Below are 57,671 nucleotides of genomic sequence, written 5' to 3' on the forward strand. Positions count from 1 at the left end.
CCCTCCGCGTGAAGTCCATGCCGAGTATGAGAAGTTGCGAATCGCCGCGTAAAATTAACGGTCAGAAGCCTGTCCGGAAAACGCGAGGCCCCTCAGTCGAGGTCGAGCACGAGCGCGTGGACGCCGTGCGGTTCTGGACCCAGCACATGCAGTGCACCGTCCTGCCGGACAGCGAACAGACCGCTCCAAAGGTTCTGCGTCTACGCTGGTCGCCCGCCGGGAGATGACCGCCCGCTGATGCCCACGACTGCGGGCGGCGAGCAGGATGCATCACCTGCTGTCGCCCCGGCCGATGCGGATGTCGTCCAGGAGTTCCTTGGTGATGGCCTCCGTGCCGGTCTCGGGGGCGGTTTCGATGGCTTCCTGGGCGGCCTGGCAGATCAGGTCGCTTAGGGCGCTGATGTAGCCGTCGGTGCGTTTGTGCAGGTAGCGGGAGAGCTTCAGCAGGGCGCCGGGATTGTGGTCGTACAGGCACAGGTCCTCGTCGAAGCCCTGGACGACGCTGTGCCAGTCGTTGCCGTAAGGGATGTGCCCGGCCCACAGCACCGGCAGGTCACTGAAGGAGGCCTTGGTCTTGACCGCGTCGGGCAGGTTCTTGCGCCGCTTGTCGTAGCGGGCTTCGTGGACGATCTCGCGTGCGCCGGTGCCGCAAAAGATGAGCGTGACGTTGGTGCGGTCCTGCAGGGTCTCGAAGTAGCTGAACGCACTGGCGATCTCGTTGTCCTGGATGCGGTTGATGCCGTCGATGAGGACCAGGCGGGTCTTGGCCTGGCGCATCACGTGGGCGACGGGCTCGGTCATGTCGGCCGTACGCCGGTTACGGTCGTCCGGGTTGATGGTGTGGTTCAGGCCCAGGAACTCAGCGAGCGGCAGCGACCAGTCCAGATTGTTTTCCCGCTCCGGCGGGACGGTGATGTAGATGACGGGGATGCGGTTGGGGTCGGGGCCCAGGTCTGATTCGATCAGGCCCTGGAAGCCGCGACCGATCTGCACCAGCAGGGTGGATTTGCCGGTGCCCCGGTCCCCGTCGATGATCATGTCTGTGGCGCGGCCGACGCTGCGGAAGCGGTTCTTGCGTAGTTGGCGCCGCGCATCCAGCAGGCCCTTCCACAACGCCGGAGTGAGCACGGGGAGCATCTCGGCGTGGTACATCAGGCGGGGATCGCGGGGACCGACCTTGGTGCCCTTGGGGGCCCAGTCGGCGCGCTTGGGCGGGGCCAGACGGCGGGAGGCCGAAAGGTCCCAGCCCTCCCGGGTGGTCAGCAGCGGCGGGTCGATGGGCTGGGTGACGGTCTCGGCCACGCTGGTGCCGAAGGCGCGGATCAGTTTTTCGCGGCTCACGGTTTTCCTCCGTCGTCCTCTTGGTCACCGGGCTCGCCAGCGTCGGGGAAAGCAGCCGGTCGGGGGGTGGGGATCTGGGTTATACCGAACACCTCGGCAGCGCTGCCTCGCAGGCTGAGCATGCCTCTCTGGTGCGGGCGGGCGGGCGCCTGCGGATGGCCGTCGGTGTCCGCCAAGTGATCGTCGTCGGTCAGCGCGGGCTCCACCTCCGGTTTGGCTTCCGTGTCCGGCTGGCCGGGTAGTGGGGGAGGGGCGGGCCGGGCGGCGTGCAGGATGTGCTCGGCGGGCATGGTCAGCGCGGGTGCTCGCACCACGGTGGCGGGGTCGGGGTCGGGAATGCCCTCATAGGGGTCGGCCACTGGCACGTCCAGATCGAGGGCCGGGCCGGTGAACAGCTGCGGCACCCGCGGGGCGTCGGGGTCCGGGCCGCGCCGGGCCCGCTCGCGCAGTTTGGACACCTCCCGGGCGATGCGCCGCTGCTCCTCCGTGCGGCCGCCGTCCTCGAGCACGTTGAGGGTGGCCTGCTCCCAGGTCCACTCGGTCCAGTCGTCGCCGATGAGCCGCTGGTGGATGAACTCCGCCTCCACCCAGTCGTCCTTGTGGTGGTCCCACAGCCACACGAACCGCGGCGCGTAGGGGCTGTAGCGGATCTGCCAGCGCCTGCCTTGCCCGGGGATCCCAGTGTGCCGGTTCCTGTACTCCTGCAGGGCCTGGCTGTTGTAGGTGCGGTTGCCGATCCTGACCCCCTTGTCGGTCACCTTCAGGTAGGTGAACGGCAGCAGCTTGCGGTTCTCGTGCGGGGTGAGCGCCAGCGGCACATGGCCCTCGGCGGCCACCAGCGTGGCGTACATACGGTTCGGGCTGATCGTCAGGCCGGGCAGGAACGGGCTGCGCAGCCCGTCATGCGGTTTTTGCTGCCAGTCCAGGGCGATCCACTCATTGAGCAGGTCCTGCAGCTCGTTCAGGCTCCACAGCGGCCCGTCGGTGACGTGTTTGCCGCGCCGCTTCAAATCGGAGCCGGTGTAGCCGGCGACGTACTGCGAGAACCGGCGTTTGATCGCGTTGAAGGTGCTCTCGATGACGGCCTTGTCGGTGGCGGTGCGCTCCCGGGCCGGGCGGACCTTGATGTCCAGCATCCGGCACACGTCGTCGAAGTGCTCGCTGTTGAAGATCTTGCCGTGGTCGACGACGACCATCCGCGGGCGGATCACCGGCCGGGCGGCCGCACCGGCCATCCGCGGATCGCACGCCACCAGATCCGCGTACGGCATCTCGGACTGCTCCGCCAGCGCCCGCGGCGACCAGCCGGGCCGGGCCGGCATCGGTGCCAGGGCCTGGGCCAGCATGAGCACCGCGTCGAAGGAGCGGGTGGCGCGTCCGCCCAGCCGCCGCCCCCGCGGTCCGCGGCCCCGCACCTTCGGCACGATCATCGCGCCGATGATGGTTCTGGACACCACATCGATCGCCGCGGTCAGCTCCACCTGTACCGGCCGCCCGTCGTCGCCGATCGCGATGACGTCCAGGCCGGTGGAGTCGATCTGCACTTGTTCGCCCAGCCGCCGAGCCTGGGTCGGCGTGTAGGGAGGCACGGCGCCGTTGGCTTCGTCCAGGCGGCGGTCGGTGGGCCAGTGCAGGGAGGATACGTTGATGCCCAGCCGCCCCAGCAGCCGGTAGAAGGTGGCCCTGGAGATCATCAACTTGTCGTAGTCGTCCTCGTGTTCGCGCAGGACGGCGGCCTGGAGCCGTTCATACAGTCGGCTGGCGTCGCCGTCGGATTCCCCGAGCCCTGCCTTGAGCTCCGCCAGCAGCAGCTTGACCACCCGTTCGTCGGTGCGCCCCCAGGGCGAGCCCGGCACGATCTCGCGGATCAGCCCGAACGCACCGTGCGCCTGGTATGCGCGCCGTCGCCGCTCGATCGTGCCGGCCGAGGCATGCCTGAAGCCCAGCGCCTTCAGTTCCGCGGCCTTGGCGGCAATGCGCTGGCGCACGGTGAACCGGGCGGGGTCGTAGCCGGGGCGCGGCACGGCGCCCTCCCCGGCGTCGGGGGGAACGCCGTCGTCGATCTCGCGGAGATGGCGTTCCCAGTCCCGCACCAGCTTCAACTCGGCCTCCGGCAAGAGGGACAGGCCACTGGTGTCCGCCACCTGTTCCCGCTCGAGTTCCTGCAGGTCCTCATCCAGGAGAGCGAAGTCGTCGGCGCCGACCACGACGGAGAGCAGGGCACGGGCATCGGCTCCCTCCTCATCCAGGCAGCCCAGCTGCACTTCTGCGCCCTGCAGCACCAGTACCCGGTAGGTGCCGCCCTGCCAGCGCAGCCGGGCCCCCGGCCGCAGCCGTCCCTCTTCCGCCTTCTCTGCCTGCGCCACGGCCGTCGCCATCTCTTTACGCCTCCTCGGCAGCAGCCGCCTGGCTGGCCCACACCGGCGAGGTCGGCAGCAGCGGCTTGGTCCAGTCACACGTCAGTTCGCCCGTCCACACCAGATGCCAGGCATAGCCGGGCGCCCTCAGGCCCAGGCTTGAGGCGGCCGCACCCTCCTGCAGCGGGCGCGGCTGGGCGAACACCTCCAGCAGCACCTGGCGGACGTGATCATCGGGGGCGAACTCCGGGCCGCTGAAGTGCGCGGCGCTTGCCAACGAGGACCGCAGCACCCCTTGGGGTACCCGCAGCGGGCGTATCTCCCATCCGGCCCTGTCGGCCGCCTCTCGCAGAACCTGCTCCTCCAGACCGGCCTCGTCGCGGGGCGGGTGCGCAAAGACCAGCCTGCGCTCCTCGCGGGTGCGGGCGACGAATGCCGGCTCTACGGTGCCGCGCCGGCCATCCAGCTCCCAGTGCACCTGCACCACACGGGACTGGAAGCACACGATGTCCGGGTCGAAGTCGAGGAGCATGGCCGCATCCATCTGCACCGTGCTCGCGCACCACACCACCTGCCCGGTAGTGGCCGCGGTCCACTTGGTCAGGATGGAGGTGCGGCCCTTGTAGGCGCGCGGCTCGGACAACGGCCGCCGCTCCTCAAGGGCTACGCCCCGCACAGCGGCCGGTTCGTCGCGGCACGTGCGCCCTGCCGCGCTGCGGTACTGCACCTGTATGTCCATCTGGCCCAGGACAACCCTTCCGTGCCCGCCTCCCACAAGCCACGGCGGGAACGGCGCTGGATTGATGCTAGGCGACAAGCAGTACGTCCCGGCAGTTCGCCCGAGCAATTTCCGCCTGCCGGCCGCTCCTCAGCACAGGCGGCGCGGATCGGGGGATTCACGCCCAGGCAGCGGCTGCGGCAGCATCTCCCAATACGCCTCGACCGGGTCGTACAGGGGGCGCAGGTGCAGGATGTCTCTGCGTCTGTCCTTGCGCAGCACGCCCATCCCGCGGGTGTACCTGAAGGGCAGACACGACCGCATTCCCCACGCCGCCTGAGCGTGACCAACGGCTTTGGGCACGCTGACCGGAACGCACGCGGCCAGCGCCAGTGCCATCGCGTGCGGCGGATGCCACCGCGGCCCCCGGGTCTTCGCCACCGTGTGGCTGCGATGGCGGTGCAGCCACATCTCGACTGGCAGGCGCACCTCGTTGACCTCGAACGGGCTTCCCCAGGAGCGGAAAAGCCACAACATCTGCCGCTCCCACGTATCCGGATTCAGCTGGCCCCCCTGGTGTTGCCGCTCCCACAGCGCGAACATCTGCGCCAGCCGTACCACCTCCGGATAAATCACGGCCAGAGCAGGAAACGGCGCTGTAGTCGAGAGCGGGAAACGGCCGCTGACGCTCGATCCACACCGGCAGTGACAGGCGCGGGTTGTTCTACCAGTAGGCGCAGGTGCTCAGCGCGTCGGCGAACAGGATCCGGCCGGTCGAGCCCAGCCGCCGCTCGAAACGCAGCCGCTGCCGCTCCGCGCGCAGCACCAGCGGCATGCAGGCCTGCAGGGCCGCCCGGGCATCCTCCCGCTGCGGCATGGCATCCAGCCAGCACCCATGACGCCAGCAGATCTGCCACGGCAGCCCGGACCAGATGAATACCGGGTGCAACGCGCCCTTTGCGGCCGCGCACCGGTGGCAGCCCTGCAGCACACACGGCCCCTTCGGGTCAGGGCTCCGCCAACTCCAGGCGGCCCGTGATGCGGGCACCGCCAGCAGGAACTCCTCACGCACACAGCGCAGGGCCTGCCGCAGGCACCCGACGGGACACCCGGTCAGATGGGACAGCCGCTCCAGCGCAGCGGCACTGAGATACAGCTCTGCCTCATCGAGCCGCACGGGCTGCGCCGGGCCGGAGCCCAGGCGGTTCAGCAAGTCAGCGATCTGCAGGCCATTAGCCCAGGCCAGACGCTGCAGGTAGGAGCCATTGGTTTCCGCCCGCAGAAACCCGATCTTGACGGGAAGTGCACGCAGCGCACTCATGATGACCTCCGGCGGCCCAGTCGGTGCACATCCGTCCCACCCGGTGCGCGACCGGCGGGGACGAGACCGTAGCAGGTATGAGCGGCGGCGTTCCGTCAGCCGTAGGGCCGGGGGCTGCGGGCCAGGATTTCCCAGGAGAGACAGGTGAGTTTGTCCACGGGGGCCATCTCGGGCACGGCGGGCTGGTGGGGGAGGCGGGGCTGCCGGTAGTGCCGGGAGGGCGGGCGCGCTGCACGGGTGAGCGGCAGCGGAGGAAGCTGCAGCGGCTGATGCCGCTCGCTCCACGCGTCCAGGGCCAGGCCGAGCTGCCAGCCCAGATCGCTGCGGGCCTCCTCGCGCCAGCGGCGGTCGTCGTCGTGGATCAGCCGGCCATCCAGACGCAGCCGCTCGATCCTGGCCATGCGGTACGCGACGGCGACCGCACTGGGCAGCAGACGCAGCGGTACGGTCCGGCTGCTGCCCAGCCGAGGCAGACGCACAGCAGGGTGCGCCAGGACCGCGAAGGCGTCGGCGACCAGCAGCCGGCCCACCGGGCCCAGCCTCCTCACGAACCGGAGTCTGCGCAGCTCGGCCCGCAGGACGTGCGGCCCGGGGGACAGGTCGATGAAGGGCAGCCGGTCGCCGCGGGAGAAGTCATGGAAACGGGCGTGCCGGACGCAGATGTGCCACGGGTCCGGGCGGATGAGCCACACCGGATCCAGCACACCACGACGGGCCGCGCACAGCGAACACCCGCGCACCAGGAACCCGCTGTGCGGCCGCCACGGCCACTTGTACGCCGGAGCTCCCGACCCGTCGGGCAGTAGATGCTCATCCCGCAGGCTCGCCAGCGCCCTCGTCAGCTGCGCCAGCGGACGCCTGGCTAGAAGCGCCAGCCGCCGCCGCGCAGCGGCGTTGAGATACAGCTCGCTCTCCCCGGGATCGACGTCGGCGGCGGAGCGGCCCTCGCCCACCGTGGCCAGAAGGTGAGAGACGGACTGTCCGTGACGGGCGGCCAGCCGAGTCACGAAGGAACCGGTCGACTCGCCGTCCACCAGAGGCATCAAGTAAGGCAGCGGCCGTATGCGCTCCACCACTCACCTCCACCGCACATCGTGCCCGCGTGGGTGTCCCGCCCGCGGCGGGAGTGCGCTGTGATCTCGGTAACGACTTTCCGTATCAGCTTTGAACAGTTGGTACGGCTGACGCAAGGTCGACTCAGCGCCCGCCGCCCCCACCAGCCGGTACGCGGCCGGACAGCTGCTGAATTGCACCATCCCGCGAAGGGAGCCCCGGCTGTGGCGGACAGAGGCGTCAAACAACTGCGGGTCCACCAGCGTGAAGCCTACGACGCCGCGGTGCGGGCCCTGTCCCGTATGCCCCGGGCCACGATCATCTCTGCCACCGGCACCGGAAAGACGATCACGGCCATCCGCATCGCCGAGCACTTCGCCGGCCCGGGACACATCCTTGTCGTCGTCCCCTCCCTAAACCTGATCAGCCAGACCGCCTGGCACTGGCACGCCGACAGCCACATCACCCGCATGCTCGCCGTCTGCACGCTCAAGCCCACCACCGTGAGCTTGTCCGGCGACCGCCTCACCGCCACCACCGACCCGGCCCGCCTCGCCCGCACTTTGGCCGCCTTCCCCGGCCCGGGCGTCGTGTTTACCACCTACCAGTCCCTCAAGGTGATCGCCCGCGCCCACCGGCTCTACCAGCTCCCTCCCTGGGCCATCGTGATCATCGACGAGGCGCACCGCAGCAGCGGCAGCAGCAACAAGCAGTGGGCCACCATCCACCACGACCGCGTGATCCCCGCCGAACGCCGCCTCTACATGACGGCCACACCCCGCGTCTGGAAACCCGAGGACGCGGCCAAGAAACGGCGACGCCGCGGCAGGCCGAAGCCCGACGAGCCGCCCGAGCCGCTGGCCTCCATGGACGACGCCTCCATCTACGGACCCGTCGTCTACAACCTCGGCCTCGCCGACGCCATCGACCGCGGCATCCTCGCCGACTACCGCATCGTCGCGCCGGTGATCACCGACGACGACCTGCGTGACATCCTCACCACCGACGACATCTCCCGCCATTCCAACGGCCTGCGGTTGGCTGCCCTGCAGGTCTGCCTGCTGCACGCGATGAGAACCCATCGCATCCGTCGCGTCATCAGCTTCCACAGCCGCATCGCCTATGCCCGCCAGTTCAGCGAGACGCTGCCTCGCACGGTCGCGGCTGCCGCCTCCACCACCCAGGTGCGCCGTCTGTGGGCCCGCGCTCTGTACAGCAAGCAATCACCCCGCCTGCGCGCCGAGTTCCTGGCCGAGTTCGAAGGCATTCCTCTGCTGCGCCGCCGCTCCGGACCCGCTGACAGCGTCGATGGGGCCGTTCTGTCCAACGTCCGCATCCTGGGCGAGGGCGTCGACGTGCCCGACGCGGATGCCGTCCTGTTCGCCGATCCCAAGCGCAGTGCTTCCGAGATCATCCAAGCTCTCGGCCGGGCCCTGCGCCAGCCCCCCGGAGCGGGCAAAGTCGCCGTCCTGATCATTCCCGTCTACATCGGTCCCCGCCAAAGCACCGAACAGGCCATGCTCTCCTCGGAGTTCGACATCCTCTGGGAAGTCCTCAACGGGCTGCGCACCCACGACTCCCGCTACTGGCGGCGCCTGGACGGAGGCCACAGCTACTTCAAGCGCACCATCCCCCGCCCCCCGCCGCCCGAACGCGCCGGGGAGGTCGCTTCTGTCACCCAACTGCGTACCCACCTGGTCGACACCGGACTGTGGGAGATCGGCTGGGAGGCCGCCGTCCGCTTCTTCGAGCGCCGTGGCCATCTCGACGTGCCCAGTGAGTACATCGACCGGACCGGATATCCCCTGGGGCACTGGCTCGGCCAGCAGCGCTCGCTGTACGCCCACGGAAGTCTTGACGTCCAGCGCGCCCTTGCCCTGACCAGCCTCAACATCTCCTGGCCCCACCCCGAAGGCAGCTTCGAGGCCCACCTGGAAGAGGCCATCGCCTTCGCGGCCCGCCACGGCACCCTGGCCGTCACCCGCGCCCCCACCCCGCGCGAACGGCCGCTGCTGCGCTGGCTGGCCCGACAGCGCCGGCTGGTCGCCGACGAAAGCCTGCACAGCGACCGGATCGACGCACTCACCGCGGTCGACCCCTGGTGGAATCCGCCCTGGGGCGTGGCATGGCAGCACGATTACACCCACCTCACCCTCACCCCCCATATCGACCCCACCGCCCCCACGCCGGCCTCCGACCACGAGGCCGGCACCTGGCTGGAGCACCAGCTCACCCGACTGCCCGACCTGCACCCCCAGCAGATGCGGCTGCTGGCTCAACTCGCCGCTCAGCACCCGCACCTGCACCCCCACGCCATGCTGCTGCTACCCGACCCCGCACCGCGCGCCCGCGCCTTCAGCCGCGGCCTGACAGCCGCCCGTCAATACCAGCAGCGCGAAGGCCACCTCCACGTACCACTCGGCCACCGGGAAGACATCCATGGCGATGAGGTCCTTCTCGGCCAGTGGCTGCGCAAATGCCGCAGCGACACCGCACAGATGACCGCGCCGCAGATCACCGCGCTCACCGCGCTCGGCATCGACCTGGCCCCCGTCTTCCAGCCCGCCCCCATCGCCGTGGACCACACCGAGGACACCACGGACGACGACGCCTGGTGGTACGGACAGGATCTGTCGTGGACCCGACCGCCTCCTGTCGCCCTTCGATGAGTGCACCCGCACCTGCCCTGTTACCCTCCACCGGATTAAACGGACTCCTGTTGCCCGCCACCGCACATTCCCCGCCCCTGCGCCCCACACCAGAAGGAGGCACTGAAGGCGCTCACCGACACCTTCGCCACCGGGGGAAAACGGGGCGACGGTCCTCTCCGCCTGTGAAACCGGCAAGACCCACCAGACCCGCCGCCCGAAACCGGAGGAACTGCGAGCGGAGGGATCCCGGCTGATGAAGGCGGAGCGTGAGCTTCGCAGCGAGCACGCCGCCGAGATCCGGGAGCTGAAGGACACCCCGGCCACCTACGCCAACCAGATCCAAGCTAGGGGACTCAGCTCTGCGTACTGCCGTCGATGAGCTCGCGGATGACGTCCGCGTGGCCGTTGTGTTGGGCGTATTCCCTGATCAGGTGCATCATGATGCACCGCACGTCGAGATCCCCGAATCGGTGGTGCGTGCAAACATCGTCCAGTGAAACCCCGGCGAAGATCTCGCGGCTGCGCTCGCAGGCGGCCAGGTAGCGCGCGACGTCCTCGGGCAGTGTCGCGCCGTCATCCAACACGAAGTCACCATCCCTGCGCTTCGGCCAACCGAAGGGCGCGGGTTCCTCGCTCTGCCCGATGACGTCAACAAACCAGACGAACTCGACCTTGGTGAGATGCCGCACCAATCCGTGCAGGGTGGTGAGTGACGGAACGACACGCCGGGCAGCCTGTTCCTCGGTCAACCCATCGAGCTTCCTCAGCAGCTCGGCGCGATGGTAGTCGAGCCACCCTGCCAAGGCCTCACGTTCAGGCGCGATGGTGCGCAGGTCGACGGGCTTGAGCGGCGAAGCGAAGGGCTGAGGCTCAGAGGCGTCACTCATGGGTGCATTGTCGCAGGCGAGGTCAACGCCCGATCCTGATGGGGACATCCTGCTGTACAGCACGAGAGCCTCCTCGATGATCTATCGAGGAGGCTCTCGTCCTGCACCAGGATGGGCTTGCCGCCCAGCACGGGGTTCCCGCCGCAGTGGTCGAAGTGCAGATGGCAGTGGACGACCATGGAGATGTCGTCGAGGTCGACGCCGGACGTTGACAGGGCGTCCTGTAACGCGCGGCGCCGGGGTCGGTAGTGTGCTTCGGTTTCGGGATCCGCGTCGCCGATGCCGGTATCGAAGAGGATCAGCCCGTTGTCGTGTTGCACCGGGTAGGCAAGGACGGGTTCGACTGGTGGTTGTGGGCCGCCCGTCTCCGGTGCAGGCCGGACAAAGTACCCGAGATCGCGTCGCCGTACTGCCCTGTTCTTCCCCATGTGGCGATCGTGGCAGGCCGCCGTATGGCATCCAGTCGGTCGGCCTCTGCCGACAGCAGAACTGCTATGGGCGTCCTGCGGGTCGCGTGGCGAGTAGGAGGGCTTCGATCTTTCGGGCTGTGGCTTCGACGGTGGTGCTGAGCCATGTGCCGAGACCCGGCCCCACATGCCTACAGAAGAACGGGACTGCCTACACATCGCAGAGACAGGACACGAGCGCCCCCTCGCACCATCCACCCCAGCACCCCTCCATCGCCAGGAGACCAGTGACGGCCTCGCGGTGCACTCCCGTACGGTGCGGCGGGCTCCCGCTGTCGCCGAACAGTTGCGCACGGGCGACGATGCGCACCTCAACGACGTGTCCGCCAAGGACGCCGCGAAGCGCCCTTCGGCGGAACGGGGGCGTCGGGAAACGCCTCCCGCATGGGCTCCAGCGCCAACCGGGAGCAGTTCACCCAGTGGCGCTGGATGACTGTGACCGAGGGGGCCTGACGCTCACGCTGTCCTGCACGCAGCCCATTGCTCGATGAGTCGGATGGTGCGGCCGGGGTGCTCCTCGTGCAGATAGTGGCCGGTCGCGGCCCAGTGGTCGACACGGGATTCGGGCCCCCGCAGGGTACTTCGCTCCCAGTCGGCGGCCTCGGCGGAGGTCCACACGGTCAGGGCAGGGCAGATGCGGCGCCGAAGGTACGCCTCGCTGCTCGGGCGGATGCCCACCGCGCCGGGATCGGTGTACATGCCGGCATAGGCCTGGGCGATGACATGGCCCGGGGTGCCGAGCATGGTACGGATGTGTGCGGTGCGCAGACCGGGTGGGGCGGTGGGGGAGAAGGCGTCGGTCACCAGCGGAACCGCGGCGCGGGCGCCGTTCTCGCGGTAGGCGGTCAGGCGGCGCGGGATCTCGTCGAGTTCGGCGCCGTGGGCCCCGTGCGCGGGGTCGAGGGCGACGACGGAGCGTACGAGGTCCGGGCGGTGGACGGCGAGCAGGTTCACCACCTGGCCGCCCATGGAGTGGCCGACCGCGACGACGGGACCGGCCCCCAGGCGGGCGATCAGTGCCGTCAGGTCGTAGGCCATCGCCGCCGGGGTGTTGTCCTCGTCCGGGACGGGCGAGCGGCCGTGGCCGCGCAGATCGGGGACGATCACGCGGTGCCCGCCGGAGGCCAGGCTCTCGGCGTGCCGTGACCACTCGCGGCCGTCGCCGCCCCAACCATGCACCAACAGCAGGGTGTCGGGGCCGTGGGCGTCGGCGGTGTCCGGGCCGAGGACGGTGTGGAAGAGCTCGACCGCCGTGGTCATCCGGTCACCGTCTCGTACGTGGCGTAGCCGAAGTCGGCGTGCACGCCTGCTGTGTCGAGGTCCTGTACCCACAGGCCGAGCATCGCGCCGGTGAAGCCGAGAACCCGCAACTGGCCGTTGTGGAACTCATCGGCCGCCTCGTCCGAGAGCACCGTGGCGTCGAGTTCGAGCGGGAGGGCCTTGGTCCCGTCTCCGGAGTCGTATGAGAAGTGCAGTACGGGGCCGTCGAGTTCGGCCCGCAGTGCGACGGGCGCGCCGGGGGCCAGGGGTACGTGGACGGGGCGGGCGGTGAGGGCGCCCTGTTCGCAGCTGAGGACTTTCAGGACGGGGCTGCCGTCGTCGGCTGAAGTGACGTACAGATAGTGCCAGTTGCGGGTGTTGTAGTACGCGGTGATGCCCGCCAGGTGGTCCGGTGTGCGCGGGTCGAAGGACACCCGGGTCTCGAACGAGCAGCGGGCGGAGGTGACCCGGCGGGCGACCAGGCTGGGGGAGCGGCGGCCGGCCGGTGACTGGCCGCCCCGGATCCGCAGGAAGCCGGGGCGTTCGGTGAGGCTGAGCCAGTCCTCGCCGGCCGGGCGGCGCAGCGTGGACCAGTCAGGGCCAAGGACGGGCGCGTCGAATTGGTCGGTCGCGTCCGGCACCGGGAACGGTGCGGGCGGCAGGCCGGGCGCCGGGACGGTGACGGCGGGGATGGCGTCCGCGATGCGCGGCCAGCCGTCCTCGGTCCAGGTCACCGGCTGGAGCGCGGTCTCCCGGCCGAGTACGCAGCGGCCCCGCTCGGTGTAGGGGCGGGCGGTGATGTGGGCGGCATACCACTGCCCGGACGCGGTCTCGACGAGCGAGCAGTGACCGGCCTTCTGCAGTTCCAGCTTCGGGTTGTGCCGGGAGGTGAGCAACGGCCCGGCCGGGTCAGGCTCGTACGGCCCGAACAGGTCGCGGGAGCGGGCGACGGCCGCCCCGTGCTCGTAACCCGTGCCGCCCTCGGCGTGCACGAGGTAGTACCAGCCGTCCCGGCGGTACAGGTGCGGGCCCTCGGCGACCCCGGCGGCCGTGCCCACCGTGATCGTCCGGGGCCGTCCGAGGAGCTTGTGCGACGTGCGGTCGTACTCCTGCAGCTCGATCCCGGCGAACATGTCGTGCTCCGGGCGCCAGTCGAAGCGCATGTTCAGCAGCCAGCTGCGCCCGTCGTGGTCGTGGAAGAGCGAGACGTCGAAACCCCGGCCGTGCAGCGGCACCGGGTCGGACCACGGGCCCTCGACGGAGGGCGCCGTGGTGACATAGTTCGGCAGGTCCTTCCCTCCCTCGGCGTACGTGTCCACCACCGTGAAGACCAGGTGGAACAGTCCGTGCGCGTAGGACAGCCCCGGCGCCCAGATCCCGCCGGAGTCGGGGACCCCGGCCAGGTCGAGCAGCCGGCGGCTGTCCAGAACCCCACCCAGCGCACGCCAGCTGACCAGGTCCCGGGAGTGGTGCAGACGCACTCCCGGGTACCACTCGAAGGTCGAGGTGGCGATGTAGTGGTCCAGGCCGTCACCGGCCCGCACGATCACGGGGTCCGGCTCGAAGCCGCGCAGGACGGGGTTGTGGATCACGTGACGTCCGATCAGAGGGAGAACAGCAGGGTGCCGAAGCCAGGATGGTCGCACTGGAACGGCGCACCCTCCGGCCGCAGATTGCCCGCCACCTGGGCGGTGTACGGGGCCGACTTCCCGGCCCGTTTCACGTAGTGGTTGTAGGCCATCTCGTAGATGGGCCGGAACGTGCCGCGCCCGTCCGTGGAGATGCTCGACCAGTGCCAGTTGCACCGCCCGAACGTGGCGTCGTACGCGACGGTGTTGCCGAGGTTGTACTTCGCCGTGTACTCGAAGCCCGACAGCAGCAGCGAGCTGGACGCGCCGTACATGTCGAGGCCCTGGATCCAGCCGGTCTGGCAGATCTCCGCGAGCGAGCCCAGGATCAGCTGGGTGTGTGCCTGGTCGCGGCCGGACTCGCAAGCCTGTCCGGTGCCGGACTTGACCAGCTTGGTCAGGGAGCAGCAGCTGTTGGTGTAGAAGGCGTTGTACGCGTCGTTGAAGAGGGTGAGGTTGTTGCAGGCCACGGCGATCTGCATCATGCCCTTGAGGCCCATCAGGCCGTAACCGCCGTCGCCGTAGATGTTGATGAGCGGCACGAAGATGTTCTGGAACATGGCGACGGTGGCGTCGAGTTCGGACTGTGACCAGCTGCCCGCGGGGCCGGTGTAGTGCATGATCTCGACGGCGGCGGCCAGTTTGGCGCCGTAGATCCCGGCGGCGAGTTCGGCGTCGGCGCCGTTGATCGTCTGGAGCGTGCTGGTCCAGGACTTGATGATCTCCAGCGCCTTGGAGGCGTGTGCGGTGTCGCCGGTGATGTACCACATGACGGCGTTCTGGTAGGCGGCGTTGCAGTCGTACCACAGCTCCGCGTTGCCGCTCTCGGGGCTGGTGCCCCGGGTGACGGCGGCCCGGCCGCCCGCGACCACGTACGAGGCCGAGGAGAAGAAGTCGGCCGCGAAGACGTGGTAGCCGTCGATCCAGGGCGAGGCGCTTGCGGCGACTTTGGCGCGCATGCGGTTCAGGTCGGCGAGGCTGTGCAGGACGCCGGGATGGGTCAGTGAGGTCAGCCCCGAGGTGACGGCCTGTGCGCTGGTCGCGCCCGCCAGTGCGGCGGCGCCCGCTATGCCGGCCGCACCGGCGCCGACCGCGGTGAGCTTGAGGAAGCGGCGGCGGCTGGGGGCGGGGGAGGGGCCGTACGGGTCGGCGGGGGAGGGGAGTTCGGAGGTGAGCGGGGCAGGGGAGCGGTACGGATCGCGCATGGGCTTCCTTGTCGACTCGACGCTGAGTGCGGGGAAGGGAACGGGAGGGGAAGGGGTCAGATGCGGTGCAGGACGAGGGTGCTGCGCGGGCCGATCTTCGGCCGGACGCCGGCGCCGACGGTCTTGCCGGTGGCCAGGTCGCGGGCGGGGCCGAAGTCCTGGCGGGCGGGCAGGGTGAAGACCTTGTCGGTGCTGGTGTTCATGGCGATGAGGTAGTCGCCGAATTCGCAGTAGTAGAAGGGGGCCTTGCCGACGAGCATGGTCTCGACGCCGTCGAAGTGGACGCCGAGGGTGGGGTCGGGGACGTCGGCGGGGACGGGGGCGAGGTGGTAGACGTCGCCCTTCTGGGACTGGTGGAGGGTGTCGCCGGGCGGGGGGAATCCGCCGGGCGGGATGGCCGAGGCGCCCGGGTCGTTGATGGCGTAGTCCCACAGGATCCAGTCGCGGGCCGTGAAGGTGTCGTCGGTGGTGCCGACGGTGTGCTGGCGGATCGTCGCCGAGCGCTGGTCGACGGGGGTGACATGGTGGATGCGGGCGTAGTCGTTGACGCCCTGGCGGGCCCGCCAGTAGAGCGAGGCGAACAACAGCTCCTTGCCGTGCTTGACGGCGACCGCGCCGTTGTCCTCGTCGGTGAAGACGAAGTCGGGGCTGTTCCAGCCGGTGGGCAGCCGGCCCGGGCGGGCGGCGAGGGCCTGGTAGTCGTTCCAGTCGCGGGACACCAGGCGCAGTGCGTTGAGGCCGACGCGGGTCCAGTCGTAGGTCGCAATCAGCTGGAGCTGCGGCCAGAGCTGGCCGTCGTCCACCATTTCCTGGGTCCAGCCGACGAGGTCGGGATCCTTGAAGACGGCGGCCGACATCAGGGGGTTGGAGTCCCACGCGGTACGGGAGGCATACGCGATCGCACCGGGATAGACCTCGTTGCGCCAGCCGATGACCGTCTCGGTGCGGGAGACCCGCGCGTTGTCACCGTCCACGTCGACGACACGGAACCGGCCCCGCGCCTTGACCATCCTGATCATCTGCTCGCGCAGCTCCGGGGCCTCCTGGCCACCGTGGCCCCGGGTCACCGACTCGTACATCATGACCAGCCAGTCGGTGACCTCGCCGTAACTGCCGACGTAGCCCAGCTCCCGGGTCAGGCCTGCCCTGGTGACCTGGTAGTAGTCGGCGCCGAGCGGCTTGGCCGGGTTGCCGTCCGCGTCCTCGGGGCCGAGATAGGGCACCATGCCGATGGACTGGTACAGGTAGTCGCGGGCCTTGGCCTCCGACAGGGCGAGGTCCGGATCCAGCAGCATCAGGCCGCGGTTGGCCTGGTAGATGCCGATGGCGCAGATCTGGGTCTGGTTGGAGTAGTGCGGGAAGTGCCGGCGCCAGTAGTCGCGGCTGGCCTTGAGCATCTTCGTGTACGCCGCGCGGCGCACCGGCTGCTCGACGGCGGCGGTGCCGGCCGGCGCGACGACGTCGGCTCCGTCGAACCAGGCCGATCCGGGGCCGGTCAGTCGCAGGTGGAGCTCCACCTGGGTCGCGGTGTCGGGGGTCGCCAGGTCGAGGGAGACGTACTCCCAGTCGTGGGTGCCCGTGCTCGCGTACTTCTTGTGGTCGCTGCCGACCAGGTTGCCGCTCGTGTCGTAGAACAGCGGGTCGATGTGGGCGCCTTCACCGGTGACGCCGTCGGTCTTGATCCAGGCGCCGTAGGTGTACGTGCCCGGGCCGACCTGGACCGTGGGGGCGGCGTAGACGTAGCTGTAGTCGCTGTCGCCGGTCGCAGTGAGCTTGAGAGAAGCCGAGCCGGTGTACGAGACGGTCGTGTCGCGGGCCCACGTGCCGCCGGACGCCCAGCCGGGCCTGGCCCAGTGGTCGGGAGTGGCGCCGCCGGCCTCGAAGCCGGGATTGCGCAGCTCGGTCGGCTTGACCAGGTCGACGGAGTCGAACCAGGCTGAACCGGGGCCGGTCAGTCGCAGGTGGAGCTCCACCTGGGTGGCGCCGTCGGGGGTCGCCAGGTCGAGGGAGACGTACTCCCAGTCGTGGGTGCCCGTGCTCGCGTACTTCTTGTGGTCGCTGCCGACCAGGTTGCCGCTCGTGTCGTAGAACAGCGGGTCGATGTGGGCGCCCTCGCCGGTGACGCCGTCGGTCTTGATCCAGGCGCCGTAGGTGTACGTGCCCGGGCCGACCTTGGTCCTGGGCGCGGAGTTGACATAGCTGTAGCCGCCGCTGGTGGTGGCGGTGAGCTTCAGAGAGGCGGAACCGGAACGCGAGACGCTGGTGTCGCGGGCCCAGGTACCGCCGCCACCGGAGGCCCAGCCGGGCCGAACCCAGGAGGTGGGGGTGGCGCCGCCGTCCTCGAAGCCGGCGTTGGCTATCTCGTAGGGGGAGCCGGTCACCTTGGAGTCCAGCTTGTCGCCGAGACGGTCCCAGAGCAGCGCCAGACACAGGCCGACCCGGCCGAAGCCCTGCCACTGCTGGTCGGATCCGGTGAGCACGGTCGCGTCCGACTGCCAGGCCATATAGCGGCCGTCGATGGCCTGCAACACCCGCTCCACGGCGGCGTCCTGCTGGTAGGCAGGGCTGCCGGACCACAGGTAGCCCTCGGCCAGCGACTGCATCGCCCAGCCGTCCATGGTGGCGGGCGTGGCGGTGGTGAGGAGCGCGGTCTGTTCCTTCTGGACCCGCGCCTTGACGGCGTCCAGCACCTCCGCGCCCGTGGTGCGCGGCACGGGCACCGGGGCCGGGCCCTGGACCTCGCCCTTGGGCGGCACGAAGTAAGGCTCGGTGTGGGTGTAGAGGCGGTAGATGCCGCGCGAGGCCGTGGTCTGGTTGTAGTACAGCTGCGCCTGGTTCTGGCCGTAGGACCAGATGCGGCCCATCGAGCGGATCTCCAGGCTCACCTTCTGCTTGCCCTTGGTCAGCTTCTTCGGCAGCGGCAGGGTGTGGAAGAAGAACCGGCCCGGGCTGCGGGGCGCGGTGTCCAGGATGTCGAGGCTGTCGACCGCGCCCTCGTCCTGGTAGCCGACCTGCAGGCCCTCGCAGAACAGTTGCAGCCGCCAGTTGTGGGAGCCGAAGCCCGCCTCGGTGGCGGTCGGATCGTGCTCGTCGCCCCAGAGCCGGACCGTCACATACGTGGTGCCGACCGGACTGACCGCGACCTCGAAGGTGAGCGTGCCGCCCCAGTACGAGGCCGGGTCGGAGGGGTTGAGGACGCGGGCGCTCTGGCCGAGGCCGCCGGTGACGGTGTCGGAGTGCGTGGCGGTCAGGTGGTGGGCGGTCTCGGAGGGCGCGTTGCCGAAGACCACGATGTCCAGGGGTCTGGCGACGGACTGACCGAACGAGCCGGACGGTACGGGGGAGTCGGCCACAGCGGCGGGTGCGGCCACTGCCGGCTGGGAGGTCAGCCAGCCGAGGCCGGCCGTGGCGGCGCCGGTCGTTCCGGCGTACTTGAGCACTTCACGGCGTCGGGGAGTGTTGGGCACGGCTGATCCTTATTTGAGGCTGCCCATGAGGATTCCGCTGCGCCAGTACTTCTGGAGCGCGAACATGAAGATCGCCAGCGGAATGATCGACAGCAGGGAACCGGTCAGGACGAGCGTGTTCATGTCGCGAGCGGTCTGCGCCTGCTGGAGCCAGGAGAAGAGTCCCAGGGTCACGGGGAAGGTGCGCTCGCCGTTGAGCATGAACAGGGGGAGGAAGAAGTTGTTCCAGATGTTGACGAAGTCGAGCATGAAGATCGTGATGCCGCCGGTCTGCATCAGCCGCAGGGCGATGGAGGCGAAGATGCGCAGCTCACTGGCGCCGTCGATGCGGGCCGCCTCCATCAGCTCCGTCGGTACCGAACTGTCGGCGTAGACCTTGCCGAGGTAGACCCCGAACGGGTTGATGAAGTAGGGGATCAGCACCGACCAGATGGTGTTGGTGAGCCCCACCTTGGCGAACACCAGGTAGAGCGGGAAGGCCAGCAGGGTGCTGGGCAGCAGTGAGGCGCCGACGACGAGGGCGAACAGGGCGCCCCGGCCTCGGTACTCGAACTTGGACAGGCCGTAGCCGGCGGCGAGCGAGATGAGGGTGGCGCCTGCGGCTCCGAGGGTGGAGTAGAGGACGGAGTTCCCGATCCAGCGCAGGAAGACGCCGTCATGGTAGCTCGCGATGTCCTGGAGATTGTCCGCCAGGTGGTTGGAGGAGAACCACAGGCCGAACGTGGAGTACAGGTCGGTCTGGTTCTTGGTCGACGAGACCAGCAGGAACCAGGTGGGGGCCAGGGAGTAGAGCAGGAAGACGACCAGCAGGCCGGTGGTGAGGACCATCGCGCGCCCGGTGGGGCGCACGCCGCCCCCGGACGCGTGGACGGCACGCGGGGACTTGCGAGCGGCAGCGGCCTTCGCGGTACGGACGGCCTCGGGGGCGCGGTCGGCCTGGGTGGCGCTGCTCATGACATCTTCCTGTTCGTGACGTGGTAGAAGACGAAGGCGAGGATGCCGGTGGCCACGGCCAGGACCAGCGACTCGGCCGCCGCGTACTGGTAGTTGCCGGTCTTGAAGGCCTTGTCGTAGATCTCCATCATCGGAGTGAAGTCGGTGTTGATCGACTCCGGTGCGATCTGCCGCAGCAACAGCGGCTCCGTGAACAGCTGGAGCCGGCCGATGAGCGAGAACATGCCCGTCAGCACGAGGATCCCGGTGATGTTCGGGACCTTGATGGACCAGGCGATGCGCCACTCGCGGGCCCCGTCGAGCCGGGCCGCCTCGTACAGCTCCCGCGGCAGCGCCTGCAACGAGGCGGAGATCAGGATCATGTTGAAGCCGATGCCCTGCCAGGTGAGCAGATTGCCCAGCGAGAGATAGGTGTTGAGGCCGCCGAAGAAGTGGATGTCCATGCCGACGCGGTCCGCGAGGTCCAGGATCGGGCTGCCCGTGGGGCTGTAGAGAAACAGCCACATCAGGGAGGAGACCACCGTGGGGATGACGTAGGGGATGAGTAGTCCGGCCCGGAAGAAACGGACCGCCCGCGCGGCGACGCCGTCCAGCACCAGGGCCAGCAGCAGCGAGATCCCCAGCATCACCGTGATCTGCGCCGTCCCGAAGAGCAGCGTGCGCAGCATGCTGGCCCAGAAGGCGCCGTCGGTCAGGACCGACGTGAAGTTGGCGAAGCCGGTGAAGACCACCCGCGTCGGGCCGAAGCCCAGGCCGGTGCCCTTCTTCTCGTGCAGGCTCTCACTGAAGGCGTAGGCGATGGGCAGGACGTAGGTGACGAGGAAGCCGGCCAGGAAGGGCAGCGCGAACAGCAGGCCCTTGTAGGCTCCCCGCCTCCCGGTCCGGCGGGGGGAGGGCCGCCGGACCGGGGAGTCGGTCGCGACCGGCGGTCGCGTCAGGGTGGACACGGATGTCTCCAAGTGATGTGCGTCGGCTGTCTCCGAGCGAGGCGAACGGGCGTCGTCAACTGCCCGCGACGGCCTTGATGCCCTTGCCGTTCAGGTCGTCGATCGTCCACTTCTGCAGGCTGGTCAGCATCGCCTTGACCGTGAGCTGCTTGTTGATGACCTTGCCCCACTGCTTCTGCATCTCGGAGTACATGGCCGCGTAGTCGGGCCCGTACTGCCACTGGTTACCGACCCGGGAGGCGGCCGTGGTGATCACCTCGGCGCTGTTTGACTCCTTGTTGAACATCTCGGCCGGGATGATCTTGTCCACGTACGGCGACACGTCCTTCACCGCCGGGAACAGACCGGACTTGGAAGCCGGATCCGTCAGCGTGGTCAGCGACTCCTTGCTGCTGCTCAGCCAGGCGGCGAACTGGGCGGCGCGGTCGGGGTACTTGCAGCCCTTCAGGACAGCCGTGGTGTCGAAGTTGCTGGAGGTCCGCGGTGAGGCGGTGTCGAAGACGGGCGCGTCCGCGAGCTGCCACTTCCCCTTGGACTTGGGGAAGTTGGTGTCGTAGATCGGCAGCTGCCATGTCGACGTGGTCATCGCAACGGTCTTGCCGAGGTCCCAGGTCTTGAAGACGCCCGGGTCGGCATAGGAGGCGTTGGAGGCGAGGCCGTCGTCGACGAGCTGCTGGACGACGTCTCCCGCCTTCAGCGCCTCGGGCGAGGTGAAACTGATCGCCCAGTGGTCGCCGTCCGCCTTGTACCACTGGGCGCCTGCCTGCCAGGACAGGTCGACCAGGGTGCTCGGGTCCTCACCGGCCATGTTGTAGATCTTGACGTTCTTGTTCTGCTGCTGTGCCTTCTTGCCGGCCGCGATCAGGTCGTCCCAGGTCTTGGGCGCCTCGATGCCGTACTTCTTGAACAGGTCCGCGCGGTAGGCGGTGAACAGCGGCGAGGATCCCATCGGGATCCCGAAGGTGGTACCGCCCGGGCTGACCGCGTTCCAGGCCGGGGCCGTGTACTTGCCCTTGTACTGCGCGGCGGTCCTGGAGATGTCCGTGAGCAGACCGTCGGCGGCGAAACTCGCCAGGTTCATCGCGTCCATCTTCGACAGACACGGGGCGGTGCCCGCGTTCACCGCGGCGCGCAGCTTCTGGTATGCGGTCTCACCCGCCGCGTTGACGAACTTGACCTGGGTCTCGGGGTGCTCCTTGTTCCAGACCTTGGTCTGGGCCGCGATGCCGTCGGTCCAGCTCCAGAACTCCAGGGAGACCTTGCCTTCGGTGCTGGTCTGGGCGTCGGCGTTCGAGTCGTCGCCGCCCGAGCACGCGGCGAGGAGGAGACAGAGCGAGGCGGCCGCGGCCGCCGCGGTGAGGGTTCTGGCGCGGAACGTGGTCATCGGTCCTCCACAGGGGACAGGACGGCGCGTGCGGTGTGGGGGCCGGCGCGGTGGTCAGCGAGGCAGGGGCGGGAGGTCACACCCGAGAGGTAGGAAGTAACCGTTTGCTGCGTGGACCGTAAGGGGCATGTGGCTGGAACCACAAGAGGGAGGGGCTCAATTGTTTCGCCCAACTCTCCAACAAGTTACCGAGCATGGGCGCTGACCTGCAATCTCCCAGTCGCTGACAGTTTGGGACGGGCGGTCGTCACGCTGTCGCAACTCTGGCGAAGCCATTGACCTGCGGCCAGATTCGTCCCTAGCTTGGAATACGTTTACTGTCCCGGTCCACTCTCCGTGTCGAAGCAGGAGCCCCATGCCCAGCCCACGCCTGCCCTCAGCCGTGTTCGCGATGAACCCGGTGCACCTGCCCGAACTCCTTCCGCCACATTTGATGGCGCAGCTGGAGAAACTGGTACGGATCGACTCCACGCTCGTCGTCCAGGACTTCTCCGAGCCGGCCGCGCGGGCGGCGTTGGCCGAGGCCGAGGTACTGATCACCGGATGGGGCTGCCCGCACATCGGAGCCGAGGCACTGGCCGTCGCCCCCCGGCTGCACACCGTGCTGCACGCGGCCGGCAGCGTGCGCAGCCTCATCGGGGAGGAGGCATGGCAGCGCGGACTCACCGTCTCCAGCGCGGTGCAGGCCAACGCGCTGCCGGTGGCGGAGTACACCCTCGCCGTGATCCTGTTCGCCGGCAAGGACGCCTTCAGCCTGCGCGACCGCTTCCGGACCGAACACGTCTACCCGGCCCCCACCGACTTCGCAGACGTCGGGAACCTGGGCCGGCGCGTCGGAGTGATCGGCGCCTCGCGGGTCGGCCGCAGGGTGCTCGAACTCCTGCGCCCCTTCGACTTCTCGGTATCCCTGTACGACCCCTACGTGGACGAGACCGAGGCCGCCGCACTCGGAGCCGTACCGCTGTCCCTGGAAGACCTGCTGCGCACCAGCGACATCGTCAGCCTGCACGCCCCTGACATCCCGCAGACGTACCGGATGCTGGACCGCGACCGGCTCACGCTGATCAGGGACGGCGGTGTCCTGATCAACACCTCACGAGGCGCCCTCATCGACCCCGAGGCGCTCACCGACGAGCTGGTAAGCAGGCGGATCAGCGCCGTGCTCGACGTCACCGAACCAGAACCACTGCCGGCCGGATCCCCGCTCTACCAGTTGCCCAACGTCGTCCTCACCCCGCACATCGCCGGATCGCTTGGCAACGAACTCGAACGACTCGGCCGCACGGTGGTCGACGAACTGGCGCGGCTTGCCTCAGGACTTCAGCTCGCCCACGCGATCCGCCGGGCAGACCTCACGATCAGCGCCTGAGCCGCCCTGCCGGCCCCGGACTCCGTCCGGCGTACGCGTCCCCGTGTTCCCCCTTCTCTGCCGACGCACAGCGGCCCCTCGGCGATCCGCACGCACCGAGGGGCCGCAAACACGCTCGCAGGCAGCGGAACTCAGGCCCACACATCCGGGTCGGGTCCGAAGGACAGCAACACCGCCGACTGCTCGGCCGGAAGCGTCACCCGCAGGGTGCGCCCCCGGCCGTCCCAGCAGTACGCCGGCTGTGGGCCCGCTCCGAACACCACACGCGGCCGCTCGTCCTCGGCGATCCACGGGAGCGGCACGGTCACGGTCTCGGGCGCGCCTTCCCGGCGCCACAGGGCCAGCAGCGTCGTGTCGCCCTGATCGTCGGTGACTCCCGTGGTGTCGGTGACTCCGGCGGTCAGGGCGAGGGCGATCCAGCCGTCGCGCCAGCCGGGCAGGCCCAGCGGCCAGCGCGGCAGGGCGCCCGTGAGCAGGGGGCGATAGGTCCTGTACGTGTCCACGGCCTGCCGTATCAGAGCCAACTGCTCCGGTGACAGCAGGTCGGGACGGCCGCTGAGGTGGATACGGCCGAGCATCGCCGAGACCATCACCATGCCGAGTTCGGCTTCGCTGTGCTCCGGCAGCGGGTACGCCCAGATCGCGCCCTGCTCGGGGGTGACCGCGGTGGGCGCCGCGGCGGCGATGGCCGGCAGGAGCCGGAAGTCCTGCTGGTCGGTGACGGAGTGGATGGGCAGCCGGGACAGGAGGGCGTGGTCGGTGCGGCTGCCGCCGGCCGCGCAGCTCTCCAGGACCAGGGCGGGGTGCCGGTCCAGGACGCCGTCGAGCCAGTCGAGGTAGGCGCGGTTGTGGCCGAGCAGGCCCTCGCCGGGGCTGTCGGTGCCGTCCGGGCCGTCGGTGCCGGGGCCGATGTCGATGTTGTAGTCGAGCTTGAGGTAGCCGACGCCGTAGTCGCGCACCAGTCGGTCCACGACCGCGTCGAGGTGGGCACGCGCCGCCGGGTGGCTCAGGTCGAGCTGGTGGCGGCCCCACTCCACCAGGCGGATGCCGTCCCGACGGAAGAAGGCCTCGTCGGGCAGGGCGTCGGCGACCGGGCTGCGTACGCCCACGACCTCCGGTTCGAGCCACAGCCCGGGGACCATGCCCGCGTCGCGGATGCGGTCCAGTACCTCGTTCAGCCCGCCGGGGAAGCGCGGGGCCGACTCTTCCCACTCGCCGACCGCGTCCCACCAGCCGGGCACCCCGCCCGGGCCCACGGTTCCGGGCGGTTCGGCGTCGTACCAGCCGGCGTCGATGCAGAAGTACTCGGCGCCCGCTGCCGCGGCCGCGTCCACCAGGGGGAGAAGGGCTTTGGTGCTGGGCTCGCCCATGAGGCTGTTCATGAAATCGTTGAAGACCACGGGCAGGCCCTGGTGGTCGGGGTGCGGGCGCCGGGTGGCGCGGCGGTGCCGGGTCATGGCGGCGAGCGCGGCCTCGAAGCCCCCCGAGGGGACGAAGGCCACCGTGGCGGGCACGGTACGGAACGACTCGCCGGGGGCAAGCCGGCGGCGCCACTGGTGTTCGCGGTCCGCCGGTCCGGACAGGGCCAGGTACACGTCGCCGAAGCGGTCGGCGATCTCGGTGTGCCAGGAGCCGTTGTGCTCGATCTGCCACAGCAGGGCGCGGCCGGTGCGGGTCTCCTCCAGGCAGCCCACAGGCAGGTGTTCGGAGGAGGACCAGGAGCCGGTGCTGGTCACGGTGATCCGGTTCTTGGAGCCGGTCTGACCGAAGGGCACCATGCCCACGTCGTAGAGACCGCGCTCGCCCAGGGTGGCCTTGGACCAGCGGTACTCGCCGCTCCAGGGATTGGCCGCCAGCCACAGGGCCAGGCCGTCCTCCCAGCGTTCACCGTCGTCGAGGTGGCGGGCGAGGTTGGAGCACGCGAAGGAGGAGACGTACTCCAGGGTGACCGGACGGTCTCCGGCGTTGTCCACGTACACCTCCGTGCCGAGCACCGGTATGCCCTCGCGCACTGTGCAGACGGCGGTGACACGCAGGCCGGTGGTCTCGTCGGCCATCCGCACCCGCAGTGTCCGCAGCTCCCCGCCGCCGTGCCGCTCGTGATCCTCCTCGTGCCCGGTGTACCGCAGGGCACGCGATGCGGCACCGTCCACGTGGCGCTTGCCCGACGTGCCGAGCCGCCCGCTGCCCGCAGTCTCGATTTCGACCAGCGGCAGGGCCCGGCGCGTGAGCAGGGCACACAGCTCGGGATCGCCCGCCGGATCGGGAAGTGTGGCCGCCTCGCCCGCCGCCACCAGCCTCACCGGACCGGCGGCCGTGTCGAAGGCCAGGAGCAGGGACAGCTCGGCGGTTCCCCAGCGCAGGTGGGTGACGGACATGACGGGCGGCTCCGAAGAGGCTAGTAAACGATTACCGCTGAGAGACCGTAGTTCGCGCCCCAACAGTCCGCAAGAGGTGTCACATGCAGTAACGTCGAGCTGTGACGGACAACGGAAGCGTTGCGCGAACGAGCCCCGAACCCAAGCGGCCCGGCAGGCGACGGCGCGACAACGGCACGGGCGACAGGCCCAGCACGATCCGCGATGTCGCCGTGAAGGCCGGCGTATCGGTAGCAACCGTTTCCCGAACGCTTGCCGGAAACTATCCCGTCTCCGAGGCCACCCGCGCCCGGGTCATGGCGGCGGTCGAGTCCCTGCACTATGTGGTGAACGTCCACGCCAAAGCCCTCTCCGGCCGGGTCGCGGGCCCGATCGCGCTGGTCCTGCAGGACATCACCGGACCTTCGCTGGCCCACGTCGCGGCAGGGGCGGAGCAGGAGGCGGCAGCGCGCGGCAGGCTCAGTCTGGTCTGCGCCACCCACGGCGACCGGGACCGGGAGGACGACCTGGTGCAGCTCATGCGCGAGCAGCACGCGGCCGCGGTGGTCCTGGTCGGAGGAGCGGTGCTGGACGACGCGTACCACGCCCGGATGGCCGAGTACGCCAGGGCGCTGGACGCCGCCGGCTCCCGGCTGGTCCTGTGCGGCCGGCCGCCGCTGCCGTCCAGCCTCCCGGTGACGGTGGTGGACTACGACAACCGCGGCGGCGCCTTCCAGGCCGTCGACCACCTGCTCGGCGCGGGACACCGACGCATCCTGTTCCTGGGCGGCGATCCCCTGATGAGCAGCGCCGAGCAGCGTCAAAGCGGCCACCGCCAGGCCCTCCGGGCGCACGACGTGGCCTATGCCGAAGAGCTGGACGTACCCGGTTCGTACACCCGGGTCTCCGGCTATCAGCGGACCCGGGCCGCGCTGGCGGAGGGGCTGGACTTCACAGCGATCTTCGCCGGCACCGACATGGTGGCCACCGGAGCTCTGGCAGCACTGCGTGAGGCCGGCCTGGACGTGCCCGGCGACGTCTCCCTGGTCGGTTTCGACGACGTACCCTTCGCCGCCGACCTGACGCCGGCGCTCACCACGGTTCGCGTGCCCTACGAGGACCTCGGACGCACCGCAGTCCGCCTGGCCCTGGAACGGGAGAACCGCCTGGCCGACGACCATGTGGTGCTGAGTACGCAGCTGGTGATCCGGCAGTCGGTGCGGTCACCGAAGTGACAGCGGGGCCGGTACTTTTGCGTGTTTCGCGATCAAAGCCACCGGACCACCTTTCGCGGCGAGGGCTGCGGAACTCTCCCTCCGCGACGGGGACGACCCGCGTGGCCGCCGGGCCGGCCGGCCGCCATCTCCATGCTGTAGTTCGTTGAGGGACTGTCGGACCGCCAGGGCCCGGATCTACTGGAAGTCCCTGGTCGGGCTGGACCTGACGGATCCGGGGTTCGACCAGGCACTGCCATACGACCCGACCGTTGCCGGGCGGATCGAGGTCGACGACATCGGCACCGGAGTCGTCCGTCATGAGGGCGGACCCAGGTGACCAGCAGGCGTCCAGCAGACCGAGTTCGGCCTACTGCCTCAGGACACGCACGACGGACCGGTCCACCAACTCCACTGGGACGGCGCCCTCGCGGATCAGGTCGGCGAGCGCCTGCTGGTCGCCCTGCTTCGCCGTGTCCGCCCGCTGCGCACCGGGGCATGCCGTCATTGAGTCCCTACTGTCCGCGCGCATTGAATCGGGGGGATATGCAGGAGACCCCGAGCCGGGCGGGCACATATCACTGTCGCGGAAGGAAGGCTCGCATCCGCTGTCCCCTCGCCGCAGAGGTGGCCGCAGCGCGGGAGAGGGACATGTCCGAGCAGGGCCGGTCTGCAATCCCGCTTCGGCCGCGCCGAGGTGACGCCGTGATCTGATGGCCCAGCGCAAGGCTCTGGACACAGAAGTACAAGTGGCAGGCCTTCTACCTTCGGTGCCGATGCCTCGCCGGACGAGGAGGAGTGGCAGGGCCGCGATCTTCGAAGGGGAGGGTCTGTGCCTTCCTGGCGGCTGTGCGTCGCCTGCGCCTGGCGACCAGGACTCCGCCCGCAGCGAGCGCCGCGACTGCGGCTGCCCCGCCGAGCAGCGCCACCGGCGAACCGACGCCCGAGGACTGGCCGCCGTCGCCCGAAACGGAGGCTTCGTCACCGCTCGCACTGCCATTGCCGCTTGCGGCTGCGGAGCTCCCGGTGCCCGCTCTGAGGGTGACGTCGTGGGCCGCGTAGTCGATGGTGAACTGCTTGCCGTCCACGGTCAGGTGCGCGCCCTGCGGAAGCCCGGTGAACCTCCCGGAGATCGGCTGGGTGCCGGTGTCGTGGATGAGCACCACCTTGCCGTCTGCCGGGATCGCGGGCACCGATGCGAGGGTGAGTTTCCCTGCAAGCTGGACCGCGCCGCGCACCTGGATCGGAGCGCCCGTCGGCGAGGTGGCACCGGTCCCCGGCGTGAGCGAGAGAGTGCTGCCGGCCGACTGGATCAGCGAACCGAGGTCGAGCGTCCCGCTGGAACCGATCGCCAGCGTGCCCTGCCGCACGCGCCAGGTTCCGCTCGGCGTGCTTGCGTGGCCGGTCAACGTGAGCGTTCCGCTGCCGGATGTCGTCAGCCCGCCCGAGGTACCGGTGATCGAGCCCGCATAGGTCGTCGAGCCCGACGTGCGGATGGTCAGGGCAGTGCTGCCGAGTTCGATCGCGCTGCCCGCGACCCCGGACAGCTGCCGTACGCTCTGCGCCTGTCCAAAGCGCGCCGACGCGATGCTGAACCTCGCTCCGGGCGCCCTGAGACTCAGGCTGCTGCTCGATGCGATGCCCGAGCCGCCGGAGCCGACCGCGAGGGTTCCCGAGCCGATCGTCGTCGGCCCGGTGTAGCGCGTGCGGCCGGAAAGAGTCGTGGTGGCCGCACCCGACTGCGTCAGCCCGCCGGTGCCGCTGACGTTCGCCAGGGTGATCGCGGTGGCCGCGTTGCGGATCGTCAGGGTGCCGTCGTTCATCACCGCGTCGTTCGAGGCGCCGGTCAGCAGGCTGCTGTCCCCGCCAGGCTTGCCCGTCCCCAGCAGCAGGGTCGCGCCGTGGCCGATCGTCGTCGTGCCGTGGTAGTTCATCGGCGCGGCGAAGGTGACCGCGTTGCCCTTGGTCGCAGCGAGCGTGATCGAGGCGTTCCCCGGAGTGTTCGGCGAGTTGCCGAGGACGCCGCCGGAGATGGGTGTGCCGAGAGTGACCGGTCCGTTGTAGTCGAAGGTCAACGAGCCGTGCCGCATGTTGATGTAGGAGTTGGACGGTATGGCGGGCAGGAAGAACTTGTCGGTGGTTCCGTTGCCCCACTGCACGTGCGCGGCACCGATGTTGATGCCGCGGTAGTTGGAGCCGTGCGCCATTTTCGTGCGGTCGAGCGAAGGGTTGGTGTAGTGGTCCACGCCGGTCATGACGATCAGACCGGTCTGCCAGGTGTGGAAGTTGATGTCGCTGCCGTAGTGGTCCTCGTAGAAGTTCGTCGGCAGCACGAGTGTGTAGTTGCGGGCGGCGATGATGGCGGAGCCGTCGTTGCGCACGGTGGAGACGGAGGGCATCGAGAGGCGGTAGGTCACGTTGCCGAAGTTCATCCCGGTGCCGTTGGCGATGGTGCCGGTGAACGGGATCGTGCCCACGAGGTCGAGCTGGTTCCATGTGAACCTTGGCTGCGAGATCAGGCCGGAGCCGGTGATCGTGCCGAGGTTGTACCTGCGGTTCGTCAGGTCCAGGACGAGTGTTCCGTCGACCTTGATGTTGTCGTGGTTGAGCTTCACTCCGCCGATCGAGGCGTAGGGATAGTCGCCGATGACCCCGGTCGAGCCGCCGTTGCCGTACTGGAGCGTGGCGCCGCGGTCGATGATGACGGCGGGCTGGTCGGGGTGGCTGACGGCCGGGTACGACGCGGTCCCACTGCCCCGGGTCAGGCTCTGGTGCTGGTCGGAGCTCGGCAGCGTGAAGGCGCTGTCACGGGTGATCACCAGTGTCCCCGGCCCGGCGATCGTGAGGGTGCCCTGCCCGGAGAAGATGCCGTTGTACGTCGTGGTGCCGGACGGCAGCCTGATGATCGACGGGCCGGAGAGGGTCACGTCGGTGCCCGCGAGCACTGCGGCTGTGACGTCTCTCGCCCCGGCTGCTTCGGCAGGTCGCGCCGGAAGCAGTACGGTGCCGGACAGTGCGAGCAGGGCCGCGGCGGCCAGGCGCACCGGCTTGGCGGATCGCGGTGGCCGGGGGCGGGGAGTTATTTGATTCATGTCGGGGTGTCGCTCTCGTCGATGCGCTGGCATCAATGCACCTTGTCGGGTCTCAGGCAGCCGGACAGGGCGTTGTGGGCGGGTGGGCGGATCAGTTGCCGGCTGCCGGTTCAATGTGGGCGGCAGTGGAGGACAGGACCCGGTCATGGCCGGCGTCGCGCACGGGGCCGGTGAGCTGGCTTCCAGGAGCGCTTCCAGGAGTTCGCCCCGGCCACCGGGCAGACTCAGGTCTTCGGCGTCGCACCCTTCCCCGGGGGTACCGAGTCCGAACAGGGCTGCGCGGTCATGACCGCCGGCAGGGACGCGACAGGCTCGCCGACCGGCATCAGCGGGCCGGCCCACGGCCGCACCGGGGCTCCAGCCGAGGTGGGGGAGGTGAGTTCAGGCTCGGCATTGGCCCTGGATGAAGGCGTCGTCATGAGCTTTCGGTTCCTTGATGGTCTGCAGGTGGTATCCGGCCCGCGGGGAGGGGCGCGCGAGGCATGCCGCGTGATGTGCTCGGCCAGGCGGTAGTAAGCGGTTGCCGAATGCTACGCCCCTGGACGCCACCGGGGCTACCGGCTCCCGCGAAGCATGCCGCCCAGATGCGGGAGCCGACGTTGAAAGTGCAGGTAGAAAGGCAACTACCCTGGATATCAAGGGCGCTCCTTGAGCGGGTGGACCGCAGATGCGGTGATCGTCCGCGGGGCGGCCCGGAGTCTTCGGGCCGGTCCGTGATGGGATGCCGCGTCCAGGCGGAGCGGGCTCTCAAGGGAGACCGCTTACTGCAGGAGGGCGCTGAGGGCTGCGGACGGTCACGGCTGTGACGGCGTCCGCGCGGCGCGGATCGGCCTTCGCGGGACCACTGCGTCGGCTCACGACCAGGTCCGTTCGCGAGGACCTGCGGGGGATCAGGTCAGTTGCCGGACGGTGTCGCGCACCACCAACTGCGTGCTCAGGATGACGTGCTCGCTCGCGCGTGAGCGGCCCTCACGGTGCTCCAGAGCCAGTCGGACCCCGGTGCGCCCGAGTTCCTCGTACGGCACGCGGACGCTGGTGAGGGCGGGGGTGAGTTCGGCGGACATGGGGATGTCGTCGAAGCCGATGAGCGACACCTCGTCGGGGACCTTCACGCCCTCGTCCTGCAGGGCGGCGGCGGCCCCGACCGCGACCATGTCGGCACTGGCGAAGATCGCTGTGAAGTCCAGGCCGGAGCGGATCGCTTCCTGGGTCCGCAGATAGCCTCCGGGGCGGTTGAAATCGCCGGAGGTGTCCAGTTCCTCGGCGTAGGGGACACCGTGGGCGCGCAGCGCATCGAGGTATCCGGCGTGGCGCTCTTCGCTGGCGCTGAACCCGGGCACGCCGCCGAGGTACAGGATGCGCCGGTGTCCCGCGGTGAGCAGGTAGGAAGTGGCGTGGAAGGCGCCGCCGCGGTTGTCGTACTCCACGACGGTCGCGGGGGTGCCGGGCGGGGGTGTGGGGCGGCCGCACAGCACCAGACGGGAACCGACGGCGTCCAGCGCCCTGGCGTACTCCGTGATACGGGCGTGGTAGGCGTCGTCGGCGACAGCGCCGCCGACCAGGACGACGGCTGCGGCGTGCTGCTGGCGCATGAGCCGGACCAGCTCGTCCTCCCGGACACGGTCGCCGTGGGTGGCGCAGATCAGGCTGATCCTGCCGTGCTGGGCTGACTCCTGCTCGACTCCGGCGGCGATATGGGCCAGCGAAGCCCCGAGAACGTTGTCGATGACCAGGGCAACGGGGCCTATGGCATTCCCCGCCAGGGCCTGGGCGTGGACGTTCATCACGTAGTTCAGCGACTTGACGGCCGTCATGACGCGTTCTTTCGTCTCGGCCGAGACGGGATAGTTGCCGGCCAGTACACGGGAAACCGTTGCCGAGGAGACACCGGCCGCGGCGGCGACATCGCGGATGGTGCTCGGCCGCGACGCGCTCATGGGCTTCGGCTTCCTGGGAGAACGTCCACCGTTGGCGTTCTTGGCCGACGACGAGGCATTGTTCGTACCGAGGGTCACAGAACGACGTTACTGCATGGGCGGCTCATTGTTTCCCTTCATGGTTGCCGGACCAGCTTCGAAGAACCGCCGGCAGACCGAAATCGGAGCCCTGTTGCAAGTGACGGACGAAGTTCCGGCTAGTACGCGGTTGCCCTCGGTCGGGCGGTCTCCTGGTCCGCCTTCGACGCTCACCTTCCGGAGCAGCTGGACGGCCCGGAGCGAGGGAGCACTCGGAAGCACCCAAGCAGGCGGCCGCCGGACGTGGATCCCGCGCTTGCTCAGCCTCTTGCCGGGGCGCGTTCACCAGGGGGGCGCCGGCGCTGACCTGCGGAAGGGGCACGGATTCAGGCGATGCGGCCCAGGTCGGTCCGCAGAACCTGGTGGACCAGCGGGAGGCCGTCGACCACGCGCTCGGCCTCCTCGACCACGGCTCGGCCCAGGCGTTCGAGCTCGTTGCCCAGGGACCCGGCGATGTGGGGGGTGACGAAGACGTTGGGAAGGTCGTACAGGGGCGAGTCCTGGGGCAGAGGTTCGGGCTCGGTGACGTCCAGGACGGCGTTGAGCCGCCCTGAGGCCAGCTCGTCGGTCAGCGCCTCCGGGTCGATGAGGGCTCCCCGGGAGGTGTTGATCAGGGTGGCGCCGTCGGGGATGGCGGCCAGCCGCCGCCGGTCCAGCATCCGATAGGTCTGGGGGGTGTCCGGGGCGTGCAGGCTCACGATGTCGCTGCCGGCCAGCAGGTCGTCCAGGGAGACGAGTTCAACGCCGAGCCGCGCCGCTTCGGCGGCGTCGACGTAGGGGTCGCTGAGGCGGACCGCCAGGTTGAAGGGGCGCAGCAGTTCCAGGACGCGGCGCCCGACACGGGAGGCCCCGATGATGCCGATCCTGCGGCCGAAGTTGCCGACGGAGGCCAGGTCGGCGGGGGCTGGGGGGAGTCGGTGCCCGGTGCGCAAACTCTCCCGCAGGCCGAAGGCGTTCTTGCCGGCCAGAAGGATGGCGGCGAGGGTGAACTCGGCGACGGGCAGCGCGTTGGCGTGGGCGGCGGAGGAGATCAACAGCCCGCGTTCCCAGCACGATTCGCTGATCAGGCCGCGGACAGTGCCCGCGGAGTGCAGGACGGCCCGCAGTCGGGGCGCGGCTGCCAGCGCGGCGGGGTCCAGGGGCGGGGCGCCCCAGCCGGTGATCAGGATCTCGGTCCTGGCGAGAGCCGGGGCGAGTGACTCCTGGCCGAACCGCTGCGCGATCAGCGACTCGTCGATGTCGAGGAGACCCTTGAGCCGGTTCATCAGCCTCGGGGGGAACAGGGCGGACACATGCTCCGGCGACATGGCGAAAAGCGCTGCGGGACGCCCGCTGCGCGGTGCCGCGCCGTCCGTGAGGCGGCTGGGGACAGGGGGCGTCGAGGAGATGGTCATCGCAGTCCTGACCTAGAAGGAGACGGATGCCCGGGGCAGGCGGGCCGAGAAGCAGCTTAGTAAGCGGTTACGACCGTAACGGCGGTGTTGCGTTCGGTCAACATCGAGGAGGCGGGCTCGTATCCGACCTTCATGAAGCCATCCTGAGCAGCCAAAAGACGAAATCCGCAGACCTTTGAAGCGGCCTGCGGGGAAACGCTCGCGATAACAAAATGAAACAAGCTCCGGTCCGACCCTTGCCTTGTGGGTGTCTATGTCCCTACCTTGCCTGGCAAGCGGTTACCTTCACGAAACGCTTGAGGCTCGGCCGTCGCCGGGCGTGCTGTACCGCTTCACCGCTGGTCGCGGTCCACGCGCCAGGACCGGCATCTGCCCCGGAGCCCAAGGAAGTGTCTCCATGTACGACCCTTCGCCGAACCCCCGAGCATCAAGAGACAGCAGCCCGATGACCCGCCGCACCCTGCTGCGGGCAGGTGCACTCGCCGGTGCCGGTATCGTCGCCGCGCAGTGGTGGTCCCCCCAGCAGTCCGCTGCAGCCTCCGCCGCGGGAGCCGGCAGCCGCGCGGAAACCCTGGACATGGTCGTGTTCGGCGACGCCGCCTCCGAGACCACCCACGCGCTGACCGCCGAGCGATCGGACATCGTGACCGGTCAGCTCAGCCAGCCCGGACGCGTGCTGAACCCCAGGGATCCCGCCGAGTTCTGGGGCGGCACGATGGCCTTCACCCTGAAGGTCGACCCCAAGGCGGCCAACTACGTGTCGGTCAAGTTCTGGGGCGGGGACTGCGCCCCGGCACTCGAGCAGAACTGGCGGCTGCAGGTCTTCCTGGACGGCAAGGTTCTGGGCTGGCTCGACCAGGGCCCGGTGGACAACATCGACCTGATGGACGTGGCGCCCCGGCGCCCGGGCGGCTTCTACTGCCACACGCTGCCGCTGCCGCTCAGCGCGACGAAGGGCAGGACCGAGCTGCAGGTCGAGATCCGCGCGATGGGCCGGATCTGGGCCTACGGGCCCACAGCCGACAAGTTCTTCTACCCGATGACCACCCCCTCGCGGGGGATCTACCGGGCCTACACCCACACCGCCCCGTACTTCCAGCCGGGCGCGGACGACGACTTCGGCACCCCGGCCGCCCCCACCACCCGCCCGAACACCGACACCGAACAGCTCGCGCTGGTCACGGACCGGGTCCTGAAGGACCAGTCCCAAATCCTGTACAACCGCTGGGCGCCCACCCTGGACAGCTACGCCTTCACGACCCTGGCGCACGGCTACTCCTGGCCGAAGTCTCCCGCCTACCGCAACCCCGAGGCGCTGGAGAAACTCTGTCAGGCATTCGACGGCACCTATCTGGCGTGGCAGGACGACGCCACGGTGATGACCTCGGACCAGGGCTGGGAGGGCTTCGGGCGTATCGGCGCGGCGCTCTGCCTGACCTGGGACGACCTGCAGACCTGCCTGGACAGGACCGTCACCACCGCTCCGACCTCGCTGCTGAACCTCGGCTTCGAGACCGGCGACGGCAGCACCCTGTACGGCTGGGGGGCGATCAGCTGGGCGAACTTCGGCACCTTCGCCCGGGACACCACCGTGTTCCGCAGCGGAACGGCGTCGATGCGGGCGACCTCGTCCGGCAAGAACCTGCTCGTCGGTACGTTGTCGAAGGCGGTGACCGGCCAGGGCACCTTCACCTTCTCGGTCTGGGTGAAGACCGACGGGTCGAAGAACGCGGCCCGCGCCGGCGTTGCCTTCACGGACTCGAACGGGGCGGGCGTCACCTCCCCGGCCCTGATCCTCGCGAGCGCGGGAACGACGGACTGGCAGCAGCTGACCGCGACCTTCACCGTGCCTGCCGGGGCGACCCAGTACACCTTCCGGGTCGGCGTCCTGGGCGGCGCCACCGCCTACTTCGACGACGTGGAGATCACCGCCCCCGCCGCCTCGGGCACCACCGTCTCGCGCCGCAGCGCCTACCGGGACATGATGCTCGCCAGCCGCGAGTACTGGAGGCAGCACCAGCGCAGCTACACCAACCAGGCGATGTACTGCTCGATCGGCATCTACACCTGCAACCGCGCGCTCGCCCTGCTGTCACCGTCCGACGCCTGGAGCGAGAGCACGGCGAAGAGCTGGCTCTACCAGGCGGTCGGCCTGGAGCCCTGGGCCGGTTCGCAGGACAAGGCCGGCAACTGGACCTGGCCGCTCGGCCACGGCCACTACACCGTCACCCCCAAGGGCCTCAGCCGCGAGCTGGGCTATGTGGCCGATTACGGCGAGACCTCGGGCATCCTCGTCCGCATGTACGAGGCCGTCACCCAGGGGGCGGGCGGCGCACCGGATCCGAAGCTCAAGGCCCGCATGATCACGATGGCCAGGGCCCGCTCGTGGTTCCGCCACCCGGCGGTGGACGCCGACGGACACAGGACCGTCCGTATCGAGACGCAGATCGGCTGGCGCAACGAGCCGTACCCCGGCGCCATCGTCTACGCCCAGCTCCTCGACCACGACAGCAGCCCCGTGTCGGCGGCCGCCGTGTTCGCCGACCCCGACCTGGCCGGCTACACCCAGCAGATGATCGAGGACGGCCAGCTGGCCCCACAGCTCGACACCTACCTCAGTACCGGGCTGTACACGCGGACCGGTCTCAACGCGTTCTTGTTCATCGCCGAGCACCTGCCCGCCTTCCAGGCGCTTGCGGCGTCGGACAAGCGGCTGCCCGCGGGCTCGTGGGACACGCCCGACTTCGTTTTCACCGACGAGGTCAACGCCTGCATCGCCGTCAAGCGCGGCCAGGAGGTCCTCTACTCCTCGCTGTACTTCCGGGCCCGCCAGGCCGTCAACGACATGGCGCGCGTCCACCTCATCTCCCCGAATGCCGAGCACTCGGCCACCGTCCGTGTGACATCGGTGTTCGACAAGAAACCGGACAACGTCTTCACCGTCCAGGACTGGGTCACGCGCGACTGGGGCATCTCCGACCCCGACAGCAACGTCGACGTGCCCGGCGGCGGCCTCGCGCCCCCCGGACCGGCCCTGCACCAGGCGTTCGCGGGCGAGACGTTCTACCTCGCGCCGATCCCCGCGGACGTGCCTGACCCGGCCCAGGGCTCGACCGCACTGGGATCGGAGAAGGTGCTGGTCGGCAAGGCACCCTTCTACGTCCTGGAGTACGCCGGCTACATCGTCGCGATGAACACCAGCGACAAGCAGACCTTCACCTACCGCTCCACCAGCTCTCAGCGCGCCGTCGACCTCAAGACCGGCAGACAAACGAATCTGCGCCGCCCGGTTCGGGTGCCACCGCTGAGCACCCTCGTGCTGTACGACGCCGGCTGCCGGGAGTCCTGAACCACCCCGCCCACCAGCCTTCGAACCGCTCCGTCACCCCTCACGCGAAACCTGTTTCCCGCCCTGGGAAGCCCGCACAGAGAGCCCGATCACATGAACCCCACCCGTTCCCGCCGCATCCAAGCCGCAGCAGCAGCGGCCCTGGCGCTGGCCGCGCTGGCCACCGCCTGCGGCGGCGGCTCCGGTGACAAGCAGTCCTCCGGCCCGGTCACGCTGCCCTTCTGGGGCTGGGCCAACGGCCAGGAGGCCGTCGTGAAGGCGTTCAACGCCTCGCACAAGGACGTCAAGCTGAAGTACACCAAGGTCACCGATCAGCTGACGATGCAGAAGCAGCTGACCAACGCGGTCAAGGCCGGCAACGCGCCCTGCCTGGCGCAGAACACCGCCGAGTTCGTGACCACCTGGGTCTCGCAGGGTGCCCTCGCCGATATCACCCAGTACGTCGGGTCGAGCAAGGCCAAGTTCAACGCCGGTTCCTGGGCGAGCGCGCAGGTGCAGGGCAAGAGCTACGGCGTCCCGACCAGCTCGGCGCCGAACTTCACCGTCTACCGCACCGACATCTTCCAGAAGTACGGCCTCAAGGCCCCGGCGACCTGGGACGACTTCATTGCCGCGGGCAAGGTCCTGAAGAAGCACGGCATCAAGATCACAAACTACGCCGGTGAGGACCCGAGCACCCTGGAGGTCCTCTCCATGCAGGCCGGGGCGCACTGGTACGCGATCGACGGCAACTCCTGGAAGGTGGACTTCCAGGACGCGGGCAGCCTCAAGGCGGCGAAGGTGATCCAGGAGATCATCGACAACGACCTCAACTCCAAGCTGTCCTTCGCCGACTACGCGGCCGTGCAGCGCAACTACGACACCGGCGGCACCGCGACCCGGCAGATCTCCACCTGGCAGATGGCGGGCATGGTGCAGAACTTCACCAAGTCCTTCGGCAAGTGGGCGCTGTCGCCCTGGCCGACGTTCCCGGGCGAGGCCGCCAAGACGCCGGCCGGCACCAACCTGACCGGCAGCGTGACGCTGGTGACCAAGCAGTGCAAGAACGTGCAGCAGGCAGCCGAAGCGGCGCTGTGGATGTCCACCAACACCGGCGCGGTCAAGACGATGGCGAGCCCGACCACCGGCAACGGCGTGATGCCGGCCCTGGCCGACAGCCAGTCGTACGTCGGCGAGGCGATCTCCGAGAAGCTGCTCGGCACGAACTACGAGCCGGCGAAGAAGGTCGTCACGGACAGCCTGGGCACGGTCACCACCGACTGGGCCTTCGGCCCCGACTTCACCGCCATGGGCGCGGAGATGCAGGCGGGCTGGGCCAAGGTCGTCAGCAAGGAGGAGACGGTCACCGATCTGCTCGCGCACATGCAGGAGTGGACGGTGAAGGACCTCAAGTCCCGCGGCATCAGCGTCCAGGGCTAGCGGCCACAGGCAAGGACGACCACTGATGATTCGCTCCCTGCGCTGGAAGGGTGCCGCCTTCACGGTGCCCTTCCAGCTCGGCTTCGTCTTCCTCTTCCTCCTCCCGATCGGCTACGCCGTCTACCAGTCGCTGTACCGCGATCAGCAGTCCGGGCTGGGGCTCGGCGGCTCGACGCAGAAGTTCTCCGGGCTGGACAACTACCAACAGGGCCTGACCGACCCGGCGTTCATGGGCTCCGTGCTGCGGGTGGTGCTGTTCGCCTGCGTACAGATCCCGCTGATGCTGCTCATCAGCCTCGTTCTCGCGCTGTTCCTGGACGCGCTGACGTCAAAGGTCGCGGGCCGGTTCCGGATTCTGCTGCTGGTGCCGTACATGATCCCCGGAGTGGTCGCCGCGATCGTGTGGCTGAACCTCTACAGTCCGGACGTCGGCCCGCTCACCCCGCTGGGCAAGGTCTTCGGCCTCGACTGGAACTTCTTCGCGCCGTCGATGGTGTGGCCGTCCATCGGCAACCTGCTGACCTGGCACGGCATCGGCTACAACATGATCATCATCTACTCGGCGCTCCAGGGCGTCCCACGCGACCTGTTCGAGGCCGCACGCCTGGACGGCGCCTCCGAACTGCGGGTCGCGCTGAGCATCAAGATCCCGTACGTGCGGGGCGCGCTGGTGCTCACCGGCATGCTCTCGATCATCCAGATGCTGCAGATCTTCAACGAGCCCGCGCTGTTCAGGAATGTCACCCCGCAGACGGTCAGCGACAGCTTCACCCCGATCATGATCATCTACAACCAGGCGTTCAACGCCGGCAACTACCACTACGCCGCCGCGCTCTCCGTCCTCCTGGCTCTCATCCTCGGCGTCGCCTCCTTCCTCTTCTACCGGATCACCTCGAAGGAGGCCGACTGATGACGCTCACCCAAGAGCGTGCCGAGCCGCACACCGCCCGGCGCCTCACCCGCCCCGACCCCGCCTCAGGCACCCGCGGCGGCCAGCGATTCCTCCTGCTCGGCCTGATCATGGCCAGCCTGTACAGCCTGTTCCCGGTGTGGTGGCTGATCGTCGCCGCCACCAAGAACCGCACGGGGCTCTACCAGAGCAACGGGCTGTGGTTCTCCGGCTGGCACCTGTGGGACAACCTGCATCAGCTGTTCACGTACGAGGACGGCATCTTCCTGCGCTGGACCGCCAACTCGTTCCTCTACGCCGGCGTCGGCTCCCTGGGCGGCACGCTCATCGCGCTCGCCACGGGCTACGGCCTCGCCCGCTTCGAATTCCCGGGCCGCAACCTGGTGTTCGCGTGCGTGGTCGGCTCGTTCCTGATCCCGATCGCCCTGCTCACCCTGCCGCTGTACCTGCTGTTCTCCCAGATCGGCCTGGTCGACACGCCCTGGGCGATGCTGATCCCCTGCCTGATCAACCCGTTCAGCGTGTACCTCGCCAAGGTGTACACCGAGGCCACCATCCCCTACGAACTCCTCGAAGCCGCCCGCCTCGACGGCGCCGGTGAACTGCGCATCTTCTTCAGCATCGTGCTGCGCATGATGACGACCGGCGCCGCGACCGTGTTCCTGCTCGCCTTCGTCAACACCTGGAACGCCTTCTTCCTCCCCCTCACCCTGCTGCGCGGCGAGAAGAACTGGACCCTCAACCTGGGCCTGTACAACTGGTCCGGCAAACGCCTGGAATCCGGCGTCGACCTCACCAGCCTCGTCCTGACCGGGGCTCTGCTCTCCATCGTCCCGATGGCAATCATGATGGTCGCGATGCGGCGCTACTGGCGCAGTGGCGTCACCCTGGGAGCCTTGAAATGACCGTCCTGCGCAACCCGGTCATCCGCGGGTTCGCCCCCGACCCGTCCATGATCCGTGTCGACGACTGGTACTACGTGGCCACCAGCTCGTTCGAGTGGTTCCCCACCATCCCGATCCACCGCTCACGCGACCTGGCCCGCTGGGAGTACGCGGGCCACGTGCGCGGCGCGGTTCCCGGAGACTCGCTGGCCGGCGTGCCGGACTCGGGAGGCGTCTGGGCGCCGTCACTGAGCTGGGACGGCGAACGCTTCTGGATGGTGTACTCCATCGTCCGCTCGGTCGGCACCCGCTACTTCGACCTGGACGTGTGGATCACCACCGCCACCGACGTCGACGGCGTCTGGGCCGCCCCGCGGCGGGTCGCCAGTCACGGCTTCGATCCGGCGCTGTTCCACCACGAAGGGCGGCTGTGGCTGGTCAACATGCAGACCGACCACCGGCCGGGCGGACGGCGCTTCGACGGCATCGTCCTGACCGAACTCGACCGCGACACCCTGGCCCCGGCCGGCGACACCCACCTGCTGCTGCAGCACGACCAGCTGATCGAGGGCCCCAAGCTGCTGGAACGCGACGGCTGGTTCTACCTCCTGCTCGCCGAGGGCGGCACCGGCACCGCGCACGGCGTACGCGTCGCCCGCAGCCGTACCCTCACCGGCCCCTACGCACTCGACCACCTGCCACTGCTCACCTCCCGCGACGATCCCTCGCAGCCGCTGCAGAAAGCCGGACACGGAGAGCTGCTCACCACCCCGCGCGGAGACTGGCTCCTCAGCCACCTGGCCGCCCGGCCGGTCAAGACCGAGTACGGCCCGCACTGCACCCTGGGCCGGGAGACCGCGATCCAGCAGGTCGTCTGGGACGCCGACGGATGGCCCCGGCTCCGCCAGGGCGGCTGGCATCCCGCCGTCGACATCCACCTCGACGACACCGACGTCCCGAAACCCTCCCGCCCACAGGTCCCACCACCGGCCGCAGGCCCTCCGTCCGAGGCGCTGTCATGGCCGTGGTCCACACTGCGCGGCTACGCCGATCCCTCCTGGGCCGACACCACCAGCCGGCCCGGCTGGATCCGGCTGCGCGGCCGTCACGGCCCCGAATCGCTGTGGGAGCAGAGCCTGCTCGCCCAGCGCATCACCGAGCATCACACCGAGGTCGAAGTCACCCTCCAGGCACAGCCCCGCACCTTCACACAGGCCGCGGGCCTGATCCTCTGGTACGACACCGTCTCCTTCCTCACCCTCGACCTCACCTGGGCCGAACCCGACGGGGAACCCCAGCGCGGCCAGCAGTGGCAGGGCGGCGGCCGAACCGTACTGAGCCTGCTCGAACACGACGCCGACGGGCCACGCCAGGTGGAGATACGGGACGTCGAACCCGGAGCCACCCTCACCCTGGGCGCGACCATCGACGCGGCGACGGCCCGGTTCTGGATCCTGCAGGACGGCCGACGTCACCCCGTCGGCCCGGAACTCGACTTCAGTCATCTGTCCGACGACTACGGCTCCCGCCTGCGCTTCACGGGCGCCTTCGCCGGCATCCACGCCCGCGACCTGGTCGACAGGTCCTTCACCGCCGACTTCACCGGATGGCGCCTCACCTGCGAGGAATGACTCGCGGCACCGGAGCCCACCGCGTCCCGGCCCACGTGCGCCCAGGCCGTCAGCACCGACACGGCCTGATCTCCGGCACGCCGTAAATTCCCGGTCGCTGTCTGATCAGAGTCTCGGCCACCAACCGCACGGGCGCGTCGAACAAGACCCTCACCCTGACCGTGCACTGCCCCCGAGGAGCAGACGTTGTCCCACCACCCCGCCGCCCCCGCGCGGTTCACGCTCAATACGGCCTTCGGTATCGGCTCTGTCCATCCACGCCTGTACGGCTCGTTCATCGAGCACCTCGGCCGCTGTGTCTACGACGGCCTCTACGAACCCGGCCACCCCGACGCCGACCAAGCCGGGCTGCGACAGGACGTCTTGGCGCTGATCCGGGAACTGGGCGTCACCACCGTGCGCTACCCGGGCGGCAACTTCGTCTCCGGCTACCGCTGGGAGGACACCGTCGGCCCGCGCGAGGACCGGCCGGTTCGCCTGGACCTCGCGTGGCGGTCCACCGAGACGAACAGGTTCGGTCTCGGCGAGTTCATCGACTTCTGCCGCAAGACCGGCATCGAGCCGATGATGGCCGTCAACCTCGGCACCCGGGGCGTGGAAGACGCCGTCCGGCTGCTGGAGTACGCCAACCACCCCGGCGGCACCGAGCTCTCCGACCAGCGCATCAGCCACGGCGCCAAAGAGCCCTACGGCATCAAGATGTGGTGCCTGGGCAACGAGATGGACGGCCCCTGGCAGATCGGCCACAAGACCGCCGAGGAGTACGGCCGCCTCGCCGCCGAGACCGCCCGCGCCATGAGAATGGTCCAGCCCGATCTGGAGCTGGTGGCCTGCGGCAGCTCCGGCTCCGACATCGCGACCTTCGGCTCCTGGGAGGCCACCGTCCTCGAAGAGGCCTACGACCAGGTCGACTACGTATCGCTGCACACCTACTACGAGGAAGTCGACGGCGACCGGGACTCCTTCCTGGCCTCAGCCGTCGACATGGAGCACTTCATTGACTCTGTTGTCGCCACCTGCGACCACGTCCGCGCCCGGCTGAAGACCGACAAGCGGATCGACCTCTCGTTCGACGAATGGAACGTCTGGTACCAGAAGCGGCCCAACCCGCACCCGGTCGAGGACTGGCAGGAGGCGCCCCGACTGCTGGAGGACAACTACTCGGTGACCGACGCCGTCGTCTTCGGCTCACTGATCATCGCTCTCCTGCGGCACGCCGACCGGGTCACTTCCGCCTCCCTCGCCCAGCTGGTCAACGTGATCGCTCCCATCATGACCGAGCCGGGCGGTCCCGCCTGGCGGCAGACCACCTTCTTCCCCTTCGCCCAGGCGTCGAGCCACGGGCGCGGACGGGTACTGCGGGTCGAGGCCGACAGCCCCACGTACACCACCGCGAAGTACGGCGAGGTCCCCCAGCTCCACGCCACCGCCGTCTGCGACGACGACAGCGGTGCCGTCACCGTCTTCGCCGTCAACCGCAGCCAGAGCCGGACGCTGCCCCTGGAAATCGACCTGCACGGGGTCGACGCCCACAGCCTGACCGAGCACCTGGTCCTGGCCGACGCCGACCCCGACGCCCGCAACACCCTGGACCAGCCCGAGCGGGTCACCCCTCGCCCGGCGACCGGCACCACCGTGTCCGGCGGAGTGCTTCGAACCGAACTCCCGCCCCTGTCCTGGAACATGATCCGGCTGGCCCGCCGCCCGTAACCGGCAGCAGATCACAGAGCGCGGAACTCTCCTCAATGACGAGAAGAGCTGCGCGTCACCCGACTCCGGGTGCCGGGCAGCGTGGAAGGAAGTCGATGAAACACGCGGCACTGTCCCGCACCGTGACCGGTGGCCTGGCCGCCGCAGCTCTCGGTGCCGGACTCCTCGTCGGGCCGGCCCCGGCATCCGCCGATCCATATCAGGACGCTGAGGGAAACGGCCCGACCGCGACCATGGTGATCCACCCGGTGATCGACACCGATACCACCGGCACCTCCTCACAACAGCGCACATGGGCCTCCACGCTCGGCGTCCGAAACGCAGGCGGCCTTGATGCAGCCGACTCCCAGGCGTCGTACCTGCAGTTCAATGTCAGCCCCGCGATGGTGCCGGGAACGGTTGTTTCCGCGAGGGTCGTCCTGACCGCGACGCCGGATTCGACAGCGCCGGCCGGAACTCAGCTGAACTCGGCGTTCGTGTCCGACGACACGTGGAACGGCGAGCAGGTCACCCGTTACGACCCGATCTTCACCCTCACCGGAGCCACCAAGCCGACAGCCACCGACATCGCCGGGTCGACCGCCCCGCTGCGTGCCGACCGCGGTGCGGTGCGATACGAGGGCGATGTCACGTCTGTCGCCCAGACCGAGAACAACGGTGACGGCCGGCTGTCGCTCCGGGTCTGGACGGCTGATCAGAACGCGGCGGTGCAGTTCCACAGCGACGACCACTCGATCGGGGACAACCGTCCTGCCCTTCTGGTCACCTTCAGGCCGACCACCGGCCGGGACAAGAAGGACGCAACGGATGCCGCCAAGGACCTCGCCGATGCGCGCGAGTACCTCCGTCGCCTCGGGCCGGTCAGACATGACATCGCACTCCCGTCAACCGGCATACACGGGTCGAGGCTGACGTGGTCCTCTCTCGACGACCAGAACCTCGACGACCGGGGGAAGGTCACCCGGCCGACGGCTGATCTGCCGGACGCGGACGTCGCGCTCGACCTCAAGGTGAGTGACGGTTCCGTCACCCTGACGGACCGTCTGCAGGTTGTCGTGCCCAGGGACCCTGAGGCGAAGGCCGCGGCCCCGGTCGACGCCGCACTGCGGCCGGTCGCCGTGGAGCGGGAAGTCACTGACCTCATCTCCCAGAAATGGGGAACCGCCTTCACACCGGTCACCCCGCCCACACAGGTCCTCACGCGCGAGATCCCCGTCGCGCCGGGCCAGTCCATCCAGGCCGCGATCGACGGCGTCGCGGCGGCCGGCGGCGGAGTCGTCCGCCTCGGTGCCGGCGTGCACCCGCTCACCAGCCCCCTGAACATGCAGAGCACCGTCACACTCGTCGGCGCCGGACAGGATCGCACGGTGATCCAGTACACCGGCACGGGCAGCGCCATCACGACGACGCTCAAGCAGATCCAGGATGTCGTGATGAAGGGTTTCACCCTTGAAGGCGTCAAGGGTGACCTGGGCGGGGCCCTCGGGATCTACTTCGCCGGCGCGGACCCGGAGAGCGCACATCACCACCGCATCGCCCTTCAGGACGTCACAGTAAAGAACTTCCCCGGCCATGGCGTGCACATCAAGCGCACCACCGACCTCATCACCGACCACCTGACGTCGATGTACAACGGCGAGCGCGGCAGCCTCTTCCACAACAGCTACTGGCTGTTCGACAACCGAATCCTGCAATCCGACACGCAGCTCTCGAAACCAGTGCTCGGCAAGGGTGCGAAATACACCTCCACCTCGGACGTCATCACCCAGCGCATGCAGATTCACCACGCAGTCGGCAACGGTATTCAGGCGGACGGCAGCAACGACGTGCGGATCTTCTTCCAGAAACTGAATATCTCGGACGTGGGGAAGAGCGCCCTCTGGATGATCTGTGAGATCTTCAACAACCCCAACCAGTACACCGAGGATCCGGCCTACGCCCCCAACTATGTGATCATCAACGCGTCGTCGTTCGTCGACAACCTTCGAGGCGGCGTGTGGAAGATCGCACAGCACGTTCTTGTGCGCGACTCCGTCTTCGACAACATCCGGAATGACCTCATCCTGATGAAATCGAGTCCTGAGTTCGAGAACACCAAGTTCAAGCACGCGCCGGAGTACTTCACTGACAACAGTCAGGTTCCAGCGCTCTAGAATGCCGGGTCCGCGTGGTCTCGCGGCTGGGGCAGTCGCGCCCCGCGTCTTTCGCCAGTTCCACCCGGACCCGCCATCTGAATGTAATCGATGAACCACCAGAAAATCCGGAGGCCAACAATGGTGTTGGGTAGTCGGAATCGAATCCCATCGCGATCATCCGCCCGTGCGGGTGCGCCGACCTTCGTACTAAAACTGATCATTGCCGTGACGGTGATGGCGATTTCCCTGGTTGCCTCACCAGGGCAGGCACGCGCGGACGGGGCGTCGGCAACGTTGCCGGCCTTGCCGACTCAGACGACGTCGCCTGTGTTCAACGTGAGCCCTGGGGGTGATATCCAGGCAGCGGTGGACGCGGCGTCCACCGCGGGCGGGGGAACGGTGAACCTCGCGTCCGGCAGGTTCGACATCACCGCGCCCATCATCCCTCGCAGCAATGTGACCATCCAGGGCCAGGGCTCGACCGGATCGGGGCTGACGACCCTTTACAACGCCCTCGGGACGGACATGGTGATCATGGTGGACGGCCGGAGCGGCGGGCTGAACAACATCATTTTCCAGGACTTCAAGGTCGACTGCGGCTTGTCGCGCACCCAGCGCAGCTACGCCAGCGATCCGGGAAAGAACTACGGCATCTTCCTCACGGACACCAGCGCCTCGAATGATCTGGTGCTTCTCGACAACGTCCAGATCACCCAATGCCTCACGGGCCTCCACGCCAAGGGGACGAGCGACCTGACCATCCGGAGCAGCAACTTCCACGACAACGGCGGCGTGCTCTACTACAGCCACAACGCCTATCTGCGGCGGGTGTCAAAGGCCAACATACAGAACAGCACACTGTCTGACGGCTCCACTGCGAACGGGCTCAACATCTCCTACTCCGACAACATCACCGTGCAGGGATGCACTGTCAGCAACAACTACTTCCGGGGCGTCCGGGCGGCCAACTCAACCTACATCGATGTACTCAGCGATACGGTGAGCGGAAACGGTGACACCGGAATCATCATGAACTCTGAAACCGCCGGTGTAGACCAGTTCCGCATCATCGGTGACACGGTGACGTCCAATTCGGTGGGAATCTCCACGTCGTCGAACTCCAGCAACGGCAGCGTCTGGGACAACAGAGTGTCCGGAAACGAGACAAATCTCAGTATCAGTTCCTCTTCGACGTCCATCAGATGATCTCATGCCGGGCTGATCGGCGGGCAAGGCTATGACCGGGCAGGCGGGATGATGGAATCTCCTTGGCGGCGGCCGTGTGAAACTGCTGAGGGGCGGCCGATCGAGTCCCGATTGATGGCCACAAGAATTACTGGGTGCCAGCGGCGTGTTCCTGATCGCGCCTTTACGAGAGCGGCCTATCCGGTCCGGTCTGCTGGTTTTGGCAATGTATTGGCGAACTGGCCGGAGAAGCTCCTGACCAGGTCTGGCGAGAGATCAGTGGAAGTCCTTGCGGCGTACGGCCTCACCCCGGATGCGCTCCTCGGGGGAGGCCGTACCGGCAACCGCCGTACCCGTCCGCGTGCACGACTGTGTAGGAGCAGGAGACGCGTTCGCCGCCGAGTGCCTGGCTGAACTCCCTCGCAGGCGAGGCTCCGAAGCGGCGGCAGGAGGCGGCGGCCCTGCTCGGCACCCCCGGCCGGGCATAGGGGCCACCGCGCCCCCTATGCGCCGGCGCCTTCGCCGGACGGGGAGAGTGCCGGCAGTTCCCACTGGACCTCGTCGCTGTCGTGACGGTGGTGCCAGGCGGTCACGAGGCGGGCGCGGACCAGCTGGTCGAGGAGGTCCTCCAGTTGCTGGGGCGGCTGTCCGCACTGGCGGGTGAGGGCATCGAGCTCGCCCCCGCCCGCTCCGGCGGTGCTGTGGGCGGCGAGGACAAGTGCGGTCAGCCGCAGGGCGGAGGGGAGGGCGGCCGAGGCGGCCAGCGGGGTGGGGTGCAGGGCCCATTGGGCGGCGCGGATGCGTGCGGTGCGTCCGGGGGCCTGGAGGTCGGCGGCGTCGAGCAGCTGTGCCTGGACGGGGGAGTAACTGCGGCTGGGGCGGTGCAGCCAGCCGGCGTGTTCCAGTTCGAGCCACAGCTCCGCGCGGCGGTGGAGTCGCATGCCGCGCAGGAATCCGTGGGGCAGGCGGATCTGTCCTTGGTGGTCGGCTCGTAGCGCGCATTGCAGGGCGAGCAGCCGGGCGGCGGGGGAGGAGAAGCGGGGCAGTGCTGTGGCGAGGTAGGTGAGCATTTCGCGTACGCGCTGCTGTTCTGCCGGGCCGAACGCAGGCGTGGTGCGCGCAGAACGGGTCGTGTTGGTGGTCGGCCGGGCGTGGCCGGTGCCGAGCAGGGTGGGCGGTACGACGGCGGTGTGGCTCATCGCCGCCGCGCAGGCGGCGCAGGCATCGGCCAGCCGCCACGCGCGCCCGCTGCGGTCGCAGGTCAGGGCGAGCAGGACGGGCCCCGCGCAGCCGCGGTGGCGGGGGTGCCAGTGGCAGCCTCTCGTCCGGCACTGGCAGGTGCGCAGGTGCCCGGGCAGATCGTCGGCGCGGGCATGGCGGGCCAGATGGGTGAGAGCGGCCGAGCGGGCGGAGGCGGCCGGCAGGACGGGACCGGGTGTGCAGCGCGGACAGGCCAGAGCCGGTCCGCCCGTCTGCGGGCGCAGGTGCACTGTCCAGATGCGCTGCACCGTGGCGTGTGTGCTGGCAAGCCGCATCGGCTCGTTGTCCCCTTCCGGTTCGGTCGGCGCCGACCTTGTGCAGTGGTCTCCCGGTACGCACGCGGGAGCCGCCCGCACCGTAGTGCAGATCCCTGCACTTGCGCAGGGTGGCTGCCAGGCGCCCTCACCTGCACTGATAGTGCAGAAATCCGCACTGACAGGGCAGGTGTCTGCACCGTCGGATGGTGGGGTGACGATCTTGCCGCCCGACCCGGACCGCGACGCCCTGCGTGTGACGCTGGCGCGGTTGAGGGATGCGCGCGGGTGGACTTTCGACGAACTCGCCGGCCGCAGCGGCCTGGCCCGGCGCACGCTGATCGATCTCGAGCACGGCCGAGCCGCCGGAACCGTCACCACCTGGCACGCTCTCGCGCACGCCTTCGACGTCCCCATCGAGCAGCTGCTCGGCTCGCTCTGTGACGACCACACCCCGCCCGGACCCAAGGGCGCCTGACGCTGGCCGTGCCGGGCTCGGCGCGCGGCGTAAATCACCCGAACCGGCGAACGCGCATAGAATGCATGCGCGTCACACGGTGCTGATGTTCGATATCGCTGGGCCGCCCGGGGGACTGCCCTCCTGCTCGCCCCACCCTCGTGGAGTGTCGTCTGGCACGGTCCTCGCCATGCGCCCCAACTCCGCCCCCGCCGGCTGCCAATGGGACGGCAGTCCCCGCACCGCGCCGGTGCGCCGTCCGCTGCGGGTGGCCGCCACCAGCCCCAGCCGCCTGCTGCGCGCCGGTCAGAGCCGCCGCTGCCGCCACTGCGGCAACCGCATCGACCTCTACCCCCGCGCCGACGGGCGTCCCATCGCCCTGCATCCCGCCGAACTGGCCACCGCCCGCGTCCCCGCCTCCTGCCGCTGGCACCTGGGCTCCGGCATTGCCCACCCGCATGATGACGGCAGCGCCTGGTGCCGTATCCCGCACGCTGTGCTCTGCCCGCAGCGCACGCCCACCTGCCGGATCAGCCCGCCCCTCGCGTCGGTGCGCCGTCAACTCGCCGTACGAACCCGTCGCCTGATCGACACCGGTGTCTTCACCACTCCCACGGTTCCCCCCACCAGTGCAGCGCCTGACGGCCCCGGCCGCGCGGTCGTGCGGATGCTGCTGGGCCACTACCTCGCCGACGGCCCCGTGGAGGCCATCCGCTGCGTAGCTCAGACGAACCACCGCCACCGTTGCCCCCGCCCCGTTCTGGCCCCGGACGGCCCGGCCGGATCCTGGAGACTGCTGCCCATCGGCCCCCGGCGCGGCCAACTCGTCCTGCCCGAGCAGACGATGGCTGTCTACGACCTCAGCCGGCTGCCTCACGCCGAACAGCGCCGCTGGCGTATCCAGCGCTGCCCCGCGCACGCCATCGCTCACGGCGCCGCCGATCTGGCGCTGGCCGGGTGGCAGGTCTTTGATCCCCTCCTGCACGCGCAGCACCTGCGTACCGGTCTGCCGTATCCACCGGCACACGGCGGCGGAGAGAGGTGACGATGCCGCACCACGTCCTGGAAATCCTCCTGACCCGCCCCCTGGCCCCGGCCGAACTCCGTGACGCCGCCCGCGTGCTGCCGCTCGCAGCCAACCACGACACCACCCGCCTCATGACCCTCGTACGAGCCAAAAGCCCCGGCCGCGCCGCGCACCGGCTGCGCCAGCGCCTCGCCACTCGGCTGCCCGTGGACGTGATCACCACCCACTACCCGGACGTCGGCGGGCAGGTCCTGCTCAACCTCGCCTTCCCGCCCGCCGTCCATGCCACGATCCGCCAGGCCGCCCATGAAACGGGGCAGAGCCCGGAACTCTTCGTGAAGCTGGCCCTGCACCGCACGCTGGCCCAGCACGCCAGCGATGAGACCGACCGCCTCGACCGGGCCGTGCAGCAACTGCTCGCCCACACCACACCCGCATACCTCCTGGCAGCCGTCGGCCACGCCCTGACCCGCACCCCCGGAGCAGCCCCCGCATGAACCCGACCGACGAACAGACGGCCGCGGCCGACGCCTTCCACGCCGGCCAGCACCTGGCCCTTCAGGCCGGCGCGGGCACCGGCAAGACCACCACCCTGGCCCTGCTCGCCCACGCCACTCGGCGCCGCGGCCGCTACCTCGCCTACAACCGGGCCATCGCCCAGGACGCACGCACCCGCTTCCCCGACACCGTGCAGTGCAAGACCGCCCACTCCCTCGCCTACGGCGCCGTCGGCCACCGATACGCCCGCCGCCTGAATGCCCCGCGCCGCCCGGCCTGGCAGACCGGGCAGGCCCTCGGTATCACCAAGCCGATCCGTATCGGCGAACGCGACCTCTCACAAAAGACCCTCTCCAACGCCACGCTGCGCACCGTGGCCGGCTTCTGCCACGCCGCCGATGAGACGATCACCCGCCATCACGTCCCGCGCCTGCGCGGTCTGGAAGACCAGGGCCTGCACGCCCAACTCGCCGCCCACATCGTGCCGTTCGCCGAGAAGGCCTGGGCCGACCTGCGGCACCCCGACGACGGGGCCGTGCGCTTCGACCACGACCACTACCTGAAGATCTGGGCCCTCAGCCAGCCGAAGATCGACGCCGACTTCCTGCTGCTGGACGAGGCCCAGGACACCAACCCCGTCGTCGAACAGATCTTCCTTCACCAGCGCGGCCACGCCCAGCTGGTGATGGTCGGCGACTCCGCCCAGGCCATCTACCAATGGCGCGGCGCCAAAGACGTCATGACCGGCTTCGACGGCACCCAGCTCGCCTTGTCGCAGTCCTTCCGCTTCGGCCCCCACCTGGCTCAGGAGGCCAACCGCTGGCTGGCCATCGCGCAGGCACCGATCCGCCTGACCGGCACCCCCGCCGTGCCCACCGAACTCGGGCACCTCGCCCGGCCCGACGCCGTACTGTGCCGCACCAACGTCGGCGCCATGGTCCACGTCATGGACCTGCTGGCCGCCGGACACCGGGTGGGACTGGCCGGGGGAGGGGACAGCCTGCGCGCTCTGGCCCTGGCCGCCCGCGACCTCAAGGAAGGCCGCCGCACCTCCCACCCCGAACTGGTGCTGTTCCCCTCCTGGGGCGAACTGCAGGACTACGCCGCCCACGACCCGGCCGGACGTGACCTGCAGCCGCTGGTCGACCTCGTCGACACCCACGGCACCGATGCCATCCTGGCCGCCCTCGCTCACCTCACGCCGGAGCAACAGGCCGAGGTGACCGTGTCAACGGCCCACAAGGCCAAAGGCCGTGAATGGCCCTGCGTGAAGATCGCCGACGACTTCACCCCTCCGAAGGACACCGACAAGCACGACGACACCGGCCGCCCTGTACCCGGCCCGATCAGCGACAGCGAAGCACGTCTCGCCTATGTCGCCGTCACCCGCACCCGCCAGCGCCTCGACCTCGGCGGCCTCTCCTGGATCCACGAGCACCCCGACGGAAACCCGCCGTGCTGACCGTCCTGCGGCAGAGCGGGAGTTGTCGGAGCGAGCAAACCGGTAGCACAGGCGCGGCAGGACCTCCCGCGGGACACCGGAACCGTTGTCCATCACCGGGAGCGGGAGTGTCTGACTCCACGTGAGTGAGTTGACGATCGAGCAAGAGCCCGTGGTCGAGTCGGCCGGTGCGGCCACGTCGGACGAGCAGTTGATCGCGATGCTGGTTGAGCGGGCCCGCGGTGAGGGCCTGCAACTGACCAGTGGGTGCTGGAGTCCGCCCTGGAGGGCGGGATCACCGATCACGTCGGTTATGAGAAGCACGATCCGGCGGGAAGAACAAGGCACCCGCGCCAAGACAGTGCTGACCGATGTCGGCCCGGGGCGAGGTGTCCAGGCAGACCATCTCCACGATCACCGACAAGGCGATGGAGGGCATGGCCGAGTGACAGAACCGGCCGCGAGGGCCCGCTCAGGTCTGGTGCGTGCTGGGCCGGCCGCTGGTGAGTTCGGTGTTCGGCTGCTCGCTGTGATCGAGGGTGGCGGCCCAGCTGGCCAGAAGCCGGAGTCCATCGTGTGATGCGGTGCCGGGCTCGGCACTCATCGCGGTGAGGGTGAGGCCCGGGTCGTTCGGGAGGGGCAGGCCCTCGAAGGCGAGGGTGAGGTCGCCGACAGCGGGGTGGTGGAAGCGTTTGAGGCCGGTGCGGTGCAGGCGCACGTCGTGTGCGGCCCATAGCGTGCGGAAGTCTTCGCTGCGGGTGGAGAGTTCACCGATCAGGTCGCTGAGTTCGCGGTTGTAGGGGTCCTGTCCGGCCTCGGTGCGCAGCAGGGCTGCCGACGCGGCCCTTTGGTAGTCCAGTTCGGTCATGTACTGGGCCGCGCCGGGGTTGAGGAACTGGAACCGGGCGAGATTGACCGGCCGGGCCGGATCTTGGAATACGGGCCAATACAGGGCTTTGCCGAGTCGGTTGGTGGCCAGGATGTCGAGGCGGCCGTTGCGGATGAAGGCAGGCACCTCGGTCATCGCGTCCAACAGCTGTTGCAGCGCGGGCCGGATCGGCTGTGCGGTGCGGCGGCGTGCGGGCCGGCGGGTCGTACTGGCGGTTCGGGCCAGGTCCAGGAGGTGGGCGCGCTCGGATTCGTCGAGCTGCAGCGCGCGGGCCAGGGAGTCCAGGACAGCTTCGGAGACGCCGGAGAGGTTGCCGCGCTCCAGGCGGGCGTAGTACTCGGCGCTGACGCCGGCGAGCGTCGCAACCTCCTCGCGGCGCAGCCCTTTCACCCGGCGGGTGCCTGCAGTGGGGAGCCCTGCCTGCTGGGGTGTGATTTTGCTGCGGCGGCTGGTGAGGAACTCGCGTACCTCGCTTCGGTTGTCCATGTCTTCGAGGCTACGACGGCTTGTCCGGCCGTGGGGTGTACTGCCAGTACACGTATCACCAGGTCCTTCCGCGCGCTCGTGACCCTGCCGTTTCATCGGTAGCAGGCCAGCAAAGGCCCGCCCGTCCGCCCGGTGGCGCACGCCCCGGCTGAGGGAGGCAATGGAGAGCGGTGCCCGTTCCCCGCCCCTGTGGGTACACGCGCGGGCATCCACACGGTAAGGAGCCGATCATGGCGGAGGACCAGAAGCCTGGGGGACCGCGTCAGCAGTTCGGGGACATCGCTCCGGCACTGGCCGGTTACAGCGAGGACGTGCTGTTCGGGCAGGTGTGGGAGGACCCGGACCTGCCCGCGCGGGAACGCAGCCTGGTCACGGTGGCCAGCCTGATCACCAGCGGCAGCAGCGAGCAGCTGGCCTTCCACCTGGGCAAGGCCCGGGAGAACGGGGTCAGTGACAAGGAACTGATCGCGACGATCACGCACCTGGCGTTCTACGCCGGATGGCCCAAGGCCATGTCCGCGCTCACCGTCGCCCGTGACGTGCTCACGTCCTAGGGACCGATGGCGGGCGGCGAGAGCCCCCAAGGCCCTGAACCAGCCGCCGGGCATAGCGGCATCACCGGTAGCGGTGCACACCACTCCTGCCTGAGCCCCCCGTACCCGTCACCTGTGCGTGGCCGTGCCGCGCCCGTATGCAGTCAAGGAGAACGATCATGGAGATCATCCAGCCGCCGGCGACGGCGAAGCTGCCTGCCGAGATGTTCGCCGGGGATGCCTGGGCGGACGTCATCTACCGGGGCGAGGACCCCTCCCGTGCACGGGCCAACATGGTGCGCTTCGCACCCGGTGCGCGCACGGCCTGGCACTCCCACGGCCTGGGGCAGACGCTCTACATCGTGGAGGGCATCGCCCTGATCCAGTCCCGCGGCGGCGAGATCGTCGAGGCCCGCCCCGGGGATGTGGTCTTCACCCCGGCCGGTGAGGAGCACTGGCACGGTGCTGCCCCCGACCGGTTCATGAGCCACATCGCGCTGTGGGAGGGCGACAAGGTCGACTGGCTCGAACACGTCACGGACGCGGAGTACACCGGTCCCCGCCGCCTCGCCCGCACCTCCTGAACCATTCGCACTGCCTCACAGCCCACCCGCCCGTCTCGCGAGATACGGAGACAATCATGCGCGCAACCGTCCTCTACGCCCCCCGCGACGTCCGCGTCGAAGACCGCCCCCAGGCCGCCGTCCAGCAGCCCACCGACGCGGTGATCCGCACCGTCGCCACCTGTGTGTGCGGCTCGGACCTGTGGGACTACCGCGGCATCAACGAAGTCGCCGAGCCCACGCCCGGCGGCCACGAATACGTCGGCATCGTGGAAGAAGTCGGCAGCGACGTGAGTGGCATCAAGCCCGGCCAGCTGGTCGTCGGCTCGTTCTTCGCCTCCGACAACACCTGCCCCAACTGCGAAAACGGCTACCAGACCAACTGTCTGCACCGCGAGTTCGTCGGCGGTGCCCAGGCCGAGTACGTTCGCGTCCCGCTCGCCGACGGCACCCTCGTCCACGTCCCCGGGGACGTTGCGGACGAGCGCATCGCCAGCCTGCTGGCCTGCTCTGACGTCATGGGCACCGGCTGGTACGCGGCTGTGGCCGCGGAGGTGAAGCACGGCGACACCGTCGCCGTGGTCGGGGACGGCGCGGTCGGACTCTGCGCGGTCATCGCCGCCAAGGAACTCGGCGCGACGCGGATCATCGCCATGTCCCGCCACGAGTCGCGCCAGAAACTGGCCCGCGAGTTCGGCGCCACCGACATCATCGCCGAACGCGGCGAAGAGGGCGTGGCCCGCGTCAAGGAACTGACCGGCGGCATCGGCGCCGACGCCGTGCTGGAGTGCGTGGGCACCCCCGACTCCATGCAGCAGGCTCTTCACTCCACCCGCCCCGGCGGCAACGTCGGCTTCGTCGGCGTCCCCCACGGCGTGCAGATCGACGGGGAAGAGCTGTTTTTCTCCCACGTCGCCCTGCGCGGCGGCCCCGCCCCCGTCCGGGAGTTCCTGCCCGACCTCATCCAGCGCGTCCTGGACGGCCGGATCAACCCCGGCAAGGTCTTCGACCTCGAACTTCCCCTGGAGAAGGCCGCCGAAGGCTACAAGGCCATGGACGAGCGCCGCGCCATCAAGGCACTCCTGCGCCCCTGACACGACGCCCAGGCACCCCGCATCTCCCAGCACCCGGGCGGCACCCCTGCCGTCCCGGAGAACGGAACCCTCCCATGAACCCGCAGTATGACTTCGAAGGCCAGGTCGCCCTGGTCACCGGTGCCGCCTCCGGCATGGGCCTGGCCACCGCCCGCGCCTTCGCCCAGGCCGGTGCCGCCGTCGTCCTGGCCGACCTCAACAAGGACGCCGTCCAGAACGCGGCCAAGGAACTCACCGACGCCGGCCACCAGGCCATCGGCGTTGCCTGCGACGTCACCGACGAGGCCCAGGCCGCCGCCGCGGTGGCCCGCGCGGTGGACGCCTTCGGCCGCCTGGACATGGCGTTCAACAACGCCGGCATCCAGGCCCCGCCGTCGGACGCCGCCGATGAGAGCGCCGAGGAGTTCGACCGCGTCAACGCCGTCAACCTGCGCGGCGTGTGGGCCGCCCAGAAACACGAGCTGCGCCAGATGCGGACCCAGGGTTCGGGCGCGATCGTCAACTGCTCCTCCCTGGGCGGGCTGGTCGGCCTGCCCGAACGGGCCGCCTACCACGCCTCCAAGCACGGCGTGATCGGTCTGACCAAGAGCGCCGCGGTCGAATACGCCCCCAAGGGCATCCGGATCAACGCGATCTGCCCCGGCGTGATCGACACCCCGATGGTCGCGGACATGCTCGAAGGCCAGGCCGAGGCCATGGCCGAGATCATGAAGCAGCAGCCCATCGGCCGCCTCGGCACGGCCGAAGAAGTCGCCGCCGCCGCCGTATGGCTGTGCAGCGACGCCGCCAGCTTCGTCATCGGCGTCGCCCTGCCCGTCGACGGCGGATACACCACCCACTGACACCACCACCCGCAAATGTCCCCGGGGCGGCCGCCCCGGCAGCGTCACGCAAGGAGCCAGCGTCATGGAGTACCGCCGTCTCGGCACCAGCGGAACCCTGGTGTCCAACCTGTCCCTGGGCACGATGAACTTCGGGACCCCGGAGACACCCGAGGAGGAGGCGTTCGCGCAGATGGACGCCTTCCTCGACGCCGGCGGCAATCTGCTCGACACCGCCGACGTCTACAACGGCGGAGTGGCCGAGGAGACCGTCGGCAGGTGGCTCGCCGCCCGCCCGCGCGAAGTCACCGACCGCGTCGTCGTCGCCACCAAGGGCCGGACCCGCACCGGCACCGACCCCAACGAAGCCGGAACCTCCCGCCGCCACCTGGACCGGGCGCTGACAACCTCCCTGCGCAGGCTGGGAGTCGACACCGTCGACCTCTACCAGCTCCACGCGTGGGACCCCCTGACACCGATCGAGGAGACGCTGTCCTTCCTCGACTCGGCCGTCCGCGCGGGAAAGATCCGCTACGTCGGCCTGTCCAACTTCACCGGCTGGCAGCTTCAGCTCGCCGTCTCGACCGCGCAGGCGCACGGCTACCCGGTGCCGGTGACGCTCCAGGCCCAGTACAACCTGGCCACCCGCCAGACGGAATGGGAGATGGCAGCCGCCGCCCTCCACAACGGACTCGGCATCCTGGCCTGGTCCCCGCTCGCGAGCGGATTCCTCACCGGAAAGTACCAGCGCGGCGCGCAGCGGCCCGCCGACACCAGGGCCGGCCAGGACCACGCCCTCTACCAGTACACCTCCTCCAACTACGAGCACTCCGACCTCACCTGGGACTCCGTGGACGCTCTGCGCAAGGTCGCCGAGGACCACGGCGTCACCCCCGCCCAGGCCGCCCTCAGCTGGGTCATCAACCGCCCCGGCGTCACCTCCGCCATCGTCGGCGCCCGCACCCTGGAACAACTCGCCGGCAACCTCACCGCCGCCGACCTGCGCCTGGACCCGGACTCCGTCGAGGCGCTCGACACCGCCAGCGACCCGAACCCGGCGCCCTACCCCTACGGCGCCTTCGGCTCCGCCCAGCGCGACCGCACCCCCAACGACCCCGAGGCCCTCGGCGCCCTCATCCAGGAGCACGCCGACTCCGGCGGCCCCCGACAGCACTGAGCCGTGCACGGACGGAAGCATGCGAAAGGGAGATCCACCATGAAGTACGTCCGCCTCGGCGCCACCGGACTGAAGGTCAGCCGGCTCGCCCTGGGCTGCATGAGCTACGGCGACCCGACCGTGGCCGGTGCCCATCCGTGGGCGCTGACCGAGGACAAAGCCGCCCCGTTCTTCCAGCAGGCCATCGAGCTGGGCATCACCTTCTGGGACACCGCCAACGTCTACCAGGCCGGCACCTCGGAGGAAATCGTCGGCCGCGCCATCCGCGAATACTCCCGGCGCGAGGACATCGTGCTCGCCACCAAGGTCCGCGGGAAGATGCACGACGGCCCCGGCGGCGAGGGCCTGTCCCGCAAGGCAATCCTCGAACAGGTCGATGCCTCACTGTCCCGGCTGGGCACGGACTACATCGACCTCTACCAGATCCACCGCTTCGACGACGGGACACCCGTCGAGGAGACGATGGAGGCACTGCACGACGTCGTCAAGGCCGGCAAGGTCCGCTACATCGGCGCCTCGTCGATGTACGCCTGGCAGTTCGCCAAGCTCCAGCATGCCGCCGACCTGGGCGGATGGACCCGCTTCGTCTCCATGCAGAACCAGTACAACCTCCTGCGCCGCCAGGACGAGCCGGAACTGATGGCCATGTGCGCCGACATGGGCGTGGGACTGGTGCCCTACTCGCCGAACGGGAAGGGCCGCCTCGCCCGCCCCGCCGGCGAGCAGAGCACCCGCTCCCGCACCGACCACGTCGTGCAGTCCTTCGACAGCCCGCACGACGAGCCGGTCATCAACGCCGTCCAGCAGCTCGCCGAGGCCCGCGGCGTCAGCATGGCCCACGTCGCACTGGCCTGGGTACTGCGCAAT

At 69.2% G+C, this 57,671-nt stretch carries 43 protein-coding genes and 2 pseudogenes (1 of these 45 running past the window's edge); 23 read left to right on the top strand and 22 right to left on the bottom strand.

The window, feature by feature from the left end:
* Positions 1-270: 270 nt before the first annotated feature.
* The 6 genes from ACIRP7_RS40125 to ACIRP7_RS40150 form a co-directional block, all read right to left on the bottom strand.
* Positions 271-1,341 (bottom strand): AAA family ATPase, encoded by a 1,071-nt coding sequence (locus ACIRP7_RS40125; protein ID WP_403670262.1) that lies wholly within the window; start codon positions 1,339-1,341, stop codon positions 271-273.
* Positions 1,338-3,719 carry a transposase gene (locus ACIRP7_RS40130; protein ID WP_403670265.1) on the bottom strand — a complete coding sequence of 794 codons (2,382 nt, stop codon included), beginning with the start codon at positions 3,717-3,719 and terminating at the stop codon, positions 1,338-1,340. Before ACIRP7_RS40130 ends, ACIRP7_RS40125 begins: the two co-directional genes overlap by 4 nt.
* Positions 3,720-3,723: 4 nt before the next feature.
* Complete coding sequence (locus ACIRP7_RS40135) at positions 3,724-4,437, bottom strand: hypothetical protein (protein WP_403670268.1); 714 nt, start codon at positions 4,435-4,437, stop codon at positions 3,724-3,726.
* A 129-nt stretch (positions 4,438-4,566) separates the two neighbouring features.
* On the bottom strand, positions 4,567-5,052 hold the full coding sequence (locus ACIRP7_RS40140) for a hypothetical protein (protein ID WP_403670271.1): 486 nt from the start codon (positions 5,050-5,052) through the stop codon (positions 4,567-4,569).
* A gap of 88 nt (positions 5,053-5,140) precedes the next feature.
* Complete coding sequence (locus tag ACIRP7_RS40145; protein ID WP_403670274.1) at positions 5,141-5,737, bottom strand: TniQ family protein; 597 nt, start codon at positions 5,735-5,737, stop codon at positions 5,141-5,143.
* A gap of 95 nt (positions 5,738-5,832) precedes the next feature.
* Complete coding sequence (locus ACIRP7_RS40150) at positions 5,833-6,780, bottom strand: TniQ family protein (RefSeq protein WP_403670277.1); 948 nt, start codon at positions 6,778-6,780, stop codon at positions 5,833-5,835.
* A 234-nt stretch (positions 6,781-7,014) separates the two neighbouring features.
* Between ACIRP7_RS40150 and ACIRP7_RS40155 the strand changes: the two genes are divergently transcribed.
* On the top strand, positions 7,015-9,459 hold the full coding sequence (locus ACIRP7_RS40155; protein ID WP_403670279.1) for a Helicase associated domain protein: 2,445 nt from the start codon (positions 7,015-7,017) through the stop codon (positions 9,457-9,459).
* A 335-nt stretch (positions 9,460-9,794) separates the two neighbouring features.
* Here the strand turns inward: ACIRP7_RS40155 and ACIRP7_RS40160 are convergent, their stop codons facing one another.
* From ACIRP7_RS40160 to ACIRP7_RS40200, 9 genes and pseudogenes are all read right to left on the bottom strand, one after another.
* The gene (locus tag ACIRP7_RS40160) at positions 9,795-10,328 is read right to left on the bottom strand and encodes a DinB family protein (RefSeq protein ID WP_403670282.1); all 534 of its coding nucleotides are present in this window, start codon (positions 10,326-10,328) and stop codon (positions 9,795-9,797) included.
* Positions 10,329-10,417: 89 nt separating this feature from the next.
* Positions 10,418-10,756 (bottom strand): annotated as a pseudogene (locus tag ACIRP7_RS40165) (MBL fold metallo-hydrolase); the annotation flags it as partial.
* A 495-nt stretch (positions 10,757-11,251) separates the two neighbouring features.
* Positions 11,252-12,055: an alpha/beta fold hydrolase gene (locus ACIRP7_RS40170; RefSeq protein WP_403670285.1), complete on the bottom strand. Its 804-nt coding sequence runs from the start codon at positions 12,053-12,055 to the stop codon at positions 11,252-11,254.
* Positions 12,052-13,647: a glycoside hydrolase family 43 protein gene (locus ACIRP7_RS40175; protein ID WP_403670288.1), complete on the bottom strand. Its 1,596-nt coding sequence runs from the start codon at positions 13,645-13,647 to the stop codon at positions 12,052-12,054. Before ACIRP7_RS40175 ends, ACIRP7_RS40170 begins: the two co-directional genes overlap by 4 nt.
* Before the next feature lie 11 nt (positions 13,648-13,658).
* Entirely contained in the window at positions 13,659-14,888 is a 1,230-nt protein-coding gene (locus ACIRP7_RS40180; RefSeq protein WP_403670290.1) for an alginate lyase family protein, read from the bottom strand.
* Positions 14,889-14,944: 56 nt separating this feature from the next.
* Positions 14,945-18,355: a Tat pathway signal sequence domain protein gene (locus tag ACIRP7_RS40185; protein ID WP_403670292.1), complete on the bottom strand. Its 3,411-nt coding sequence runs from the start codon at positions 18,353-18,355 to the stop codon at positions 14,945-14,947.
* Between the two features lie 9 nt (positions 18,356-18,364).
* A complete protein-coding gene (locus ACIRP7_RS40190; protein WP_403670425.1) occupies positions 18,365-19,183 on the bottom strand; it encodes a carbohydrate ABC transporter permease in 819 nt (272 codons plus the stop codon).
* Between the two features lie 122 nt (positions 19,184-19,305).
* A complete protein-coding gene (locus ACIRP7_RS40195) occupies positions 19,306-20,256 on the bottom strand; it encodes a carbohydrate ABC transporter permease (RefSeq protein ID WP_403670294.1) in 951 nt (316 codons plus the stop codon).
* A 55-nt stretch (positions 20,257-20,311) separates the two neighbouring features.
* Positions 20,312-21,640 (bottom strand): ABC transporter substrate-binding protein, encoded by a 1,329-nt coding sequence (locus ACIRP7_RS40200; protein ID WP_403670297.1) that lies wholly within the window; start codon positions 21,638-21,640, stop codon positions 20,312-20,314.
* A gap of 355 nt (positions 21,641-21,995) precedes the next feature.
* Here ACIRP7_RS40200 and ACIRP7_RS40205 point away from each other — a divergent pair, with 355 nt between their 5' ends.
* The gene (locus ACIRP7_RS40205; protein ID WP_403670300.1) at positions 21,996-23,009 is read left to right on the top strand and encodes a hydroxyacid dehydrogenase; all 1,014 of its coding nucleotides are present in this window, start codon (positions 21,996-21,998) and stop codon (positions 23,007-23,009) included.
* Positions 23,010-23,140: 131 nt separating this feature from the next.
* Here ACIRP7_RS40205 and ACIRP7_RS40210 read toward each other — a convergent pair whose 3' ends face one another.
* Positions 23,141-25,387 carry an alpha-galactosidase gene (locus ACIRP7_RS40210; protein WP_403670303.1) on the bottom strand — a complete coding sequence of 749 codons (2,247 nt, stop codon included), beginning with the start codon at positions 25,385-25,387 and terminating at the stop codon, positions 23,141-23,143.
* A gap of 101 nt (positions 25,388-25,488) precedes the next feature.
* On the opposite strand from ACIRP7_RS40210, the gene ACIRP7_RS40215 reads away from it, so the two are divergent.
* Together ACIRP7_RS40215 and ACIRP7_RS40220 are read left to right on the top strand one after the other, a co-directional pair.
* Positions 25,489-26,601 carry a LacI family DNA-binding transcriptional regulator gene (locus tag ACIRP7_RS40215; protein ID WP_403670306.1) on the top strand — a complete coding sequence of 371 codons (1,113 nt, stop codon included), beginning with the start codon at positions 25,489-25,491 and terminating at the stop codon, positions 26,599-26,601.
* Between the two features lie 145 nt (positions 26,602-26,746).
* Entirely contained in the window at positions 26,747-26,920 is a 174-nt protein-coding gene (locus tag ACIRP7_RS40220; RefSeq protein ID WP_403670309.1) for a hypothetical protein, read from the top strand.
* A gap of 30 nt (positions 26,921-26,950) precedes the next feature.
* On the opposite strand, the gene ACIRP7_RS40225 is transcribed toward ACIRP7_RS40220, so the two are convergent.
* The 4 genes from ACIRP7_RS40225 to ACIRP7_RS40240 form a co-directional block, all read right to left on the bottom strand.
* The gene (locus tag ACIRP7_RS40225) at positions 26,951-27,088 is read right to left on the bottom strand and encodes a hypothetical protein (RefSeq protein WP_403670312.1); all 138 of its coding nucleotides are present in this window, start codon (positions 27,086-27,088) and stop codon (positions 26,951-26,953) included.
* A 253-nt stretch (positions 27,089-27,341) separates the two neighbouring features.
* Positions 27,342-29,624, bottom strand: coding sequence for an autotransporter-associated beta strand repeat-containing protein (locus tag ACIRP7_RS40230; RefSeq protein WP_403670315.1), 2,283 nt, complete (start codon positions 29,622-29,624; stop codon positions 27,342-27,344).
* A gap of 938 nt (positions 29,625-30,562) precedes the next feature.
* Positions 30,563-31,609: a LacI family DNA-binding transcriptional regulator gene (locus ACIRP7_RS40235; RefSeq protein WP_403670318.1), complete on the bottom strand. Its 1,047-nt coding sequence runs from the start codon at positions 31,607-31,609 to the stop codon at positions 30,563-30,565.
* A gap of 404 nt (positions 31,610-32,013) precedes the next feature.
* Positions 32,014-33,081, bottom strand: coding sequence for a hydroxyacid dehydrogenase (locus ACIRP7_RS40240; RefSeq protein WP_403670320.1), 1,068 nt, complete (start codon positions 33,079-33,081; stop codon positions 32,014-32,016).
* A gap of 445 nt (positions 33,082-33,526) precedes the next feature.
* Between ACIRP7_RS40240 and ACIRP7_RS40245 the strand changes: the two genes are divergently transcribed.
* From ACIRP7_RS40245 to ACIRP7_RS40280, 8 genes are all read left to right on the top strand, one after another.
* Positions 33,527-36,430 carry a carbohydrate binding domain-containing protein gene (locus ACIRP7_RS40245; protein WP_403670322.1) on the top strand — a complete coding sequence of 968 codons (2,904 nt, stop codon included), beginning with the start codon at positions 33,527-33,529 and terminating at the stop codon, positions 36,428-36,430.
* A gap of 93 nt (positions 36,431-36,523) precedes the next feature.
* Entirely contained in the window at positions 36,524-37,849 is a 1,326-nt protein-coding gene (locus ACIRP7_RS40250; protein WP_403670325.1) for an ABC transporter substrate-binding protein, read from the top strand.
* Positions 37,850-37,874: 25 nt separating this feature from the next.
* Positions 37,875-38,759 carry a carbohydrate ABC transporter permease gene (locus tag ACIRP7_RS40255; protein WP_403670328.1) on the top strand — a complete coding sequence of 295 codons (885 nt, stop codon included), beginning with the start codon at positions 37,875-37,877 and terminating at the stop codon, positions 38,757-38,759.
* Complete coding sequence (locus ACIRP7_RS40260) at positions 38,759-39,664, top strand: carbohydrate ABC transporter permease (protein WP_403670331.1); 906 nt, start codon at positions 38,759-38,761, stop codon at positions 39,662-39,664. Before ACIRP7_RS40255 ends, ACIRP7_RS40260 begins: the two co-directional genes overlap by 1 nt.
* The gene (locus tag ACIRP7_RS40265; RefSeq protein WP_403670334.1) at positions 39,661-41,274 is read left to right on the top strand and encodes a family 43 glycosylhydrolase; all 1,614 of its coding nucleotides are present in this window, start codon (positions 39,661-39,663) and stop codon (positions 41,272-41,274) included. Before ACIRP7_RS40260 ends, ACIRP7_RS40265 begins: the two co-directional genes overlap by 4 nt.
* 186 nt (positions 41,275-41,460) lie before the next feature.
* The gene (locus ACIRP7_RS40270; protein ID WP_403670337.1) at positions 41,461-42,984 is read left to right on the top strand and encodes an alpha-N-arabinofuranosidase; all 1,524 of its coding nucleotides are present in this window, start codon (positions 41,461-41,463) and stop codon (positions 42,982-42,984) included.
* 122 nt (positions 42,985-43,106) lie between these two features.
* A complete protein-coding gene (locus ACIRP7_RS40275; RefSeq protein WP_403670340.1) occupies positions 43,107-45,137 on the top strand; it encodes an immunoglobulin-like domain-containing protein in 2,031 nt (676 codons plus the stop codon).
* Between the two features lie 216 nt (positions 45,138-45,353).
* Positions 45,354-46,325 (top strand): right-handed parallel beta-helix repeat-containing protein, encoded by a 972-nt coding sequence (locus ACIRP7_RS40280; protein WP_403670343.1) that lies wholly within the window; start codon positions 45,354-45,356, stop codon positions 46,323-46,325.
* 482 nt (positions 46,326-46,807) lie between these two features.
* On the opposite strand, the gene ACIRP7_RS40285 is transcribed toward ACIRP7_RS40280, so the two are convergent.
* A complete protein-coding gene (locus ACIRP7_RS40285; RefSeq protein ID WP_403670345.1) occupies positions 46,808-47,839 on the bottom strand; it encodes a hypothetical protein in 1,032 nt (343 codons plus the stop codon).
* Positions 47,840-48,032: 193 nt separating this feature from the next.
* Between ACIRP7_RS40285 and ACIRP7_RS40290 the strand changes: the two genes are divergently transcribed.
* From ACIRP7_RS40290 to ACIRP7_RS40310, 5 genes and pseudogenes are all read left to right on the top strand, one after another.
* Complete coding sequence (locus tag ACIRP7_RS40290; protein WP_403670348.1) at positions 48,033-48,296, top strand: helix-turn-helix transcriptional regulator; 264 nt, start codon at positions 48,033-48,035, stop codon at positions 48,294-48,296.
* A 169-nt stretch (positions 48,297-48,465) separates the two neighbouring features.
* Positions 48,466-49,320: a DUF6083 domain-containing protein gene (locus ACIRP7_RS40295; RefSeq protein WP_403670427.1), complete on the top strand. Its 855-nt coding sequence runs from the start codon at positions 48,466-48,468 to the stop codon at positions 49,318-49,320.
* A complete protein-coding gene (locus tag ACIRP7_RS40300; protein ID WP_403670350.1) occupies positions 49,317-49,799 on the top strand; it encodes a hypothetical protein in 483 nt (160 codons plus the stop codon). Before ACIRP7_RS40295 ends, ACIRP7_RS40300 begins: the two co-directional genes overlap by 4 nt.
* Positions 49,796-51,262 (top strand): UvrD-helicase domain-containing protein, encoded by a 1,467-nt coding sequence (locus tag ACIRP7_RS40305; RefSeq protein ID WP_403670353.1) that lies wholly within the window; start codon positions 49,796-49,798, stop codon positions 51,260-51,262. The genes ACIRP7_RS40300 and ACIRP7_RS40305 overlap by 4 nt, the downstream gene beginning before the upstream one ends.
* Before the next feature lie 199 nt (positions 51,263-51,461).
* Positions 51,462-51,687: pseudogene (locus ACIRP7_RS40310) on the top strand (IS256 family transposase); the annotation flags it as partial.
* A gap of 26 nt (positions 51,688-51,713) precedes the next feature.
* Here ACIRP7_RS40310 and ACIRP7_RS40315 read toward each other — a convergent pair.
* Positions 51,714-52,616 (bottom strand): helix-turn-helix transcriptional regulator, encoded by a 903-nt coding sequence (locus tag ACIRP7_RS40315; RefSeq protein WP_403670356.1) that lies wholly within the window; start codon positions 52,614-52,616, stop codon positions 51,714-51,716.
* A gap of 230 nt (positions 52,617-52,846) precedes the next feature.
* On the opposite strand from ACIRP7_RS40315, the gene ACIRP7_RS40320 reads away from it, so the two are divergent.
* The 6 genes from ACIRP7_RS40320 to ACIRP7_RS40345 all read left to right on the top strand — a co-directional run.
* Entirely contained in the window at positions 52,847-53,170 is a 324-nt protein-coding gene (locus tag ACIRP7_RS40320) for a carboxymuconolactone decarboxylase family protein (RefSeq protein WP_403670359.1), read from the top strand.
* Between the two features lie 158 nt (positions 53,171-53,328).
* Positions 53,329-53,733: a cupin domain-containing protein gene (locus ACIRP7_RS40325; RefSeq protein WP_403670362.1), complete on the top strand. Its 405-nt coding sequence runs from the start codon at positions 53,329-53,331 to the stop codon at positions 53,731-53,733.
* A 56-nt stretch (positions 53,734-53,789) separates the two neighbouring features.
* On the top strand, positions 53,790-54,806 hold the full coding sequence (locus tag ACIRP7_RS40330) for a zinc-dependent alcohol dehydrogenase family protein (protein ID WP_403670365.1): 1,017 nt from the start codon (positions 53,790-53,792) through the stop codon (positions 54,804-54,806).
* Between the two features lie 74 nt (positions 54,807-54,880).
* A complete protein-coding gene (locus ACIRP7_RS40335) occupies positions 54,881-55,648 on the top strand; it encodes a glucose 1-dehydrogenase (RefSeq protein WP_403670368.1) in 768 nt (255 codons plus the stop codon).
* A gap of 64 nt (positions 55,649-55,712) precedes the next feature.
* Positions 55,713-56,804, top strand: coding sequence for an aldo/keto reductase (locus ACIRP7_RS40340; RefSeq protein ID WP_403670371.1), 1,092 nt, complete (start codon positions 55,713-55,715; stop codon positions 56,802-56,804).
* A 39-nt stretch (positions 56,805-56,843) separates the two neighbouring features.
* Positions 56,844-57,671, top strand: partial view of an aldo/keto reductase gene (locus ACIRP7_RS40345; protein WP_403670374.1) — the 5' portion only. It continues 144 nt past the right edge of the window; the window shows 828 of its 972 coding nt (coding positions 1-828); its start codon is at positions 56,844-56,846; its stop codon lies beyond the right edge, outside the window.

The sequence above is a fragment of the Streptomyces sp. NPDC102270 genome, from assembly GCF_044766405.1.
Taxonomy (GTDB): Bacteria; Actinomycetota; Actinomycetes; order Streptomycetales; family Streptomycetaceae; genus Streptomyces.

What these genes read in the sequence shown, in the direction of transcription:
- ACIRP7_RS40130 (WP_403670265.1), bottom strand. Translation starts at nt 3,719, where the DNA reads ATGGCGACGGCCGTGGCGCAGGCAGAGAAGGCGGAAGAGGGACGGCTG.
- ACIRP7_RS40135 (WP_403670268.1), bottom strand. Translation starts at nt 4,437, where the DNA reads ATGGACATACAGGTGCAGTACCGCAGCGCGGCAGGGCGCACGTGCCGC.
- ACIRP7_RS40145 (WP_403670274.1), bottom strand. Translation starts at nt 5,737, where the DNA reads ATGAGTGCGCTGCGTGCACTTCCCGTCAAGATCGGGTTTCTGCGGGCG.
- ACIRP7_RS40150 (WP_403670277.1), bottom strand. Translation starts at nt 6,780, where the DNA reads ATGCCTCTGGTGGACGGCGAGTCGACCGGTTCCTTCGTGACTCGGCTG.
- ACIRP7_RS40160 (WP_403670282.1), bottom strand. Translation starts at nt 10,328, where the DNA reads ATGAGTGACGCCTCTGAGCCTCAGCCCTTCGCTTCGCCGCTCAAGCCC.
- ACIRP7_RS40170 (WP_403670285.1), bottom strand. Translation starts at nt 12,055, where the DNA reads ATGACCACGGCGGTCGAGCTCTTCCACACCGTCCTCGGCCCGGACACC.
- ACIRP7_RS40180 (WP_403670290.1), bottom strand. Translation starts at nt 14,888, where the DNA reads ATGCGCGATCCGTACCGCTCCCCTGCCCCGCTCACCTCCGAACTCCCC.
- ACIRP7_RS40190 (WP_403670425.1), bottom strand. Translation starts at nt 19,183, where the DNA reads ATGGTCCTCACCACCGGCCTGCTGGTCGTCTTCCTGCTCTACTCCCTG.
- ACIRP7_RS40200 (WP_403670297.1), bottom strand. Translation starts at nt 21,640, where the DNA reads ATGACCACGTTCCGCGCCAGAACCCTCACCGCGGCGGCCGCGGCCGCC.
- ACIRP7_RS40205 (WP_403670300.1), top strand. Translation starts at nt 21,996, where the DNA reads ATGCCCAGCCCACGCCTGCCCTCAGCCGTGTTCGCGATGAACCCGGTG.
- ACIRP7_RS40210 (WP_403670303.1), bottom strand. Translation starts at nt 25,387, where the DNA reads ATGTCCGTCACCCACCTGCGCTGGGGAACCGCCGAGCTGTCCCTGCTC.
- ACIRP7_RS40225 (WP_403670312.1), bottom strand. Translation starts at nt 27,088, where the DNA reads ATGACGGCATGCCCCGGTGCGCAGCGGGCGGACACGGCGAAGCAGGGC.
- ACIRP7_RS40235 (WP_403670318.1), bottom strand. Translation starts at nt 31,609, where the DNA reads ATGAGCGCGTCGCGGCCGAGCACCATCCGCGATGTCGCCGCCGCGGCC.
- ACIRP7_RS40240 (WP_403670320.1), bottom strand. Translation starts at nt 33,081, where the DNA reads ATGACCATCTCCTCGACGCCCCCTGTCCCCAGCCGCCTCACGGACGGC.
- ACIRP7_RS40245 (WP_403670322.1), top strand. Translation starts at nt 33,527, where the DNA reads ATGACCCGCCGCACCCTGCTGCGGGCAGGTGCACTCGCCGGTGCCGGT.
- ACIRP7_RS40250 (WP_403670325.1), top strand. Translation starts at nt 36,524, where the DNA reads ATGAACCCCACCCGTTCCCGCCGCATCCAAGCCGCAGCAGCAGCGGCC.
- ACIRP7_RS40255 (WP_403670328.1), top strand. Translation starts at nt 37,875, where the DNA reads ATGATTCGCTCCCTGCGCTGGAAGGGTGCCGCCTTCACGGTGCCCTTC.
- ACIRP7_RS40260 (WP_403670331.1), top strand. Translation starts at nt 38,759, where the DNA reads ATGACGCTCACCCAAGAGCGTGCCGAGCCGCACACCGCCCGGCGCCTC.
- ACIRP7_RS40265 (WP_403670334.1), top strand. Translation starts at nt 39,661, where the DNA reads ATGACCGTCCTGCGCAACCCGGTCATCCGCGGGTTCGCCCCCGACCCG.
- ACIRP7_RS40280 (WP_403670343.1), top strand. Translation starts at nt 45,354, where the DNA reads ATGGCGATTTCCCTGGTTGCCTCACCAGGGCAGGCACGCGCGGACGGG.
- ACIRP7_RS40285 (WP_403670345.1), bottom strand. Translation starts at nt 47,839, where the DNA reads ATGCGGCTTGCCAGCACACACGCCACGGTGCAGCGCATCTGGACAGTG.
- ACIRP7_RS40295 (WP_403670427.1), top strand. Translation starts at nt 48,466, where the DNA reads ATGCGCCCCAACTCCGCCCCCGCCGGCTGCCAATGGGACGGCAGTCCC.
- ACIRP7_RS40305 (WP_403670353.1), top strand. Translation starts at nt 49,796, where the DNA reads ATGAACCCGACCGACGAACAGACGGCCGCGGCCGACGCCTTCCACGCC.
- ACIRP7_RS40315 (WP_403670356.1), bottom strand. Translation starts at nt 52,616, where the DNA reads ATGGACAACCGAAGCGAGGTACGCGAGTTCCTCACCAGCCGCCGCAGC.
- ACIRP7_RS40320 (WP_403670359.1), top strand. Translation starts at nt 52,847, where the DNA reads ATGGCGGAGGACCAGAAGCCTGGGGGACCGCGTCAGCAGTTCGGGGAC.
- ACIRP7_RS40325 (WP_403670362.1), top strand. Translation starts at nt 53,329, where the DNA reads ATGGAGATCATCCAGCCGCCGGCGACGGCGAAGCTGCCTGCCGAGATG.
- ACIRP7_RS40330 (WP_403670365.1), top strand. Translation starts at nt 53,790, where the DNA reads ATGCGCGCAACCGTCCTCTACGCCCCCCGCGACGTCCGCGTCGAAGAC.
- ACIRP7_RS40335 (WP_403670368.1), top strand. Translation starts at nt 54,881, where the DNA reads ATGAACCCGCAGTATGACTTCGAAGGCCAGGTCGCCCTGGTCACCGGT.
- ACIRP7_RS40340 (WP_403670371.1), top strand. Translation starts at nt 55,713, where the DNA reads ATGGAGTACCGCCGTCTCGGCACCAGCGGAACCCTGGTGTCCAACCTG.